Origin of the sequence: Streptomyces sp. YGL11-2, from assembly GCF_050054615.1 — a bacterium.
GTDB lineage: Bacteria > Actinomycetota > Actinomycetes > Streptomycetales > Streptomycetaceae > Streptomyces.
The window spans coordinates 28,806-84,098 of sequence record NZ_JBNHIN010000028.1 but is presented as its reverse complement, the minus strand read 5'-3'; the positions used below and the strand labels follow the sequence as shown (position 1 = coordinate 84,098).

Annotated in this window: 52 protein-coding genes and 1 pseudogene; 25 read left to right on the top strand and 28 right to left on the bottom strand. The window is 73.0% G+C overall.

Going from position 1 to position 55,293, the window contains the following annotated elements:
• Positions 1-77 precede the first annotated feature (77 nt).
• Positions 78-839, top strand: coding sequence for an SIR2 family NAD-dependent protein deacylase (locus ACO1BR_RS27865; protein ID WP_426797860.1), 762 nt, complete (start codon positions 78-80; stop codon positions 837-839).
• A gap of 78 nt (positions 840-917) precedes the next feature.
• On the opposite strand, the gene ACO1BR_RS27860 is transcribed toward ACO1BR_RS27865, so the two are convergent.
• Entirely contained in the window at positions 918-1,730 is an 813-nt protein-coding gene (locus ACO1BR_RS27860; protein ID WP_426797859.1) for a maleylpyruvate isomerase family mycothiol-dependent enzyme, read from the bottom strand.
• Between the two features lie 189 nt (positions 1,731-1,919).
• Here ACO1BR_RS27860 and ACO1BR_RS27855 point away from each other — a divergent pair, with 189 nt between their 5' ends.
• Together ACO1BR_RS27855 and ACO1BR_RS27850 are read left to right on the top strand one after the other, a co-directional pair.
• Positions 1,920-2,984 carry a lipoate--protein ligase family protein gene (locus ACO1BR_RS27855; protein WP_426797858.1) on the top strand — a complete coding sequence of 355 codons (1,065 nt, stop codon included), beginning with the start codon at positions 1,920-1,922 and terminating at the stop codon, positions 2,982-2,984.
• A 244-nt stretch (positions 2,985-3,228) separates the two neighbouring features.
• Positions 3,229-3,756 (top strand): hypothetical protein, encoded by a 528-nt coding sequence (locus ACO1BR_RS27850; RefSeq protein WP_426797857.1) that lies wholly within the window; start codon positions 3,229-3,231, stop codon positions 3,754-3,756.
• A gap of 172 nt (positions 3,757-3,928) precedes the next feature.
• Here the strand turns inward: ACO1BR_RS27850 and ACO1BR_RS27845 are convergent, their stop codons facing one another.
• Complete coding sequence (locus tag ACO1BR_RS27845; RefSeq protein ID WP_426797856.1) at positions 3,929-4,348, bottom strand: MarR family winged helix-turn-helix transcriptional regulator; 420 nt, start codon at positions 4,346-4,348, stop codon at positions 3,929-3,931.
• Positions 4,349-4,447: 99 nt separating this feature from the next.
• Between ACO1BR_RS27845 and ACO1BR_RS27840 the strand changes: the two genes are divergently transcribed.
• Together ACO1BR_RS27840 and ACO1BR_RS27835 are read left to right on the top strand one after the other, a co-directional pair.
• On the top strand, positions 4,448-5,269 hold the full coding sequence (locus ACO1BR_RS27840) for an SDR family oxidoreductase (RefSeq protein WP_426797855.1): 822 nt from the start codon (positions 4,448-4,450) through the stop codon (positions 5,267-5,269).
• A gap of 153 nt (positions 5,270-5,422) precedes the next feature.
• Positions 5,423-6,775: an NAD(P)/FAD-dependent oxidoreductase gene (locus tag ACO1BR_RS27835; protein WP_426797854.1), complete on the top strand. Its 1,353-nt coding sequence runs from the start codon at positions 5,423-5,425 to the stop codon at positions 6,773-6,775.
• Positions 6,776-6,829: 54 nt separating this feature from the next.
• Here ACO1BR_RS27835 and ACO1BR_RS27830 read toward each other — a convergent pair whose 3' ends face one another.
• Together ACO1BR_RS27830 and hydA are read right to left on the bottom strand one after the other, a co-directional pair.
• A complete protein-coding gene (locus tag ACO1BR_RS27830; protein WP_426797853.1) occupies positions 6,830-7,846 on the bottom strand; it encodes a TIGR03842 family LLM class F420-dependent oxidoreductase in 1,017 nt (338 codons plus the stop codon).
• A gap of 51 nt (positions 7,847-7,897) precedes the next feature.
• Positions 7,898-9,304, bottom strand: a complete 1,407-nt coding sequence (gene hydA / locus ACO1BR_RS27825) for a dihydropyrimidinase (RefSeq protein ID WP_426797852.1) — start codon at positions 9,302-9,304, stop codon at positions 7,898-7,900.
• A gap of 327 nt (positions 9,305-9,631) precedes the next feature.
• Between hydA and ACO1BR_RS27820 the strand changes: the two genes are divergently transcribed.
• Both ACO1BR_RS27820 and ACO1BR_RS27815 read left to right on the top strand, forming a co-directional pair.
• Positions 9,632-10,516, top strand: a complete 885-nt coding sequence (locus ACO1BR_RS27820; protein ID WP_426797851.1) for an ABC transporter substrate-binding protein — start codon at positions 9,632-9,634, stop codon at positions 10,514-10,516.
• A 164-nt stretch (positions 10,517-10,680) separates the two neighbouring features.
• Positions 10,681-11,517 carry a heparin lyase I family protein gene (locus tag ACO1BR_RS27815; RefSeq protein WP_426797850.1) on the top strand — a complete coding sequence of 279 codons (837 nt, stop codon included), beginning with the start codon at positions 10,681-10,683 and terminating at the stop codon, positions 11,515-11,517.
• A gap of 69 nt (positions 11,518-11,586) precedes the next feature.
• Here the strand turns inward: ACO1BR_RS27815 and ACO1BR_RS27810 are convergent, their stop codons facing one another.
• From ACO1BR_RS27810 to ACO1BR_RS27800, 3 genes are all read right to left on the bottom strand, one after another.
• Positions 11,587-12,909 carry an aspartate aminotransferase family protein gene (locus tag ACO1BR_RS27810; RefSeq protein WP_426797849.1) on the bottom strand — a complete coding sequence of 441 codons (1,323 nt, stop codon included), beginning with the start codon at positions 12,907-12,909 and terminating at the stop codon, positions 11,587-11,589.
• Positions 12,906-13,748 carry a nitrilase-related carbon-nitrogen hydrolase gene (locus ACO1BR_RS27805; RefSeq protein ID WP_426797848.1) on the bottom strand — a complete coding sequence of 281 codons (843 nt, stop codon included), beginning with the start codon at positions 13,746-13,748 and terminating at the stop codon, positions 12,906-12,908. Before ACO1BR_RS27805 ends, ACO1BR_RS27810 begins: the two co-directional genes overlap by 4 nt.
• A 123-nt stretch (positions 13,749-13,871) precedes the next feature.
• A complete protein-coding gene (locus ACO1BR_RS27800; protein ID WP_426797847.1) occupies positions 13,872-15,401 on the bottom strand; it encodes a hypothetical protein in 1,530 nt (509 codons plus the stop codon).
• A gap of 312 nt (positions 15,402-15,713) precedes the next feature.
• Here ACO1BR_RS27800 and ACO1BR_RS27795 point away from each other — a divergent pair, with 312 nt between their 5' ends.
• Genes ACO1BR_RS27795 through ACO1BR_RS27785 form a run of 3 tightly spaced genes read left to right on the top strand, consistent with a single transcriptional unit; the run spans position 15,714 to position 18,189 of the window.
• The gene (locus ACO1BR_RS27795) at positions 15,714-16,145 is read left to right on the top strand and encodes a MarR family winged helix-turn-helix transcriptional regulator (RefSeq protein ID WP_426797846.1); all 432 of its coding nucleotides are present in this window, start codon (positions 15,714-15,716) and stop codon (positions 16,143-16,145) included.
• Positions 16,142-17,602 carry an MFS transporter gene (locus tag ACO1BR_RS27790; protein ID WP_426797845.1) on the top strand — a complete coding sequence of 487 codons (1,461 nt, stop codon included), beginning with the start codon at positions 16,142-16,144 and terminating at the stop codon, positions 17,600-17,602. The genes ACO1BR_RS27795 and ACO1BR_RS27790 overlap by 4 nt, the downstream gene beginning before the upstream one ends.
• A gap of 35 nt (positions 17,603-17,637) precedes the next feature.
• A complete protein-coding gene (locus tag ACO1BR_RS27785) occupies positions 17,638-18,189 on the top strand; it encodes an isochorismatase family protein (protein WP_426797844.1) in 552 nt (183 codons plus the stop codon).
• Here ACO1BR_RS27785 and ACO1BR_RS27780 read toward each other — a convergent pair.
• Positions 18,173-19,654, bottom strand: coding sequence for an amidase (locus ACO1BR_RS27780; RefSeq protein ID WP_426797843.1), 1,482 nt, complete (start codon positions 19,652-19,654; stop codon positions 18,173-18,175). The two genes, ACO1BR_RS27785 and ACO1BR_RS27780, sit on opposite strands and share 17 nt — an antisense overlap.
• 402 nt (positions 19,655-20,056) lie before the next feature.
• Between ACO1BR_RS27780 and ACO1BR_RS27775 the strand changes: the two genes are divergently transcribed.
• Together ACO1BR_RS27775 and ACO1BR_RS27770 are read left to right on the top strand one after the other, a co-directional pair.
• Positions 20,057-20,797, top strand: a complete 741-nt coding sequence (locus ACO1BR_RS27775; RefSeq protein ID WP_426797842.1) for a hypothetical protein — start codon at positions 20,057-20,059, stop codon at positions 20,795-20,797.
• 51 nt (positions 20,798-20,848) lie between these two features.
• The gene (locus tag ACO1BR_RS27770) at positions 20,849-21,949 is read left to right on the top strand and encodes a calcium:proton antiporter (protein ID WP_426797841.1); all 1,101 of its coding nucleotides are present in this window, start codon (positions 20,849-20,851) and stop codon (positions 21,947-21,949) included.
• Here ACO1BR_RS27770 and ACO1BR_RS27765 read toward each other — a convergent pair.
• Positions 21,939-23,891 carry an APC family permease gene (locus ACO1BR_RS27765; protein WP_426797840.1) on the bottom strand — a complete coding sequence of 651 codons (1,953 nt, stop codon included), beginning with the start codon at positions 23,889-23,891 and terminating at the stop codon, positions 21,939-21,941. The two genes, ACO1BR_RS27770 and ACO1BR_RS27765, sit on opposite strands and share 11 nt — an antisense overlap.
• A gap of 177 nt (positions 23,892-24,068) precedes the next feature.
• Between ACO1BR_RS27765 and ACO1BR_RS27760 the strand changes: the two genes are divergently transcribed.
• The 5 genes and pseudogenes from ACO1BR_RS27760 to ACO1BR_RS27740 all read left to right on the top strand — a co-directional run.
• On the top strand, positions 24,069-24,884 hold the full coding sequence (locus tag ACO1BR_RS27760) for a polysaccharide deacetylase family protein (RefSeq protein WP_426797839.1): 816 nt from the start codon (positions 24,069-24,071) through the stop codon (positions 24,882-24,884).
• A 241-nt stretch (positions 24,885-25,125) separates the two neighbouring features.
• Positions 25,126-27,480, top strand: a complete 2,355-nt coding sequence (locus ACO1BR_RS27755; protein WP_426797838.1) for an MMPL family transporter — start codon at positions 25,126-25,128, stop codon at positions 27,478-27,480.
• On the top strand, positions 27,446-28,489 hold the full coding sequence (ligD, locus tag ACO1BR_RS27750; protein WP_426797837.1) for a non-homologous end-joining DNA ligase: 1,044 nt from the start codon (positions 27,446-27,448) through the stop codon (positions 28,487-28,489). The genes ACO1BR_RS27755 and ligD overlap by 35 nt, the downstream gene beginning before the upstream one ends.
• A 149-nt stretch (positions 28,490-28,638) precedes the next feature.
• Positions 28,639-29,664, top strand: a complete 1,026-nt coding sequence (locus tag ACO1BR_RS27745; protein WP_426797836.1) for a glutathione S-transferase family protein — start codon at positions 28,639-28,641, stop codon at positions 29,662-29,664.
• A gap of 137 nt (positions 29,665-29,801) precedes the next feature.
• A pseudogene (locus ACO1BR_RS27740) lies at positions 29,802-30,157 on the top strand (GyrI-like domain-containing protein); the annotation flags it as partial.
• 114 nt (positions 30,158-30,271) lie between these two features.
• Here ACO1BR_RS27740 and ACO1BR_RS27735 read toward each other — a convergent pair.
• Positions 30,272-31,606 (bottom strand): PLP-dependent aminotransferase family protein, encoded by a 1,335-nt coding sequence (locus tag ACO1BR_RS27735; RefSeq protein WP_426797835.1) that lies wholly within the window; start codon positions 31,604-31,606, stop codon positions 30,272-30,274.
• 111 nt (positions 31,607-31,717) lie between these two features.
• Between ACO1BR_RS27735 and ACO1BR_RS27730 the strand changes: the two genes are divergently transcribed.
• The 3 genes from ACO1BR_RS27730 (at position 31,718) to ACO1BR_RS27720 (ending at position 34,540) form a co-directional block, all read left to right on the top strand.
• Positions 31,718-32,527, top strand: coding sequence for an alpha/beta fold hydrolase (locus ACO1BR_RS27730; protein WP_426797834.1), 810 nt, complete (start codon positions 31,718-31,720; stop codon positions 32,525-32,527).
• Between the two features lie 216 nt (positions 32,528-32,743).
• Positions 32,744-33,190: an RrF2 family transcriptional regulator gene (locus ACO1BR_RS27725; protein ID WP_426797833.1), complete on the top strand. Its 447-nt coding sequence runs from the start codon at positions 32,744-32,746 to the stop codon at positions 33,188-33,190.
• Positions 33,191-33,322: 132 nt separating this feature from the next.
• Entirely contained in the window at positions 33,323-34,540 is a 1,218-nt protein-coding gene (locus ACO1BR_RS27720; RefSeq protein WP_426797832.1) for a globin domain-containing protein, read from the top strand.
• Between the two features lie 42 nt (positions 34,541-34,582).
• Here ACO1BR_RS27720 and ACO1BR_RS27715 read toward each other — a convergent pair whose 3' ends face one another.
• On the bottom strand, positions 34,583-35,416 hold the full coding sequence (locus tag ACO1BR_RS27715) for a class I SAM-dependent methyltransferase (protein ID WP_426797881.1): 834 nt from the start codon (positions 35,414-35,416) through the stop codon (positions 34,583-34,585).
• A gap of 297 nt (positions 35,417-35,713) precedes the next feature.
• On the opposite strand from ACO1BR_RS27715, the gene ACO1BR_RS27710 reads away from it, so the two are divergent.
• The 3 genes from ACO1BR_RS27710 (at position 35,714) to ACO1BR_RS27700 (ending at position 38,423) form a co-directional block, all read left to right on the top strand.
• Positions 35,714-37,333: a CocE/NonD family hydrolase gene (locus ACO1BR_RS27710; protein WP_426797831.1), complete on the top strand. Its 1,620-nt coding sequence runs from the start codon at positions 35,714-35,716 to the stop codon at positions 37,331-37,333.
• 93 nt (positions 37,334-37,426) lie between these two features.
• A complete protein-coding gene (locus ACO1BR_RS27705) occupies positions 37,427-37,882 on the top strand; it encodes a pyridoxamine 5'-phosphate oxidase family protein (RefSeq protein WP_426797830.1) in 456 nt (151 codons plus the stop codon).
• A 55-nt stretch (positions 37,883-37,937) separates the two neighbouring features.
• Positions 37,938-38,423: a hypothetical protein gene (locus ACO1BR_RS27700; RefSeq protein ID WP_426797829.1), complete on the top strand. Its 486-nt coding sequence runs from the start codon at positions 37,938-37,940 to the stop codon at positions 38,421-38,423.
• Between the two features lie 23 nt (positions 38,424-38,446).
• On the opposite strand, the gene ACO1BR_RS27695 is transcribed toward ACO1BR_RS27700, so the two are convergent.
• The 15 genes from ACO1BR_RS27695 to ACO1BR_RS27625 form a co-directional block, all read right to left on the bottom strand.
• Positions 38,447-39,310, bottom strand: a complete 864-nt coding sequence (locus ACO1BR_RS27695; RefSeq protein ID WP_426797828.1) for an amino acid ABC transporter permease — start codon at positions 39,308-39,310, stop codon at positions 38,447-38,449.
• Positions 39,307-39,951 carry an amino acid ABC transporter permease gene (locus ACO1BR_RS27690; protein ID WP_426797827.1) on the bottom strand — a complete coding sequence of 215 codons (645 nt, stop codon included), beginning with the start codon at positions 39,949-39,951 and terminating at the stop codon, positions 39,307-39,309. Before ACO1BR_RS27690 ends, ACO1BR_RS27695 begins: the two co-directional genes overlap by 4 nt.
• A gap of 34 nt (positions 39,952-39,985) precedes the next feature.
• On the bottom strand, positions 39,986-40,942 hold the full coding sequence (locus ACO1BR_RS27685; protein WP_426797826.1) for a glutamate ABC transporter substrate-binding protein: 957 nt from the start codon (positions 40,940-40,942) through the stop codon (positions 39,986-39,988).
• Positions 40,943-40,956: 14 nt separating this feature from the next.
• Positions 40,957-41,700 carry an amino acid ABC transporter ATP-binding protein gene (locus ACO1BR_RS27680; protein WP_159507370.1) on the bottom strand — a complete coding sequence of 248 codons (744 nt, stop codon included), beginning with the start codon at positions 41,698-41,700 and terminating at the stop codon, positions 40,957-40,959.
• A gap of 168 nt (positions 41,701-41,868) precedes the next feature.
• On the bottom strand, positions 41,869-42,309 hold the full coding sequence (locus ACO1BR_RS27675) for a DUF6278 family protein (RefSeq protein ID WP_426797825.1): 441 nt from the start codon (positions 42,307-42,309) through the stop codon (positions 41,869-41,871).
• Positions 42,310-42,430: 121 nt separating this feature from the next.
• Entirely contained in the window at positions 42,431-43,210 is a 780-nt protein-coding gene (locus tag ACO1BR_RS27670) for an exodeoxyribonuclease III (protein ID WP_426797824.1), read from the bottom strand.
• A gap of 30 nt (positions 43,211-43,240) precedes the next feature.
• A complete protein-coding gene (locus tag ACO1BR_RS27665) occupies positions 43,241-43,879 on the bottom strand; it encodes an MBL fold metallo-hydrolase (protein ID WP_426797823.1) in 639 nt (212 codons plus the stop codon).
• A 105-nt stretch (positions 43,880-43,984) separates the two neighbouring features.
• On the bottom strand, positions 43,985-45,265 hold the full coding sequence (gene pcaC / locus ACO1BR_RS27660) for a 4-carboxymuconolactone decarboxylase (RefSeq protein ID WP_426797822.1): 1,281 nt from the start codon (positions 45,263-45,265) through the stop codon (positions 43,985-43,987).
• A gap of 104 nt (positions 45,266-45,369) precedes the next feature.
• The gene (locus ACO1BR_RS27655) at positions 45,370-45,960 is read right to left on the bottom strand and encodes a hypothetical protein (RefSeq protein WP_426797821.1); all 591 of its coding nucleotides are present in this window, start codon (positions 45,958-45,960) and stop codon (positions 45,370-45,372) included.
• Positions 45,957-47,078: an ROK family glucokinase gene (locus ACO1BR_RS27650; RefSeq protein WP_159507376.1), complete on the bottom strand. Its 1,122-nt coding sequence runs from the start codon at positions 47,076-47,078 to the stop codon at positions 45,957-45,959. Before ACO1BR_RS27650 ends, ACO1BR_RS27655 begins: the two co-directional genes overlap by 4 nt.
• Before the next feature lie 213 nt (positions 47,079-47,291).
• The gene (locus ACO1BR_RS27645) at positions 47,292-48,101 is read right to left on the bottom strand and encodes an ATP-binding cassette domain-containing protein (RefSeq protein ID WP_426797820.1); all 810 of its coding nucleotides are present in this window, start codon (positions 48,099-48,101) and stop codon (positions 47,292-47,294) included.
• A complete protein-coding gene (locus ACO1BR_RS27640) occupies positions 48,098-49,168 on the bottom strand; it encodes an ABC transporter permease (RefSeq protein ID WP_426797819.1) in 1,071 nt (356 codons plus the stop codon). The genes ACO1BR_RS27645 and ACO1BR_RS27640 overlap by 4 nt, the downstream gene beginning before the upstream one ends.
• On the bottom strand, positions 49,165-50,139 hold the full coding sequence (locus ACO1BR_RS27635) for a sugar ABC transporter substrate-binding protein (RefSeq protein WP_426797880.1): 975 nt from the start codon (positions 50,137-50,139) through the stop codon (positions 49,165-49,167). Before ACO1BR_RS27635 ends, ACO1BR_RS27640 begins: the two co-directional genes overlap by 4 nt.
• Positions 50,140-50,375: 236 nt before the next feature.
• On the bottom strand, positions 50,376-51,395 hold the full coding sequence (locus ACO1BR_RS27630; protein WP_426797818.1) for a sugar ABC transporter substrate-binding protein: 1,020 nt from the start codon (positions 51,393-51,395) through the stop codon (positions 50,376-50,378).
• Between the two features lie 222 nt (positions 51,396-51,617).
• The gene (locus ACO1BR_RS27625; protein WP_426797817.1) at positions 51,618-52,391 is read right to left on the bottom strand and encodes a GntR family transcriptional regulator; all 774 of its coding nucleotides are present in this window, start codon (positions 52,389-52,391) and stop codon (positions 51,618-51,620) included.
• On the opposite strand from ACO1BR_RS27625, the gene ACO1BR_RS27620 reads away from it, so the two are divergent.
• Together ACO1BR_RS27620 and ACO1BR_RS27615 are read left to right on the top strand one after the other, a co-directional pair.
• Entirely contained in the window at positions 52,276-52,854 is a 579-nt protein-coding gene (locus ACO1BR_RS27620; protein ID WP_426797879.1) for a LysR substrate-binding domain-containing protein, read from the top strand. The genes ACO1BR_RS27625 and ACO1BR_RS27620 overlap by 116 nt on opposite strands.
• Before the next feature lie 51 nt (positions 52,855-52,905).
• Positions 52,906-53,307, top strand: coding sequence for a VOC family protein (locus tag ACO1BR_RS27615; RefSeq protein ID WP_426797816.1), 402 nt, complete (start codon positions 52,906-52,908; stop codon positions 53,305-53,307).
• 28 nt (positions 53,308-53,335) lie between these two features.
• On the opposite strand, the gene ACO1BR_RS27610 is transcribed toward ACO1BR_RS27615, so the two are convergent.
• Complete coding sequence (locus ACO1BR_RS27610) at positions 53,336-54,211, bottom strand: transporter substrate-binding domain-containing protein (protein ID WP_426797815.1); 876 nt, start codon at positions 54,209-54,211, stop codon at positions 53,336-53,338.
• Positions 54,212-54,345: 134 nt separating this feature from the next.
• Complete coding sequence (locus ACO1BR_RS27605) at positions 54,346-55,014, bottom strand: bifunctional 4-hydroxy-2-oxoglutarate aldolase/2-dehydro-3-deoxy-phosphogluconate aldolase (protein ID WP_426797814.1); 669 nt, start codon at positions 55,012-55,014, stop codon at positions 54,346-54,348.
• Positions 55,015-55,293 lie beyond the last annotated feature (279 nt).

Sequence of the window (55,293 nt, the reverse complement as noted above, 5' to 3'; positions counted from 1 at the left end):
GGCCGGCACCCCGATGTCACCCGCTGACGCCCCGAAACCCGGTCGCCGCGCCCCGCCTCCTTCCGTACGCTCGCGCCATGACCAGCACGGAGGAGCCGGCGGCGACCGGCCGGCCGCAGCACCGTCCGCTCGTCGCGATCCTGAGCGGCGCCGGGATCTCCACCGACTCCGGGATCCCCGACTACCGCGGCCCCAACGGGCTGTGGCGGCGCGACCCGGATGCCGAGAAGCTGGTCACCTACGACGTGTACATGGCCGATCCGGAGATCCGGCGGCGCTCGTGGCGGATGCGCCAGGAGAGCCAGGCTCTCGGGGCCCGGCCCAATGCCGCGCACGAGGCGGTGGCCGCGCTGGCCCGGTCCGGGACGCCGGTGCGGGTGATCACCCAGAACGTGGACGGGCTGCACCAGCTCGCCGGGCTGCCCGAGCGCAAGGTCCTGGAGCTGCACGGCACCGCACGCGCCGTCACCTGCACCCGCTGCCATGCCCGTTCGCCGATGGCGCAGGCCCTGGAGCGGGTGGCGGCGGGCGATCCGGATCCGGCGTGCCTGGTGTGCGGCGGGATCCTGAAGTCGGCGACGGTGATGTTCGGTGAGCGGCTGGATCCGCAGGTGCTCGGTACGGCGCTGGGCGTGGCGAAGGCGGCCGAGGTCTTCGTGGCGGTCGGTACGACGCTCCAGGTGCAGCCGGCCGCCTCGCTCGCCGGGGTGGCCGCGGAGCACGGCGCGCGGCTGATCATCGTCAATGCCGAGCCGACGCCGTACGACGCTCTGGCCGCCGAGGTGATCCGCGAGCCGATCGGGACCGCGCTGCCCCGTCTGCTGGGGCGGTTCGGCTGAGAGCGGGCGGCCGGGCCGGGTGGGCCGGGGATCGGCGCGGGCGGGTCCGCCGGCCCCCCGGCCCCGGCCCCCGGCGGCTCAGAAGGCCGTGTGCGCGAACCAGTGGTCGAGCACGGCCGGGTCGCCCGAGACCTCGAAGGCGGCCTCCTGGTAGGTCCGCCGCCCGTAAAGCAGCAGCAGGAGGTCCGCCGCCTGCCCCCGTACGACGGCGTCCGGCTCGGACGGCACGTGGTCGGCTGCGGCCAGCGGAAGCAGACGGAAGCCGTCCGGCTCCAGCCGCACCCGCCACTCCTCGCCGGTCCCGCCGTCCAGACCTGTACACCGGAAGGCGAGGATCTCGCCGGTGCCGTGCAGTTTCGCCACGCCGGGGGCGAAGAGTCCCGCGTAGGGCAGGTTGACGAGGAATTCGTCCACCCCGTCCGCCGCCAGCACGGCGTCGACGTCCGGCTCCCGGCCGACGGCGAGCTCCGCGTCCACCCGGTGCACCAGCGTTTCGTACAGCATCCGGCGGGCCCAGAACCGTGCGTGCCGGTCCTCGCCCCAGACCCACATCGCCGCCCCCGGATCCGTGTCGCGCAGCACGCCGGCCACGCCCGGGACGCCCGCGGCCACCCAGCCGGCATACTCCTCGGCGCGTTCCGGCAGCCCCAGCTCCACATCGCGGCTGCGCGGCGGCTCCTGCACCCGCTGGGTCAGCAGCGTGCTGAACCAGCGCTGGAGCGCTCCCACATGGCGGGCGAGTTCGGCCAGCGTCCAGTCCGGGCAAGAGGGCACGGCGGTCGCCGGGTCGGCGCCGCCGGCCACCTCGGCGAAGCGCAGGGTCTCCCGCTCGATCGCCTGCCGGTAGGTGCCGTACGGCAAGGGGTGCCCCGGCCGGCTCGTCGTCTCCATCAGCTGCCGCCTTTCCGTCCGCAGCGCGGATCGTCTCCCGGTCAGTGTGGCGGCTGGAGTCCACTCCAAGGCAAATCCGGCCGCCGCGGCCGTTACGGTGGTGACGCGGATCCGGATTTACCCGGATCCGGGCCGACAAGAATCCGGCACCGGTCCGGGTGACGGTGCCGACGAAGCGGAGAGTGCGCGGTGCACGGCGAGTACAAGGTCCCCGGCGGCAAGCTGGTGGTCGTCGATCTGGACGTCGAGGACGCGTCTGTGCGCAACGTCCGCGTCGCCGGGGACTTCTTCCTGGAGCCCGACGAGGCTCTCCTGCGGATCAACTCCGCGCTGGAGGGCGCCCCGGCCGACACCGACACCGCCGGGCTCACCGCCCGTATCGACGCCGCGCTCCCCGAGTCGGCGGTGCTGTTCGGCTTCACCAGTGAGAGCGTCGCCGTCGCGGTGCGCCGCGCCCTCGCCCGGGCCGCCGACTGGGGCGACTACGACTGGCAGCTCATCCACGCCGCTCCCCAGCCCCCGGCGCTGCACATGGCACTGGACGAGGTCATCACCGCGGAGGTGGCGGCCGGCCGCCGGCCGCCCACACTGCGCGTCTGGGAATGGGACTCGCCGGCCGTCATCATCGGCAGCTTCCAGTCGCTGCGCAACGAGGTCGACACCGCGGGCGCGGCCCGCCACGGCGTCACCGTGGTCCGCCGGATCTCCGGCGGCGGAGCGATGTTCGCGGAGCCGCCGAGCACCATCACCTACTCCCTGTCCGTCCCCGAGGCACTGGTCTCCGGACTCTCCTTCGCGGACTCCTACGCCTATCTCGACGACTGGGTCCTGGCCGCCCTCGGCGACCTGGGAATCAGGGCGTGGTACCAGCCGCTCAACGACATCGCCACCGAGCTGGGGAAGGTGGCCGGCGCCGCGCAGAAGCGGATGGTCGGACCGGAGGGCGGGCCCGGTGCGGTGCTGCACCACGTGACCATGTCCTACGACATCGACGCCGACAAGATGGTCGAGGTGCTGCGGATCGGCAGGGAGAAGCTCTCCGACAAGGGCACGAGGAGCGCGAAGAAGCGCGTCGACCCGCTGCGCCGTCAGACCGGACTCCCCCGCGAAGCGGTCATCGAGAAGATGATCGACTCCTTCCGGTCGCGCTACGGCCTCACCCGCGGGGCCGTCACCGCCCAGGAGATGGCCCGCGCCCAGGAGCTCGTACGCACCAAGTTCGCGAACGAGGAGTGGACCACGCGCATCCCGTGACCGGTACCGCGGTCCGTGCGGGCCGCGGTGCCGCGCGGAGCGGGACCGGACCGGCACCCGGCAGGGGCCTTGCGCACGGCGCGGGCCGCCGGCCGCCTCGGCGCGGCAACTCGCCCCGTACCGGCACCCGTTCAGTCGGCGAACGCGGGAAGTCCCTCCGCTCGCCGGATGTCGTTCACCCGATGGCCTGCCCGCCCCCGCGCGTGCGCGTGCGGGCCGGCGTGCCCCCGGCGATCCTGAGGACATGGCGGATGGCGGGAACACCGACGACCGGGCGGGCGATGAGGGTCGACAGCGGCCGGAGCAGCCGGGTGGCAATTACGCGGGTGCGATCTACGGCTCTCTGCTGGCCGCGTCCGTCGTGGCCGGGACCGCCACGTTCGGTCCGTTCCCCCGGCTCGGGCTCCTTCTGCTGCTGCTCATCACCGGCCTGGTGTTCTGGGCGGCGCACGTCTACGCCCTCCTCGTCGGCGACCTGCTGTCGTACCGGCACCTGACGTGGGCCACGATCCGGCGCGTGGCGGGGCATGAGTGGCCGATCGTCCAGGCGGCGGTGCTGCCGGCCGTCGCCGTGGCGGTAAGTCCGCTGCTGCGGTTGGGCCTTGAGGGCACCGCGTGGTTCGCGCTGTCCGTCGCCGTGGCCGAACAGATCGGCTGGGCGAGCACGGCCGCGGTCCGCGCCGGCGCCTCGCTGCGCGTGGTGGTGGTCTCCGGCGCCGTCAACCTGGTGCTCGGCCTGGTCATCGTGCTCGCCAAGGCGCAGTTGCACTGAGCCCGTCGGGCGAGGAGAGCCGGGTGAGCGGGATGCGCCGATCCTGGACGCAGTGGGCGGGTCGGCGCACTCCACACGGCCTCGCCCGCATCGCCGAGTGGCGCGTCAGGTCCGGCGTCCGGACCGACTGCGCGCCGGCCGTCGGGCGACGGGGACGCCGCGCCCGCCGCCGTCATGCCTCCAGCATCAGTTGCAGCAGCTCGCGCAGGGTCTCGCGCTGCCGCGCGGTGAGCGGGGCCAGGGGGTCGGCGGCGAAGGGCATGCGTGCGCGGAGATCGGCGGCGACGGTGCGGCCGGCGGCGGTGGCGGCGACCCGCTTGACGCGACGGTCGCCCGGGTCGGGGCTGCGCTCGACCAGGCCGCTGGACTCCAGCCGGTCGATGATCACGGTCACGTTGGACGGCTCCGCGTGCAGCCGGTCGGCGATGCGGCGCATCGGAACCGGGCCCTCGGCGGCGAGCAACGCCTTGGCCTGGAGCGGGGTCAGGTCGTGGGGCGTCGCGGCGGCCTCGGACTCCTGGCTGTAGCGACGGTTGATGGCCGCGAAGAGGCCGACGATCTCCCTGGTGAGCTCATCCGGTGGGTTGGACATGACGCCCAGCGTACCCATGTGCTTGACAGCCTCAAATATCCGTGCGCATAGTTATGAAACATATTAGTTATCTGCCATAAGTAAGTTGGGAGCACGAGGATGACCACCAAGACCGCCCTGATCACCGGCACCTCCTCCGGCATCGGCCTGGCCGCCGCCGTCGCCGCCGCACGAAGCGGATGGCACGTGATCGCCACCATGCGCGACACCACCAAGGCGGGCGCACTGCTGGCGGCGGCCGAGGAAGCCGGAGTCGCCTTCGACGTCCGGGCCCTGGACGTGACCGACCCGGCCTCGGTCGAGGCATGCCTGGCCGGCCTCGACCGGCTGGACGCGCTCGTCAACAACGCCGGCGCGGGCCACGTCGGCACCCTGGAACAGGAGAGCGTCGAGGACGTACGCGCCGTCATGGAGGTCAACTTCTTCGGCGTGCTGCACGTCACGAAGGCCGCCCTGCCCCTGCTGCGGGCGGCCAAGGGTCGCGTGCTGACCGTGACCAGCGTCGGCGGAGTGATCGGCCAGCCCTTCAACGAGGCATACTGCGCCGCCAAGTTCGCGGTCGAGGGCTTCATGGAATCCCTCGCTCCGGTCGCGGCCACGACCGGCGTGCACGTCAGTGTGGTCGAGCCGGGTGCGGTGGCCAGCGAGTTCGTCAGCAACGTGGGCCTCCCGGACAACGCACTGCAGCAGGCCGGACCGTACGCGCCGGCCCTGTCCGCCTACCTGGACCGCACCCGCGGCGCCTTCGCCCACGCGCAAACGCCGCAGGACGTGGCAACGCAGATCGTCGACCTGCTCACCGCCGAGCGGCCGGCCTTCCGGGTGCTCACCTCCGACACCGCGCGCGCCTTCGCCGCGACGAAGCTCCAGGACCTCGACGGCTCGGCCGTGCAGACGCTGACCAGCGGCTGGGTCGCCTAGGGCCTGCCTGATGTGTCAGGGCCGGGCGCCCCCACCCAAACCGGCTACAGAGCGTGCTCATTGGCTCACTCCTTTCCGCATACCTGCCGGCCGACCGGGGCAGGGAAGAGCCCGGGAGCAGCGGGGTTCGGCCCGCAGCAGGGAGGAAGCGGCATGCCTATGGGTACTGACGTCCGGCACGCGGTGGTGATCGGGGCAGGCATGGCGGGCCTCGCGGCCGCCCGAGTCCTGGCCGACGGCTTCGAGATCGTCACCGTCATCGAACGCGACACGCTTCCGAGCGCGTCCGCGCCCAGGGCGGGGGTGCCGCAGGGGCACCACGTCCATGGCCTTCTGGCCCTCGGTGCCGAGGTGTTCGAGGGGTACTTCCCCGGACTGCGGGCCGAGCTGGAACAGGCGGGCGCGCCGGTGTGGGACTGGGGCGAGGACCTGTGCGCGGTGCTGCCCAACGGCACCCCGCCGCCCACACCGATGGGCATGCCGATCCAGACCTTCTCCCGGCCTCTCCTGGAGCATGTTCTGCGCCGACGGGTCTCGGCGTTGGAGCCCGTCACCCTGCGGGACGGACTGACCGTCACCGGCCTGCGCACGACCGGTCCCGGCAGGGTCACCGGGGTGCGGGTCAAGAACGGCGACGGCGAGGACGAGATCGCCGCGGACCTCGTGGTGGACGCCTCGGGCCGCTCCTCCCACCTGCCGCAGTGGCTGGCCGCCCTCGGCCTGCCCAGCCCCCGCACGACGACCGTCGACGCACAGGTCGGTTACGCCTCACGCACCTACTCCTACCCGGAAGGACAGTCCCCGCCCTCGTGGAAGGGCGTGCTGGAACCCCTGCGGGCCCCCGACTTCCGCAAGGGCTCCTACGCGATCCAGATCGAGAACAACGCGCTCCACGTCACCCTGCACGGAGCCGGCGGAACCCAACTGCCGCGCGGCGACGACGACTTCCTCGCCTTCGCCAAAACCCTGCGCGGCCCCATCGCCGACACCATCGCCTCCCTCGCCCCCGTCTCCCCCGTGCGCCGGTACGCCCGTACGGTCAACCGCAAGACCGCCTACCACCGCCTGGCCCGTTGGCCCGACGGACTGATCGCCCTGGGGGACTCGGTCTGCACCTTCAATCCCGCCTACGGTCAGGGCATGACCGTCGCCGCCCTGGAGGCCCGCCTCCTGGAGCGGATGCTCCGCGGCCGGCGCACCGGCGCCCCCTTCGACGGGCAGGGTTTCCAGAAGCGGCTGGCCCGCGTCACAGCCTTCTCCTGGCTGATGGCAACCATCCCCGACCGCGCCTGGGAACGGTCGCGGCCCGCCCTGCCCGTCAAGGCCGGCAACTGGTTCATGAACCGGCTGATCGACACCGTCCCCCACGACCCGCGGGTCTACACGACCTTCTCCGGCCTCTTCCACATGCTCGCGGGACCCCTGACACTGGCCGACCCGCGCCTGTTGTCCCGCGTCCTGGTCGGCCCCCGCCCAGGCGGAAGCCCGCGCACGGCCACGCCCTGAACCGCGGCCGGCGGCGGACGCCCCCCCCCCCCGCCGCCGGCGGTCCCACCGGGCTCAGTGCCGCAGGGCGGGGATGACGCCCGCCCCGTACCCGTCGATGACCTTCTCCCGGGCGTCGTGCATGGCGTAGAGCGCGAACTGGTCGACGCCCAGCGCCTTCAACTCCCGCAGCTTGTCGATGTGTTGGGACTCGGTGCCGATGACGCAGAACCGGTCGACGATCTCGTCGGGGACGAAGGCGGTGTCGGGGTTGTCGGCACGGCCGTGATGGGCGTAGTCGTAGCCGTGGCGTTCCTTGATGTAGGCGGTGAGGGTCTCGGGTACGGCGCCGGAGTGCTCGCCGTACCTGGCGACGAGGTCCGCGACGTGGTTGCCGACCATGCCGCCGAACCAGCGGCACTGCTCGCGTGCGTGCGCGAGCGCGGCGGGCGAGGCGTCGTCGGTGAGGTAGGCGGGTGCGGCCACGCAGATCTTCACCGACGACGGGTCGCGGCCGGCGGCGGTCGCCGCCTCCCGTACCGCCTTCACCATCCACTGCGTCAGATACGGGTCGGCCAGCTGGAGGATGAAGCCGTCGGCCTGCCGACCGGTCAGGGCCAGCGCCTTCGGGCCGTATGCCGCCATCCATACGGGCAGGTGCCCGTTCCGCACCCAGGGGATCCGCAGCCTCCGGCCGTCCACCTCGGCCTCGCGGCCCTCCGCCAGGTCACGGATGACGTGGATCGCCTCGCCGAGCGTGGCCAGGGTGTTCGGCTTGCGGCCCGCGACCCGCATCGCCGAGTCGCCCCGGCCGATACCGCACACCGTGCGGTTACCGAACATATCGTTCAGCGTCGCGAAGGTCGACGCGGTCACCTCCCACGTGCGCGTACCGGGGTTCGTCACCATCGGCCCGACCGTCAACTCGGTCGTGTGCTCAAGGATTTGGCTGTAGATGACGAACGGCTCCTGCCAGAGCACCGCCGAGTCGAAGGTCCAGCCGTAGCGGAAGCCGTTGCGCTCGGCGCGACGCATCAGCTCGACGACGGCGGAGGCGGGCGGATCGGCCTGGAGGACGACTCCGAAGTCCACGGGTGCTCCTTACGCGGTGGGGTACGGGTGTGCCGGGTGCCGGCGGGCGGCTCAGAGCAGGTACTGGCAGGTGCCGCGCGGGATGTACTGTCCGTGCCCGGCGCGGCCGGTGAACTGCCGCCCGTCGATGACGAGTTCGCCGCGCGACAGGACCGTCTCGACGCGGCCGGTGAGCCGCCTGCCCTCGTAGGCGGAGTAGTCGACGTTCATGTGGTGGGTCTTCGCGGAGACGGTCTGCTCGGCGGTGGGGTCGTAGAGGACGAGGTCGGCGTCGGCGCCCGGGGCGATGGTGCCCTTCTTCGGGTAGAGGCCGAACATCCGGGCCGGTGCGGCGCAGGCGATCTCGATCCAGCGCCGGCGGCTGATGTGCCCGTCCACGACGGCCTGATGGAGCAGGTCCATGCGGTTCTCCACGCCGGGCATCCCGTTGGGGATCTTGGAGAAGTCGCCGCGGCCCAGCTCCTTCTGGCCGCGGAAGCAGAACGGGCAGTGGTCGGTGGAGACCACCTGGAGGTCGTTGGTGCGCAGTCCGCGCCAGAGCGCCGCCTGGTGCTCGCGGGGCCGCAGCGGGGTGGAGCAGACGTACTTGGCGCCCTCGAAGTCCGGCTCGGCGAGGTTGTCGGTGGACAGGAACAGATACTGCGGACAGGTCTCGCCGAAGACGTTGAGCCCCATCCGGCGCGCCCGGGCGATCTCGTCGACGGCCTGCTCGGCGGAGACGTGGACGACGTAGAGGGGTGCGCCGGCGACCCGGGCGAGCTGGATGGTGCGGTGGGTGGCCTCGGCTTCGAGGAGGACGTGGCGGACCTCGCCGTGGTAGCGCGGGTCGGTGTGGCCGGCGGCGAGCGCCTGCTCGACGAGGACGTCGATGGCGATGCCGTTCTCCGCGTGCATCATCACCAACCCGCCGTTGCCGGCGGCCCGTTGCATGGCGCGCAGGATCTGCCCGTCGTCGCTGTAGAAGACGCCGGGGTAGGCGGTGAACAGCTTGAAGGAGGTGACGCCCTCGGACACCAGGAGGTCCATCTCCTTGAGGGTGTGCTCGTTGACGTCGGAGAGGATCATGTGGAACGCGTAGTCGATGGCGCACTGGGCGTCGGACTTGGCGTGCCACTGGTCGAGGCCCGCGCGCAGGGAGTTGCCGCGGGACTGGACGGCGAAGTCGACGATGGTGGTGGTGCCGCCCCAGGCAGCGGCGCGGGTGCCGGTCTCGAAGGTGTCCGAGGCCGCGGTGCCGCCGAAGGGGAGTTCCATGTGGGTGTGCGCGTCGACGCCGCCCGGGATGACATATCTGCCGGTCGCGTCGAGGGTGCGGTCCGCCGATTCGGCCCAGCCGACGGCGGTCTGACTTCCGGATGCGGCGAGGGCGGCGATCCGGCCGTCCTCCACGAGGACGTCTGCGTGCATCTCGTCGGCGGCGGTGACGACCAGCCCGCCCTTGATGACCGTACGGCTCACCTATCCCATCTCCCTACCTGATGCCACGTCACAAGCTGGTCTACACCCGTAGATTCCGGTCGAGAAGGAGACACCGTAGAAGCATGTCACCCACCGTGGCAATACCGTGACGGTTAACGAGCCGGGACGACCGTGTTGCACCGACGATCAGCCGGGCGGTTCAACCCGGGGCCGGGGGTGGGCGGCGGCAGGGGTGCGGGCGCGGCCCGGTGGGCAGTAAAAAGACTCCGGACCCACAACTTCGAAAGTTATTACCGAATCACACCTTCACAATCAGCACCGAGGACGCCAGAAAGCGCACAAACGACGTCAGAAAGGCGATGTGCCATGGAGCAGAGCACACCGTGGGAGTTCTCCGACGACCGCGGGCGCCTGGTGGTGGCCGGAAACCGGCCGGACCGGATCGTTGCGTACATACAGGCGGGAGCGACGCTGTGGGATCACGGCATCCGCCCGGTGGGGATCTTCGGGTCCCAGCACGACGGGGCCGTGGCCGACCCGGCCAAGGGCGGTGAGCTGCCGCTCGTGGAGATCCCGTATCTGGGGTCGGGGGCCGCGCTGCACCCGGACACGCTCCTGGAGGCCCGGCCGGACCTCGTGGTGGCGGTGACCTACGACGGCGAGCAGGTCTACGGACTGGAGGGGAAGACCGCGCTGGAGCTGGAGACGCACGTCCCGGTGGCCACCGTCGCGGTGGGGCCCGGGCGCGGCCTCGCCGAGGTGCGGGAGCGCTTCGCGGCGCTCGCCGGGTCCCTGGGGCGCGGCGAACCACTCGCGATGGCACGGGAGTTGGACGCCGCCGAGGACGTGCTGCGGCAGGCGAGCGGCGGCCCGGTGCGACCGCGGGTGGTGGCGCTGTCGCCCGCCGGGCCGGAGCGGGTGCACCTGGCCCGGCCGGGTGCCTGGCCGGATCTTCGGGCGCTGGCCGAGCACGGGGTGGAGCTGCCGGAGCCGGCGGCCGGTTCCGGCGCGAACTGGTCGACGGTCGGCTGGGCGGAGGCCGCCGCACTGGCCCCGGACGTCGTCCTGATCGACGTACGGGTCAACGCCGCCCGCGTCGAGGCGCTGCGGAGCGACGAGCACTGGCGGGCGATCGAGGGCCGGGCCCGGCTGCTGCCGTGGAATCCGGAGGCCCCGGCGAGCCGCCGTGCGCACACCCGGTTCTTCACCGAAGTGGCCGAGGCGGTCCGCGGGGCCGCCGCCCGGAAGTAGGGCGGGACCTCCGCCGTGTTGCGGACGGTCCGTCAACTCGTGCCGGATGGTGGGGGTGTTGGCGGTGACCGGCGCCGTACCGCCGCTCGCGCTCCCCCTTGACGGCGACTGGAAACAAACCTAACTTTCACTCCCGTCCCACCCCCCTACCACGGGAGTCCGCCATGAAGCGACCGCCAACCCCCCGCATACGATGGGGAGTTGCCCTCGTCACCGGTGTCGCGCTGGCCGGCACCTGGACCGCCGCCGCCCAGGAGGCACCGTCCGGGACCGGACCGGCCGGCGCCCACCGGGCCACCGGGCACCGCGCGGCGCCGCTGTGGCGCGCCGACCCCGCCAAGGGCTCCGCCTCCTTCGAGGGCGTCGAGACCAAGCCGGGCTCGGTCACCGTCGTCGACGACCCGGCCGGGCAGCACGGCAGGTCCTTCGAGCTGCACACCTCGGGCGACAAGATCGACGGCCCCACCCGGGTACGGGTCGAGACCCGCGGGCACCGCACCGCCGGCGGACCGCTGCGCTTCTCCCAGGAGGGCGACGTCTTCTACATCGGCTGGCGCTCCCTGTGGGGGCCGCTGCCGACGAAGAAGGGCGACTGGGTGGTCCTGTGGCAGCTCAAGGACTACGGCTCGGGCGCCTCGACCCCGCCGCTGTCGCTGCGCGCCCGGGGTGACGGCACCGTCGACCTGGAGTACTGCGACCCCGGGTTGAAGACCACCCGGCTCTGGCACACCGGGCTGTCCCTGAAGACCTGGCACGACTTCGTCGTCGGGATCAGGATCTCCAAGAACCCCGCCGACGGCTGGGTCAGGCTCTGGCACGACGGCACCGCCCAGAAGCTGGCCGGCGGCACCGAGCAGTACCGGGCGGCGACCCTGCGCGCCGACTGGGTGACCGACAAGTGGGGCGTCTACCGCTCCGACGGAGTCCGGGGCCAGGCCACCGCCTGGCTCAACAGCCCGGCGGTGGGCCGCAGTTACCAGGACGTCGCACCCGGCCGCTGACCGGCCGCCGACGGACCGTGGGGCCGCCCCGGTCGCGTAACGGGACGGCCCCGCCGGGAGGACACCGGACTACCCGTCCCGCAGCCGCTCCTGGGCCCACCGCAGCGCGTCCGCGAGCAGCTCGGCGCCTTCCTCGGCCTCGGCGACGGTCAGCGACATCGGCGGCGCGATGCGCAGCACCGCGCCGCCCTGCCCGCCCTTGCCGACCAGGAGGCCGCGCTCCCGGGCCGCCTCCAGGACCAGCGTCGCCGCCTCGGGCGAGGGCTCGTCGGTCCCGGGGCGGACCAGCTCGACCCCGATCATCAGGCCCCGCCCCCGCACCTCGCGGACCACGTCGAGCCCGGCGGCCACCGCCCGCAGCCGCTCGATGAGCAGCCCGCCGACCCGCCGGGCGTTGCCCTGGAGGTCGTGTTCCAGGAGGTAGCCGAGGTTGGCCAGCCCCGCCGCCATGGTGACCGGGCTGCCGCCGAACGTCGAAATGGAGTTGGCGGACAGGGAGTTCATCACCTCGGCGCGGCCCACCACTCCGCCGATGGACATCCCGTTGCCGATGCCCTTGGCGAACGTGAGCAGGTCGGGCGAGCCGTTCTCGCCGTGCGCCTGCCAGCCCCAGAAGTGGTCGCCGGTGCGGCCCCAGCCGGTCTGCACCTCGTCGCTGATCCACAGGATCCCCTCGCGCGCCAGCACCTCGCGGAACGCCGCGTAGAGCCCGTCCGGCGGTGCGGTGAACCCGCCGACGCCCTGGACCGGTTCGGCGATCAGCGCGGCCACCCCGCCCGCGGTCTGCTGGAGCAGGTCCGTGAGGTCGGCGACGCAGGCCGCGATGTAGTCGGCGTCGCTCAGCTCGGCGAACGGGCCGCGGGAGCGCACGCCGCCGTGCACGTAGAGCGTCTGGAGCGGGGAGAGGCTGGTCGGCGACCAGCTCTGGTTGCCGGTGATGCCGACGGCGGAGAACGACCGGCCGTGGTAGCTGTTGCGCATCGCCAGGATCTGGTTGGAGCGGCGGTACGAGGTCGCCAGCAGCAGCGCGGTGTCGGTGGCCTCCGTACCGGAGGTGGTGAAGAAGACCCGCGCGTCGGGGATGCCGGAGAGCGCGGCGATCCGCTCCGCCAACTCGACCATGGGCCGGGAGAGATAGAGGGTCGAGGTGTGCAGGATCCGGCCGGCCTGCTCGCCGACCGCCTTGGTCACCTCGGGCAGCGCGTGCGCCGTCATGGTGGTGAGGATGCCGCCGAAGAAGTCGAGGTAGCGGTTGCCCTCGGCGTCCCAGACGTGCCGGCCCTCCCCGTGGGTGAGTTCGAGGGGCCGCTCGTAGTAGAGGGCGAGCCACTCGGGCAGGACGGCACGGTGGCGGGCGCGCAGCCCGGCGGGGTCGTGGGAGTGCTGGTTCACGGCTTCACCAGCCCGTCGTAGGCGTCGGGGCGGCGGTCGCGGTAGAACGCCCACTGCTGGCGCACCTCGTCGATCATCCCGAAGTCCAGGTCGCGGACGACCAGTTCCTCCTTGGTGTCGCTGGCGACGTTGCCGACGAACCGGCCGCGGGGGTCGACGAAGTAGCTGGTGCCGTAGAAGTCGTTGTCGCCGTACTCCTCGACGCCGACCCGGTTGATCGCCGCGATGAAGTACTCGTTGGCGACCGCGGCGGCCGGCTGCTCCAGCTTCCACAGGTACGCGGACAGGCCACGGGAGGTGGCCGACGGGTTGTAGACCAGCTGGGCGCCGTTGAGCCCCAACTGCCGCCAGCCCTCCGGGAAGTGGCGGTCGTAGCAGATGTAGACGCCTACCTTGCCGACGGCGGTGTCGAAGACCGGCCAGCCGGCGTTCCCCGGCTTGAAGTAGTACTTCTCCCAGAAGCCCTTCACCTGCGGGATGTGGTGCTTGCGGTAGCTGCCGAGCACCGTGCCGTCGGCGTCGATGACGGCCGCGGTGTTGTAGTAGAAACCGGACTGCTCGACCTCGAAGACCGGCACCACGATCACCATGCCGGTCTCGCGGGCCAGCTGCTGCATCCGGCGGACGGTCGGGCCGTCGGGCACCGGCTCGGCCCAGCGGTAGTGCTCCGGCTCCTGGACCTGGCAGAAGTACGGGGCGTTGAAGACCTCCTGGAAACCGATCACCTTCGCGCCCTGCGCAGCCGCCGCTCTGGCGTACTCCTCATGCTTCGCGATCATCGATTCGGTGTCGCCGGTCCAGGTCGCCTGGACCAGTGCGGCACGCACAACATCGGCCATGAGCTGCTCCTTTGTCGGTGCGTCAGCCTGCGGGCACGCGGATCTACGCGTGTGGAGGCGACCGTAAGCCCCGTCACGCACCGTGGCAAGACCATCTCTCAGCGCGGCGCGTCCGCCGGGCGGTCAGCGCGGCGCCGGGTGGCCGGCGGCGCGCAGGGCGTGCGCGACATCGCGGCTCCGGGAGGGGGAGACGGCCCGCGCGACTTCCAGGAGGAGCGGCCCGAGGGTGGCGGGGTCGGCGGCGGCCAGCGCCGCCGCGTCCTCGGGCGTACGGGCCCGGACCAGCGCGGCCAGCAGTGCGCCGGCCTGCTCCGGACGCCTCCGGTCGAGCAGCGCCAGCGCGGTCCGGGCCACCTCGGCGACGGGGCGGGCCACGCTCTGCCGGAGCAGCGCGGCGGCGTCGGCGGTGCGGCCCGCGGCGACCAGCGCGGCGGTCGCCGCGGCCAGCCCGTCGGGCGGCAGGCAGGCCACTTCCCAGAGCAGGGTGGGGATGTCACAGGCCAGCCCGGCGCTCTCCAACTCACCCAGGAGAAAAGGGAGTTCGACTGCGGGACGGGCCGCAGCGGCACAGATCTCGACGTACGCGGGGCCGTCCTCGCCGGGCGGCCGGTGGCGGGCCAGGCGGTACGCGGTACGGGCGGCGTGGCGGCGCACCTCGGGATCGGCCGCACCGCCCGCCGCGGCGTCCCCGGGTCCGTCGTCCGGCCCGTCACCCGACCCGCCTTCCGGCCCGCCGTCCGGGGCGGCGTACGCCCCGGCGAAGCGGGCGCCGCGCGGGGCCGGGCCGGCTGCGGCGGGCACCGCCGCCGGCACCTGCGGCGGCGTCCGGTCACCGGCGGGCGCGGCCTCGTCCACCACCTCCAGCCCGGCGAAACGCGCTCCCCGCGGGCGGCCGGCGGCCTTGGCCTTACGGGCTGAGAGTTTGGGCTTACGGGCGGGGGGCTCGGCCCTACGGGCGGGGGGCTCGGCCCTACGGGCGGGGGGCTCGGCCCTACGGGCGGCTGCGTCGCCGCCGGGGGCCGGGGGCGCAACCTCCCCGGCGCGGGTTTCGCCGTCCCGGCCCGGGTCGCCGCCACCACGTGCCGGGGCGTCGTCCGCGGCGGCGGGCGCGTCGCCCTCGGGGGCCGCGGCGCCCGCGCCCTGCCCCGCTTCCTCCAGCGCCGCCAGTCGCGCCCGCAGTTCGCGCACCCGGGCGCCCGCCCGGAGGTGGTCGTCCTGGGCCCAGGCCAATTCACGGGAGAGCCGCTCGCCCTCCGCGGGGTCCTGGGCGAACCGTGCGGCGGTGCGGAGTTCGCGGGCGCGCGCCGCCGCCTGCCGCTGCTCGTGGACCATCACCTCCAGCCGGTCGCGGAGCGCGGGCCGGCCGCCCGGCTGGGCGTCGTGGCCGGCGACCGCGCGGGCGTACAGCCGCCGGGCGCGCGGGCCCATGGTGCGCACCGCCGCGTCCCCGTGCTGCGTGGCCAGGTCGTGCAGCAGGGACTCCACCACGTCCCAGTGCGGCACCTCCCGCCCCTCCAGACAGGCCCGCAGGCCCTCCGGATCGCGTTGCCCGAAGACCCCGTACCAGCCGGCGGCCGGATCGAGAAGCCGCCCGAGATCGGTCAGGAATCGGGCGAACTCCTCCGTGGGGTTTCGGAGTTGAGTAACCGTCATGGCGTGCCTCTCCCCCTGCGGACCGGACTACTCCGGCCTGCCCGCATTCGACACCCGGCATGTTTCCGGAACGATGACGAGCGTGCTACGGGAGCTTTTCGGAATCCGCACAGGGCGGGGAACGGGCGGAACGCGGGGTGGTACGGCGGGGCCACGCGGGTATCGCGCGGCGGCGCAAGGCGACCGCGCACAGCGGCGTAGGGCGTCCGCACACGACCGCGTACGACCGCGTACGACCGCGTACGGAAAAGTACCGGCAAAACTCGACAGGGAAACTTGCAAGTTTCCCTGTCGAGATTCTAGGGTCGCGGTATGCCGAACAAGGACCAGGAACGCCTGGCGACCGACCTCGGCGCAACGGTGTCGCTGCTGATGCGTCAGCTGCGCGCCGCGTCGCCGCAGGGCGCCCTCACGCCCACCCAGCGCGCGGTCATCGCCCTCATCGACTCCGAGGGGCCCTCCACGATCGCCGCGCTGGCCCGCGCCGAGCTGGTGCGCCCGCAGTCGATGCGGTTGACCGTCGGCACGCTGGAGGACAGCGGGATCCTCGCCCGCAGCCCGCATCCCACGGACGGGCGCCAGGTCGTCTTCTCCCTCACCGACCACGGCCACCGGGTTCTCGCCGAGGTACGGCAGGCCAAGAACAACTGGCTGGCCGTGGCCATCGCCGACCGGCTGAGCGCCGACGAACAGCAGACCCTGGAGGCGGCGACCGCACTCATACGGCGGCTGATCCGGCAGTGAGCGCCCCCGAAGCCCCCAGAGCCCCCGGCCGGAACGGCCGGGCCGTTGCCGGCCGGGCCGCCGGCCCCTCCCCCGACCCGGGCTTCGGTGCCCGGCTGATGACCCCGCTGCTGCTGGGGTCCCTCCTCAACCCCATCAACTCGACGATGATCGCCACCGCACTGGTGGCCATCGGCCAGGACTTCCGCATCGGGGCCGCCGACACCGCCTGGCTGATCTCCGCGATGTACCTCGCCAGCGCGGTCGGCCAGCCGTCGCTGGGGCGGCTGGCCGACCGCGCCGGACCGCGCCGGGTGTTCGCCGCCGGCGCGGTGGCGGTGGTCGCCGCCGGCCTCATCGGGGCGCTGGCGCCCACCTTCACACTGCTGATCGTCTCCCGCGTCGTCCTCGGCATCGGCACCGCCGCCGCCTATCCGGCCGCGATGGCGATGCTGCGCGCCGAGTCGCGCCGGGTGGGGCGGCCCGCGCCCCGGTCCGTCTTCGGCCGGATCTCGCTCGCGGCGCTGGCCACCCCCGCCGTCGGCCCCACCCTGGGCGGGCTGCTGGCCGCGACCTGGGGCTGGCGGGCGGTCTTCGCCGTCAACGTCCCGCTGGCGCTGCTGGCACTGGCCGGTGCGCTCGCCTGGCTGCCGCCCGACCGGGAGACCCGGCGCACGGCCCGCGCCGCGGACGGCACGGGGTCGGACGGGGGCTCCCTCGACCCGCTCGGTATCGCGCTCTTCGCCGGTTCCCTGACCTGCGCGATGTTCTTCCTGCTTCGGCTGGACGCACCGCGCTGGCCGCTGCTCGCGCCGACCGCCGCCCTCGCCGCCGTCCTGGTGTGGTGGGAGCTGCGCCACCCGGAGCCGTTCCTCGACCTGCGGATGCTGGCCCGCAATCGCGCGCTGGTGCTCACCTACCTCCGGCACGGGCTGGCGTATCTCGTCATCTACTGCGTGCTCTACGGCTACAGCCAGTGGCTGGAGCAGGCGCACGGCTTCACCTCGTTCCACGCCGGGCTGATCATGCTGCCGATGTCCGGCGCCGCCGCGGTCTGCTCGCTCGCCGGCGCCCGCACGAAGGGCATCCGCGCCCCGCTGACCGTCGCCGCGGCCTTCCTCGCCCTCGGCAGCGCGGTCCTCCTGGTGCTGGACGGCGGCAGCCCGGTGGCCGTACTGCTCGTCGCCGGGGCGCTCTTCGGCATCCCGCAGGGCCTGACCTCCACCGGCAATCAGGCCGCCGTCTACGCCCAGGCCCCGGCCGACGGCGTGGGCGCCGCCGCCGGACTCCAGCGCACCGCCCAGTACCTCGGGGCGATCTCCTCCTCCAGCCTCATCGGGCTGCTGTACGGGCAGCGCGCCACGGACTCCGGGCTGCACGGCATCGCGCTGGCCGGTGTGGTCCTCGCCGTGCTGCTGCTGGCCCTCACCCTGGCCGACCGCTCGCTGCGCGCCGGCCCGACCCGGGCCACCACCTGACCAATCGTCAACTCACCACCTCCACAGGAGTGTCCATGCCCGTCACCACGCTCGACCCGCGGACCGCACTGGTCCTGATCGACCTTCAGAAGGGCATCGTCGCGCTGCCCACCGTCCACCCCGCCGCCGAGATCGTCGCGCGCGGCGCCCGGCTGGCCGCGGCGTTCCGCGAGCGCGGGCTGCCGGTGGTGCTGGTGAACGTCACCGGCGGCGCGCCGGGCCGTACGGAGTCCGCGGCCCGCGGCCACACACCGCCCGCCGACTGGGCCGAACTGGTCGAGGAGATCGACCGGCAGCCCGGCGACGTCACCGTCACCAAGCAGCAGTGGGGCGCCTTCCACGGCACCGCCCTGGACCTGGAGCTGCGCCGCCGCGGGGTGACCCAGATCGTGTTCGCCGGGATCGCCACCAGCATCGGCGTGGAGTCCAGCGCCCGTGCCGCGCACGAGCACGGCTACCACGTCACCGTCCCCACCGACGCGGTGACCGACCTGGACGAGGCGGCGCACCGCAACAGCCTGGAGAAGATCTTCCCGCGGCTGGGCGAGACCGGCACCACGGACGCGATCCTCACGCTCCTGGGCTGAGCCCGTCGCCGGGCCGCCGGTCCTGCCACCGGAGCGCGTCCTGGAGTTGGGCGGCCAGCGAGATCAGCCGCGGCTCGGTATGGGCCGGGCCGAGGAGTTGGCCGCCCAGCGGCAGCCCGTCCGCGCTGAAGCCGGCCGGGACGCTGACGCCCGGCCAGCCGAGGACGTTCCACGGCCAGGCGTACGGGCAGGCCGCGATCATCGCCCGGTCGGTGCGCCAGCCGCTGAGCCGGGCGAGGGTGCCGACGCGCGGCGGCGGGGTGGCGGTGGTCGGCGTCAGCAGCACGTCGTAGGGGCCGAACAGGGCGCCGATGCGCTGCTGTTGGCGGCTCTCGGCGGCGCGCGCCCGGCGCAGTACGGGCCCGCCGAGCAGCCGGCCCAGCCGCGCCGCCGCCCGGGTGCGGCGGTCCAGCAGCCGGGGGTCGGGGACCCGGGCCGCCCACTCGCCGACGCCGGCCGTGGCGCGCGGCACGAAGGCGAGGCCGACGAGCCCGTAGTCCGGTTCGGCCTCCTCGACGCAGTGGCCAAGCCCGGCCAGCGTGTGGGCCAGCGAGGTCACCGCCGCCCGGACGTCGGCGTGCAGCGGTTTGCGGGTGAAGGTGGCGGCGGCCTTCCAGGAGAGCGCGATGCGCAGCCGCCCGGGGGCGCGGCCGGCCGCCTCGCGGGCCGCGATGGCCGGCGGCCGGTGCAGGTCGCCGGCGTGGTTGCCGCTGGCCACGTCCAACAGCAGCGCCGCGTCCTCGACCGTACGGGCCAGCGGTCCGATGCCGGTGATGCCCTGGAACGCCTCGGCCTCCGGCCAGGTCGAGATCCGGCCGCGCTGGGGCTTGATGCCGACGAGGTGGGACCAGGCGGCGGGGATGCGCACGGAGCCGGCGCCGTCGGTGCCGAGGGCGGCCGGCACCAGCCCGGCGGCGACCGCGGCGGCCGAGCCGCCGGAGGAACCGCCGGGGGTGTGCGCGAGGTTCCAGGGGTTGCGGGTGTCGCCGAAGGCCGGGCCCTCGGTGAACGGCCACTGGCCCAGCTCGCAGGCGTTGGTCTTGCCGACGATGACCGCGCCGGCCGCGCGCAGCCGCCGGACGACCTCGGAGTCGCGCGCCTTGGGCGGGAACAGCCCGGCGCAGCCGAACGCGGTCGGCTCGCCCGCCACGTCCGTGTCGTCCTTGACCGCGACCGGCACCCCGAGCAGCGGCAGCCGCTCCCCGGCGGCCAGTCTGCGGTCGGCCGCCGCGGCCTCGTCGAGCGCCGCCTCGGCCCGGACCCGCCGGAAGGCGTTGACGGTGTCCTGGGTGGCCGTGATCCGCTCCAGGCAGCGCTGTACGAGTGCGGTGGCGGCGACCTGGCCGTCAGCCAGCGCCTGCGCCTGTTCGGCGAGCCCTTCCCACTGCCCGTCCAGTTCCCCGGCCGTCCGGCGGATACGGCGTTCTGCGTGTTCCGGGCGATCCTGGCTCTCGTCAACGCTCACGCTGCGCGCCCTCCCTGGGACCGCTCACTCGAACGTAAGGTCCCAGGAGGCTAATCGGCGCCGCAGAGGCCGGCAACGACACGCGCGGCGCGGCACGTCGACGACACACGGACGGCACACACGGGCCCGTCGCGTGTCGCGGGCGTTACGGGATTCCGGCCCGGTGTCGCGCACGGTCGCACGGCGCGGGGTGCCCGGCCAACTCCCGGCACATACGGGGCGGATAGGGCTTCTTCTGGTGCGAAGCGGGCGGCTGGCGGCCTGCCGCGGGGTGGCGGCACCGGCCGGGGCCGGAGTCCACTCGCGGCAACCCCGGGCGGACATCGGGCATTTCAGGCAATGAGTGCCATCCCGGCCGCCCGCCTCGAACGCACACCCGGTCAGCCGCTACGCTCGCCCGCCATGGACGACACCCTGCTGCTTACGGCGACCGTGGCCCTCCTCGTGGGGCTCGGCGCCGGCTGGGCCGTGCAATCGGCGCTGACCCGCCGGAAGCTGGTCCGCGAACAGAGCTTCTTCGGGCTGCCGGAGGGGTCGGAATGCGTCCTGGTCACGCACCGGGACAGTTCCTCGGCCCAATGGAGCATCCCGCGGCACGACGCGCTGGCGCTGCTCGGCCTGGCCTCGGTGGTGGAGATGTGCGGTGCGCACCCCGAGGTGGCCCCGCACGACACCGGTCTCCAGGGCTTCGGCGCGCGCACCGAGTTCTGCGTCGGCGACCCGACCGCGCACCGCCGCCTCGCCGCCCACATGTCCAATCTGCTGCCCGGAGTCACGGTGCACCCGGGCGACGGGTCCGGCGCCGGCCGCGGCACGTTCACCATCGGCGGTACGGCGTACCGGATGGAGCCGGGGGCGGTGGAGTACGTCCTGCTGGCCCGGCTCACGGCCGGGGAGGGCGACCGCCCGGTGTTCCTGGCGGCCGGGCAGCGCCCGGTCACCCACCGGGCCGCGGTCCGCCACCTGGTCCGCAACCGGGCCCGGCTGGCCCGCAAGCACGGCGCCGGCGGCCAGTTCTGCCTGCTGCTGAAGGTGGTCAACTCACAGGCGTACGGGCCCGATGTCGTCGAGCTGGTAGCCGATGTCACCAAGGCCGCGATCGCCCCGGCGGAGCTGAAGGGGCAGCACCGGGCGGCGGCCTGAGCCCGGTGCACCGACGGGCGGCCGCCGGGCTTCTCTGCGAAGCTCGGAGGCATGATCGCCCGTCTCCGTTCGGCCGTCCCGCACTGGGCCGGTGTGCTGCCGGTCGCGGCGGTGGTGCTGCTGGCGCTGATCTGGGGGCGGTCGCTTTCGGTCACGCTGGTGGTGCTGGTGTCGCCGTTCCTGGCCGGGGCGGTGCTGGCCGCGGTGCACCACGCGGAGGTGATCGCGCACCGGGTGGGCGAACCGTTCGGGTCGCTGGTGCTGGCGGTGGCGGTGACCGTCATCGAGGTGGCGCTGATCGTCACGTTGATGGTGGACGGCGGCGACAAGAGCGCCGCGCTGGCCCGCGACACGGTCTTCGCGGCCGTGATGATCACCTGCAACGGCATCGTGGGGCTGTCGCTGCTCGTCGGCTCGCTCCGGCGCAAGGTGGCGGTATTCAACTCCGAGGGCACCGGCGCCGCACTGGCCACGGTCGCGACGGTGGCCGGCCTCAGCCTGGTCCTGCCGACCTTCACCACCACGGCGCCGGGCCCGCGGTTCTCCCCTCCGCAGCTGGTCTTCGCGGCGCTCGCCGCGCTGGCGCTGTACGGCCTGTTCGTAGCCACCCAGACGGTCCGGCACCGGGACTACTTCCTGCCGGTGACCACCGCCGGCGAGGTGATCGACACCGAGGACCACGCCGAGCCGCCCACCGCCCGCGGCGCACTGCTCAGCCTGGGGCTGCTGGCGCTGGCGCTGATCGCCGTGGTGGGGCTGGCCAAGGCAGAGTCCCCGGCCATCGAGTCGGCGGTGATCGCGGCGGGGCTGCCGTCCTCCGTCGTCGGCATCGTGATCGCGCTGCTGGTGCTGCTCCCGGAGACCATCGCGGCGGTCCGCGCGGCCCGCCGCGACCGGGTGCAGACCAGCCTCAACCTCGGCCTCGGCTCGGCGATGGCGAGCATCGGCCTGACCATCCCCGTGGTGGCGCTGGCCAGCGTCTGGCTGCCCGGACCGCTGGTGCTGGGCCTGGGCGCCAGCCATATGGTGCTGCTCGCGCTCACGGTGGTCGTCGGCACCCTGACCGTGGTCCCCGGGCGGGCCACGCCGCTGCAGGCCGGTGTCCACCTGGCGCTGCTGGCCGCGTACATCGTGCTGGCGGTCAGCCCGTGACCCGCCCGTCCCGGCGCGATCGCGGGGCCCGGCTCGACGACAGCCGGTAGGGGACGTTGACCACCGTCACCCCGGGCGTGAACAGCAGCCGGGCCTTGAGCCGCAGTGCGCTCTGGTTGTGCAGCAGGTGCTCCCACCAGTGGCCCACGATGTACTCCGGGATCACGACGGTGAGCGCGCCGCCGGGATTGCGTGCGCCGACGTCCGTGACGTAGTCGATCACCGGGCGGGTGAAGTCGCGGTAGGGCGAGCTGAGGACCTGGAGCGCGACGTCGATGTCATGGGCGTCCCACTGCTCGCGCAGCCCCTGCACGTCCCGGGGGTCGACCGCGACGGTCAGCGCGTACAGCGAGGTGGGCCGCAGCGCGCGGGCGTAGCCGAGGGCCTTGAGCGTCGGGCCGTGCAGGGCGGACACCAGCACCACCACGTGGTTCCCGGCCGGCTCCCAGGGGCGTGCGTCCGGCGCGACCGCAAGTTCCCCGGCGACCCGCCGGTAGTGCTCGTGCACCCCGCGCATCGCCAGGAACAGCAGCGGCATGGCGATCGCGACGATCCAGGCGCCGTGGGTGAACTTGGTGATCAGGACGATGACCAGCACCACCCCGGTCAGCAGCGCGCCGACCGCGTTGATCGCCTGCGACCGCCGGTAGCGCAGCCGTACCGGCCGCCGCAGTCCGGGCCCGGCGAGCAGACCGCGCCAGTGCCGGACCATCCCGGTCTGGGACAGCGTGAACGAGACGAAGACGCCGATGATGTAGAGCTGGATCAGACGGGTCAACTCCGCCCGGAACAGGACGATCAGCCCGATGGCGGCCAGCGCCAGCAGGATCACGCCGTTGGAGAAGACCAGCCGGTCCCCGCGGTTGTGCAGTTGGCGCGGCAGATAGCTGTCCGCGGCGAGGATCGACGCCAGCATCGGAAATCCGTTGAAGGCGGTGTTCGCGGCCAGGATCAGCACCCCGGCGGTGAACGCCTGGAGCAGGTAGAAGAGGCTGTGCGCACCGCCGAAGCTGGCTCGTCCGATCTGGGCGAGGGCGGTGGCGGTCGGCGTGTGCGGCGGCAGCCCCAACACGGTGGGATCCGCCGCCACATGGACCTGGTACACCATCGCGAGAAAGGTGATGCCGGCGAACATGGTGATGGAGAAGATGCCCATAACGAGCAGCGTGGTGGCGGCGTTCCGGCTCTTCGGCCGGCGGAACGCGGGCACCCCGTTGCTGATCGCCTCGACCCCGGTCAGCGCCGTGCACCCGGACGCGAACGCCCGCATCCCGAGCAGCACCAGCGCCGCCCCGGAGTAGACGGACGCGTTGTGCAGCGGCAGATCCGCCGACTCCGCACGCGGGGTGGCGCCGGTGGCCATCCTTGCCGCGGCGAACGCGAACATCAGGTACACCGAGCAGACGAACCCGTACGTCGGGACCGCGAAGATCCGCCCGGACTCGCGGACCCCGCGCAGGTTCATCAGCGCCAGCAGGCTCACGAAACCCACCGACAGCGCCACATCGTGCCCGCCCAGTTCCGGAATCGCCGACGTGATCGCGGCGACCCCGGACACCACCGAGACGGCCACCGTCAGCACGTAGTCGACCAGCAGCGCACTGGCCGCGGTGAGCGCCGCGTTCCGCCCCAGGTTCCGCGCGCTGACGACGTAGGCACCGCCGCCACCCGGATACGCGTAGCAGGTCTGCCGGTACGACGCGACCACCACCGCGAGGACGACGACGATGGCCGCCGCCGCGTACCAGGCAAGGTGCAGCAGCGCGACCCCGCCGAGGCCCACGACCAGCAGCAGCTCCTCGGTGGCGTACGCGACCGAGGACAGCGGGTCGCTGCAGAAGACCGGCAGCGCCAGCCGCTTGGGCAGCAGGGTCTCGCCGAGCCGCGCGCTGTCCAGCGGACGGCCCACCATGATCCGCTTCGGCCTGATCAGGTGCCTCATAGCCGGACAAACTAAGGTCCGGCGGAGCGGCCACTCCCCTCCCACTCCGACGCGGTACGCCAAACCCCCCGGCCCTGCGAGCCGAACGGGTACGGAAGCGGCGCCGCACGGTGTCGCTCCGCCCGCCGGCCGCGGGCCCGTGAGAGCCCATGGGGGGTGACGTCCGATCACCCCGCCATGACGCGGCGCCTGCTCCTGCGCACCGCCGTCGTGATCGGCACCCTCGCCACCGCCCGCGTACTGCTTTCCCCGGACGACGACGCTCCGCCCGCCGGCCCCGGCCCGCAGACCCGCGGCCGGCCGCCGGCCGCCGCGCCGGGCTCCGCCCCGCCGGACACGTCCCGGCTGCGCCCGCTGGCCGGCGAGACCTCCCGCTCCGGGCCCGGCGCCTCGCCGCCGCACGCCGATGTCGCCCGCACCGTCCCGGCCCGCGCCGGACAGATCGCGCTGACCTTCGACGACGGCCCCGACCCCCGCTACACCCCGGAGATCCTGGAGGCGCTGCGCCGCCACGGAGCCCGGGCCACCTTCTTCGTCGTCGGCGAACACGCCGTGGAATTCCCCGATCTGCTGCACTTCATCGCCGACGAGGGCCATGCCATCGGCAACCACACCTGGACCCACCCGCAGCTGACCGACCTCCCGCCCGGCCGCGTCCGGGCCGAGCTGGGCCGCACCAGCGCCCTGATCGAGGAGGTCGTCGGCACCGCCCCGCGGCTCGCCCGCGCCCCGTACGGCGACTGGGACCGGACATCGCTCGACATCTGCAACGACCTGGACATGTCCCCCGTCGGCTGGTCGGTCGACTCCCGGGACTGGACCCGCCCGGGGCCCGAGAGCATCGCCGACACGGTCGTGGACGAGCTGCGGCCCGGCGCGATCGTGCTGTCCCACGACGGCGGCGGCGACCGCATCGAGACCGTCCAGGCCCTGGACTGGTATCTGCCGCAGCTGCTGGACGGGGGCTTCCGGCCGGTACGGATCTCGCCCTGACGACCGCCGCCCGGCCGCCCGGCCGGGCGGAGGTGAGAGCCGTCACCCCGCGCACCGGACGCCGGATCAATGGTTTATCGTTCAATCGGCAGCGCGCCCCTCGGGTGGCAGCGCGCCCCCACGATCGCCCCGGCCGGGTTCCCCCGTCCGGCCGGGGCTTCCCCCTCCCGCCGCGCCGGCGGAACCACCCGTCTCGCTCCCTCCGCATGCCGCCTTGGCGAAACCTGCCTTGAATGCAGGCATGTCGTTGCCGAACTCACCGAGCGGGCCGGGCAGCCGGCGGCCCGAGGGAGCACTGCGGCGCATCGGGGAGTGGTGCGCCCGGCATGCCGTCGTGGTCCTGGTGCTGTGGCTGGTGGCGCTGGCCGGGGTGCAGGTGCTCCAGCGGACGTTCGGCGGGGAGTACTCCGACGACTTCTCCCTGCCCGGTGTGCAGTCGAGCCAAGGGCGGGACGTCCTGGCCCGGCACGATCCGAAGGCCGGCGGCTACACCGGCCAGGTGGTGCTGCACGACCGCACGCAGCCGCTGACCGCGGTCGGCGGGCAGATCGCCGACGCGGTCACCGACCTGGGGCGACTGCCGGACGTCCTGGCGGCACAGAGCCCGCTGCCGCCGCCCGGCTCCCGGCCGAAGCCGGCGGCGCCGGGGACGCCGAACACCGGGCCGCTGTCCGCCGACGGCCGGACCGGCTACCTCGCGGTGCGGTTCCGGGTCCCGCCGGTCACCCTCGGGCCGGAGTACCTCGCCGGCGTGGACCGGGCCGTGGCGCCGCTGCGCGCCGCCGGAGTGCAGGTGGAGTACGGCGGGTCGCTGGGCGAGCTGGCCCGGCCGCGGGCCGACGACCGGCTCAGCGAGGCGATCGGGTTCGCGGTGGCGATCCTGGTGCTGCTCGCCGGGTTCGGGAGCGTGCTGGCCGCCGGGCTGCCGCTGCTGACCGCGCTGATCGGCGTGGTCTGCGGGCTGGGCTGCCTGGGGCTGCTGGCCGCCGCGTTCACCTTCGCCACCGTCTCCCCCACCCTGGCCACGATGATCGGCCTCGGCGTCGGGATCGACTACGCCCTCTTTCTGATCACCCGTCACCGGCAGCACCTCATGGACGGCGCCGCCCCGGAGGTCGCCGCGGGCCGGGCGGTGGCCAGCAGCGGCCGGGCGGTCCTGGTGTCCGGCGTCACCGTCGTCATCGCGCTGACCGGCCTGTCCGTCTCGGGCGTCGGCTTCATCGGGAAGCTGGGCACGGCCGCGGCGATCACCGTGGTCACCGCGGTCCTCGGCGCGCTCACCCTCGTCCCCGCGCTGCTCGGACTGCTCGGCCGCGGGATCGACCGGTTCCCCGTCCACCGGCCCGTCGCGGAGGCGCACCCCGCGCCGGACGGCGCGGCACCGGGCGGGCGGCGCCGGTACGCGCAGCGGGTGGCCCGCCGGCCGTGGCGGTACCTGGTGGGCGGCGTGGTCGTCGCCGCGGTGCTGGCCGTACCGCTCTTCTCGATGCGGCTGGGGCACATCGGCGACGGCGCCGACCCGGAGTCCTTCACCGACCGGCGGGCCTTCGATCTGATGTCGTCGGCGTTCGGGCCCGGCTCGACGGGGCCGCTGACGCTGGTCATCGACCGGAGCAAGGTGCCGCAGGCGGACCGCCCGGCGCTGGCGGAGCAGGCCCAGCAGGTCCTCGCCGGGGTCCCGGGCGCCGCCGCGGTCAGCCCCCTGCGGCCCACCCCGGACGGCGCGGTGCTGACCGCGACCACGTATTCCGCCCGGTCCCCGCAGCAGCCCGGCACCGCCGCGCTGGTCCACCGCCTGGTGCACACCGTCCTCCCGGAGGCGGTGCGCGGCTACGACGCACACGGCTATGTCACCGGCACGACGGCGGGCCAGGTGGACTTCCTGGACAGCGTCGCCGGCCGGCTCCCGCTGATCATCGCCGTGGTCGTCGCCCTCGCCTTCCTGATCATCCTGATCGTCTTCCGCGGCGTGCTGGTCGCGGTGAAGGCCGCGGTGCTCAACATCCTGTCGATCGCCGCCTCGTACGGGGTGGTGGTGGCCGTCTTCCAGTGGGGCTGGGGCGGTCCGGCGCTGGGCGTCTCGGGCACCGTGCCGATCGAGGGCTACGTGCCGATGATGATGTTCGCGATCGTCTTCGGGCTGAGCATGGACTACGAGATCTTCCTGCTGTCCCGGGTCCATGAGAACTGGCTGCGGACGGCGGATTCCCGGGCGAGCGTCACGCACGCCCTGGAGACCACCGCCCGGGTGATCACCTGCGCCGCACTGATCATGGTGAGCGTCTTCGCCGCGTTCCTCCTCAGCGACAACATCGTGGTGAAGATGCTCGGCCTGGGCCTGGCGGTGAGCGTGCTGATCGACGCGACGGTGGTGCGGCTGCTGCTGGTGCCCGCGGTGCTGGCGCTGCTGGGGCCGCGGGCCTGGTGGACGCCCTGGTGGCTGGACCGGGTGCTGCCGTACGTGGACGCCGAGGGGCAGGCGCCGCGCGCCCCGCGCCCGGGCCGCCGGGCCGCGGCGGCTCCGCCCTGCGCGGACCGCCCCAGCCCCCGATCATCGAACTATGGCCCCGACCGCCGGACGCGGCTCCGCCGATGAGCCCGACCACCCGCACGACCTAGAGAGCGCGGCCGCGTCCCCGTATCCCGTCCACCCCACGTATCCCGGATACCCCGTGATCCAGCCGATGCTGGCCTCCCTCGGGCCGCTGCCCGCCGAGCACGAGCAGCCGGAGTGGGCGTTCGAGGCGAAGTGGGACGGGGCGCGGTGCGTCGTGAACACCCCGGGCGACGGGACGGTCCGGCTGGTCACCCGGGCCGGCCACGACACGACCCTGACGTACCCGGAGCTGGGCCCGCTCGGCGAGCAGCTGCGCGGGCGGCCCGCGGTGCTCGACGGCGAGGTGGTGGTGCTCGACGCCGACGGCCGGCCCGACTTCGGGCTGCTGCAACGCCGGATGGGCGTGGTGAACCCGCGCCGCACGGCCCGACTGGCGATGGAACTCCCCGTTCAGCTCGTCCTCTTCGACCTGATGTATCTGGGCGGCTGGCTGGTGGACTTCCCGTACCACGAGCGGCGGGCGGTGCTGTCCGGCCTCCGGCTCGGCGGGCCCAACTGGTCGGTGCCGGCCTACGTGGAGGGCCGCGGCCAGCAGGCGTGGGAGGCGGCGCTGCGCGGCGGCCACGAGGGCGTCATGGCGAAGCGGCTGACGTCCCGCTACGTCCCCGGGGTGCGGTCCCCCGACTGGCGCAAGACCAAGCACCTGGAGACGCTGGACATCGTCATCGGCGGCTGGACGGAGGGCCACGGAGTGCTCACCGGCCTTCCCGGGTCGGTGGTGGCGGGCCTGCCGGAGCCGGCGGGGCTGCGGTACGTCGGCTCCGTGGGGTCGGGCCTGTCCGACCGGGAGCGGCGGGAACTCGCGCGGTACCTGGGGGTGATTCCGCTCGACCACTCGCCGTTCCGCAACCCGGTCGACCTGCCGGGCGTCCACTGGGTGGAGCCCCGGCTGGTGGCCGAGGTCAGCATCACCGGCTGGACCTCGGCGGGCCGGGTCCGGCATCCGATCTGGCACCGTCTGCGGCCCGATCTGACGCGCCTGGGCTGAGCGGCGGCGAAGGGCGGCCGGGGAGTCCGGAGTCCGCCGGGCGGCTGATGCGGCGGGATGCCCGCGGCGGCCCGGGAAGGATCTCCGGGACGCTGCCCCGCGCCGCCCCGACCCTGCCCCGACGCCGCCCGCGGACGAAGGAAGCCACCATGCCCGACCCCGGTCCCGCCGCCGGCAACTCCGCCCCGGGCGCCCGGCCCTTCCAGCGCTCCCGGAGCCACTTCGCCGACCGCATCACGGCCGACGGCCGCGACGGCTGGCCCGTGGCGGCCGGCCGCTACCGCCTCGTGGTCAGCCGCGCCTGCCCCTGGGCCGGCCGGGCGGTGATCTCCCGGCGGCTGCTCGGCCTGGAGGACGCACTGTCGCTCGCCGTCGCCGACCCCCTACAGGACGACCGCAGTTGGCGCTTCACCCTGGACCCGGACGGCCGGGACCCGGTGCTCGGCATCCGCTTCCTCGGTGAGGCGTACGACGCCCGCGAGACCGGCTACCCGGGCGGCGTCAGCGTCCCCGGCGTCGTCGACATCCCCAGCGGGAAGCTGGTCACCAACGACTACCGGCAGATCACACTGGACTTCGCGACCGAGTGGCGGGCGCTGCACCGGCCCGGCGCGCCCGACCTCTACCCGGAGGCGCTGCGCGCGGAGATCGACGAGGTGATGGAGGAGGTCTACCGGGACCTCAACAACGGGGTGTACCGGGCCGGTTTCGCCACCGGGCAGACCGACTACGACGAAGCCTGCGGCGATGTCTTCCGGCGGCTGGGCCTCCTCTCCGCGCGGCTGGCCGACCGGCGCTACCTGGTCGGCGACACCCTCACCGAGGCCGATATCCGCCTGTTCACCACCCTGGTGCGGTTCGACGCCGTCTACCACGGCCACTTCAAGTGCAACCGCTTCAAACTGGCCGAGGACCCGGTCCTGTGGGCGTACGCCCGGGACCTCTTCCAGACGCCCGGCTTCGGCGACACGGTCGACTTCCACCACATCAAGCCGCACTACTACCGGGTGCACACCGGCATCAACCCGAGCGGCATCGTCCCCCTCGGCCCCGACCTGGCGGGCTGGCTGACCCCGCACCACCGCGAGGAGCTGGGCGGCCGGCCGTTCGGCGACGGCACCCCGCCCGGACCGGTCCCGCAGGCCGAGGCGGTGCCTCCTGCCGGGCGCCCCTGACCGGCTCTTTCCGGGGCCGGGGCACCCGACCGGGGCGGGCACGGAATGTCGGGTCCGGCCGGGCGGGCCTTCCTTGGCGTGAGGGGCACAAGGGAAGGAGACCGAGGTGCTGGAGCGGCTGAACCAGGCCATGGAGCGAGGCGCTGTCGGACCAGCAGCCGGAGGGGTTCCTCTCGGTCTGCGACGACCTCGACCCGAGCCGCGCGGAGGGTACCGAACTCGACTACTACCACGCGGTGGTGACGAGTACTCAGGTGCCGGAACGACCTGGACTCCCTGACCGTCCCGGGGGGGCACCTGGGCCGTCTTCGAGAACACCGGACCGTACCCGGAGGCCCTCCAGGAGCTGTGGCGGGACGTGTTCACCCAGTGGTTCCCGTCGAACCCGTACCGCAGCCGGCCGGGCCCGGAGATCCTGCGGACCCGTACGGCACCGGACGGGTCGGCGGCGACCGCCGAGCTGTGGATACCGGTGGAGCGCACCGCGGCGTGAGCCGGCGGCCGGGTGACCGGCGAGGAAGGAGGGGTGTGCGGCGGCCTTCGGGCCTCCGCACACCCCACAACTCAACTGCTCACAAAGAACATTGATGTCTATTCAGGGATTCAGCTACTCGGCGCCGCCGGCCTCCGCCGTGCCGCGGCCCAGTTCCGCCAGGACGTCCAGCGCCTCGGCCAGTACGTCGAGGGGCGGGGAGGCCAGCGCCAGCCGTACCGCGTTGGGTGCGTGCCCGGTGCCGACGGTGAAGGCGCCCGACGGGGTGACCGCGATGCCGCGGCGGGCCGCGGCGGCGACGAAGGTGTCCGCGCGCCAGGGGTCCGGGAGTTCCCACCAGCAGTGGTAGGCATGCGGGTCGGCGCGCAGCCGGAAGCCCGCGAGGCGCTCGGCGGCGAGGTGCTGGCGGGCCGCGGCGTCGGCGCGTTTCGCCTGTTCGACGGCGGCGGCGGTGCCGTCGCCCAGCCAGCGGGTGGCGGCGTCCAGCGCGAAGCCGGTGGCCGTCCAGGCGCCGGAGCGGAGGGCCCCGGCGAAGTCGGGCGGGGCGGCGCCCGACGGCGGCACCAGGAATCCGAGCGTGAGTCCGGGGGCAAGGCGCTTGGAGAGACTGTCGAGGAGGACGGTGCGTTCCGGCGCCAGGGCGGCGAGCGGTGGCAGGTCGGCACGGAGGAATCCGTAGATGGCGTCCTCGATGGCCTGAAGGTCCAGCTCCTTCAGCAGCGCGGCGAGTTCCTCCCTCCGGTGGGCGGGCATGGTGATGCCGAGGGGGTTGTGCAGCGCGGGCTGGAGGTAGACGGCGCGCAGCGGCGCGGCGGCGCGCAGCGCGTCGGGGGTCACGCCGTGCTCGTCCATCGCCAGCGGGACGAGGGTGACGCCGAGGCGGGCCGCGATGCCCTTGACGACGGGGAAGGTGAGCGGTTCGACGCCTAGACGGCCGCCGGGCGGCACCAGCGCGGCGACGGCGGCGGCGATGGCCTGCCGGCCGTTGCCCGCGAAGAGCAGCCGCCGCGGGTCGGGCGCCCAGTCGCCGCGGGCGAGATGCCCGGCGGCGGCCTGCCGCGCGGCAGCCGTACCGGCCGCGCCGACCGGCCGCAGCGCCTCGGCCAGGGCGTCGCTCCGGTGCACCAGATGCGCCAGGCTCTTCGCGAACAGCGCGGACTGGTCGGGCAGCAGCGGGAAGTTCAGCTCCAGGTCGACCCGGTGGCCGCCCGGCTCGGCCAGTGCGGGCTCGGCCGGCGGCACGGCGGTACGCACGAAGGTACCGCGCCCGACCTCGCCCACGGTCAGCCCGCGCCGCCCCAACTCCCGGTAGACCCGCGCGGCGGTCGACGGGGCGATCCGCCGGTCGCGGGCGAACCGCCGCAGCGGCGGCAGCCGTTCCCCTGGGCTGAGACGGCCGGCGGCGATGTCCGCCGCCAGGCCGTCGGCGATCGCGCGAAAGTCCTCCACCGGCACGCTTCCTCCCCTATTGCACCGAGCACATTGTGAACATTGTGCCGAGACATTGCCCCCTATAGCATCGATCCGTCAACTCCAGTGCAGCGCACGAAGGGAGATCCCATGGGATCGGTCCACTCCGGAGAGATAGCGGTCGCCTACGAGGACGAGGGCAGCGGCGATCCGCTGGTGCTCATCCACGGGCACCCCTTCAACCGCTCGATGTGGCGGCCCCAGATCGACCGCTTCAGCCGCGCCGGATGGCGGGTGATCGCCCCCGACCTCCGCGGCTACGGCGACAGCACCGTCGTCCCGGGAAGGACCCCGCTGGAGACCCACGTCCGCGATATCGCCGCCCTCCTGGACCACTTGGGGATCGAGCGGTGCGTCCTCGGCGGGCTGTCCATGGGAGGGCAGATCGTCATGGAGTTCTGCCGGCTGCTCCCGGACCGGATCCGGGCGGTGGTGTTCGCCGACACCTTCGCCCTCGCCGACACGGACGAGGGCAGGGCGGTGCGCCACCGGACCGCCGCCCGCCTCCTCCAGGACGGCATGGACGACTACGCGCGGGAGGTACTGCCGAAGATGATCTCCCCGCGCACCATCGCGCGGCAGCCCGCGGTCGCCGAGCACGTCCTGGGCATGATGCGCACCACCTCCCCCGACGGCGCCGCCGCCGCGCTGTACGGCCGCGCCGAGCGCCCGGACTACACCGGCCTGCTGCCGCGGATCGCCGTACCGGCATGGGTCGTTGTCGGTGCGGAGGACGCGTTCACCCCAGTCGCGGATGCGCGGCTCATCCACGAATCGGTGCCGGGGGCGAGCCTGACCGTCATTCAGGACGCGGGCCACATGCCGAACCTGGAGTGCCCGGACGCCTTCAACGCCGGTCTCGCCCGGTTCCTGGAATCCCTCCGCGAGACGGCTTCCTGACGGTAGGTCAGGCGCATTCCCGGCCGGGGGTTCACCCCCGGCCCCGCCCCCCGCGCATCTCAGTGCGCGTCGCGCATCCCCCGCAGTTGCCGGCGCCGACTCCCGCACTTGCCGCCGACCGACAGGGACGGCGACTCGGGCGGGGCACCTCCCCGCAGACCGCCCCACCGGCACCCCAAATTGGCATCTCACATGCCACTTCTCTATAGTCCAGGTGTGCGACTGACCAAGAGCACCGACATCGCGCTGCGGATCGCCATGCGCCTGGCCGTGCTGGACGACACCGAGGACGCCCCGACCACCCGCGCGGTGGCGAGCGCCATCCAGGTGCCGTACACCCACGCCGCCAAGGTGGTCAGCAGACTCCAGCACCTCGGCGCCGTCGAGGCCCGCCGCGGCCGGGGCGGCGGACTGACACTGACCGCCGCGGGGCGCACCGGCTCGCTCGGCCGCCTGGTGCGCACACTGGAGGGGACCGACGACGTCGTCGGCTGCGAGGACGACCCGCCCTGCCCGCTGCGCGGCGGGTGCCGCCTGCGGGGCGCCCTGCGCACGGCCCAGGAGGCGTTCTTCGCCGCGCTCGACCCGCTCTCCATCGAGGACCTGATCGGCACCCCCACGGGGCCGCTCCTGCTGAGCCTGTCACCCCGCCCCACGGACTGATCCGGGCCCCGCCCACACCAGCGCCCGACTCCCTCGCACCCGACCACGCCACGCCCAAAAATACGCATCCCACATACCACTTTTCCGCCCGGCGCTCGCCCCGCACCGAAGAAGAACTGGAGTGACCCGCCCATGCTCTCCCCGAAGTCCGCCGCCACCGTCAGCGCCACCCTCCCCGCCGTCGGGGCGGCCATCGGCGAGATCACCCCGCTCTTCTACGAGAAGCTGTTCGCGGCCCGGCCCGAGCTGCTCCGCGACCTCTTCAACCGCGGCAACCAGGCGGTCGGCAGCCAGCAGCAGGCGCTCGCGGGAGCCATCGCCGCCTTCGCCGGCCATCTGCTCGCGCACCCGGACACCCGGCCGGACCTCCTGCTGACCCGGATCGCGCACAAGCACGCCTCGCTCGGGGTGCGCGAGGACCAGTATCCGATCGTGCACGAGCACCTCTTCGCGGCCCTCGCCGAGGTGCTCGGCGACGTGGCGACCGACGAGGTCGTGGCGGCCTGGGACGAGGTGTACTGGCTGATGGCGCACGCCCTGATCGCCATCGAGAGACGGCTGTGCGCGGCGGCGGGCGCGGCCGACGGCACGGTGTGGCGGACGTACCGGGTGGCCGGCCGGGTCCAGGAGACCGCGGACGTCGCGACGTTCTTCCTCCGCCCGGTCGACGGTGCGCCCGTACCGCCGCACCGGCCCGGCCAGTACGTCTCCGTACAGGTGCAACTCCCGGACGGGGCCCGGCAGATACGGCAGTACAGCCTGTCGGGGCAGGCGGACGGCGGATTGCGGATCTCCGTCAAGCGGGTCGCCGCCGGCCCGGACGGCACACCGGCCGGCGCGGTCTCCGGCCATCTGCACGACCGTGTCCACGGCGGCGAGACGCTGCGGGTGAGCGCGCCGTTCGGCGACGTGGTGCTGGACGACGGCCCCGGCCCGGTCCTGCTGGCCTCCGCGGGCATCGGCTGTACGCCGATGATCGGCATGCTCGCCCACCTGGCCGCCGACGCCTCCCCGCGCCGCGTCATCGCGGCACACGCGGACCGCTCCCCCGACAGCCACGCCTTGCGCACCGAACTCGTCCAGCTCACCGGCAAGCTGACCGGCGCGACGGCGGAACTCTGGTACGAGGAGGGGGCCGCGCCCGACGCGGCGGCACCCGGCCCGGCCCCTGCGGTGACCGTGCACGGCGGCCGGATGGATCTGACGCGGCTGGACATCCCGGCCGGCACCACCGCCCACCTCTGCGGCCCGGTCTCCTTCATGAAGGCCGTCCGCGCCCAGTTGCTGGCGTCCGGCGTGCGGCCCGCGGACATCCACCACGAGGTCTTCGGACCCGACCTGGGCCTGTGAGCGGCACCGTGCCGGGTGGGCGCCGCGGGCCGCGCCCGGGCGTCACGACCACCCCGGCCCGGCCACCCGCCCGGACGCCAGCAGTGCCGTGTGCGGCAGGAACAGTTCACCGTCCGGCCCGGTGAACTCCCGTGCCAGAACGGTGAACTGACGTCTGATCCGCTCGGCGACATCCGCGCCCCGGCTGATCACGACCTGGCCGATGGTCGCCACTCCGGCCGCCGGGCCGCGCCACCACTCCTCCGGCGTCGTACGGTGCTCCCAGGACAGCGCGGCGCAGCGCACCTCCACCAGCCGCCCCGCCGTACGCAGCAGCCCGGCCAGCCCCTCCTCCGTGCGCGGGAAGTCCTCTTCGGGCGCGAGGGCCGGCAGTTCGGCCGGGCGGCTCACCCCGGCGGCCTGTACGGCGCGGCCTAGCAGCGCCTGGCCCGGTGCGGCGGGGGCGGCCCAGATCGTCAGCGCGACGCGTCCGCCGGGCCGGGTCACCCGCCGCAGTTCCGCGAGGGCGGCCCGGGGCCGGCCGACGTGGTTGAGGACGAAGTTGCCGACGACGGCGTCGAACTCGCCGTCCAGGAAGGGGAGTCGAGGTAGTGCGGCGACCCGGACGTCCGCCTCGGGAACGGCGTGTGCGGCACACCGCACCATGTCCGGTTCGGCGTCCACGGCACTCACCCGCGCGCCGCGCGCGGCGGCCGCCGCGGCGACCGCCCCCGTGCCCGTGCCGACGTCCAGCACCCGTGCGCCCGCACCCACCCCCGCGGCGTCCAGCAGCCGCGGAACCGTATACGCGCACAATCTGCCGAAGCCGTCCGCATACGCCGCGGCCCGTCCCGCCCACGCCCGCCGCTCACTCGCGTCGAACGGCGTCTGCGCCATGGCTCCTTCTCGTACGTCGGACTCCTCGCGCCCACCGGTCGCCCCGTCCACCCGGCTCCCGTCCGCCACCTCGCACCCCTCCTCGACCGGCCCTCCCCGCAACGCAACACCCTCCACACCGACCCCCGCCGCCCCGCGAACACCCCTTCCCCACCCGGACGTTACCCACCCGTAACCTACCGACGGGTTACCCAAGGTAAGCAACGGACCTTACCCTCCAGTCACATCGAGCCGCCGGATGCCCCTCCTGTCCTCGGACAGCGTCCGCGCGGCTCGCATCGAGATCTGGAGCAGAAGATGACGCCCTCCCGCACGACGCTGCGCGCCGCGATCGGCACCGTCTCCGCCGCGGTCCTCACCGCCACCGTTCTCACCGGCGCCCCGGCGCAGGCCGCCGGAGCCGCGGCATCCCACCGCGCCGCCGCGCCCACCGCACCGGCGCGTTCGGCCGCCGCCTTCCCGTCCCTGAAGTTCGTCGACATCAAGGGCGAGGGCGGGATCACGCTCAAGGCGAACGTCTTCACACCGGCCGGTGCCGACGGCACCCGGCGCTACCCGCTCATCGTGCTTCCCACCAGCTGGGCCATGCCGCAGATCGAGTACCTGGCGCAGGCAAAGAAGCTGGCCGACGCGGGATATGTCGTCGTCGGCTACAACGCGCGCGGATTCTGGCAGTCGGGCGGGAAGATCGAGACGGCCGGACCACAGGACATCGCCGACGCCTCCAAGGTGATCGACTGGGCACTGGCGCACACCCCGGCCGATCCGCGGAAGGTCGGCATGGGCGGGGTGTCGTACGGCGCCGGAATCAGCCTGCTCACCTCCGCGTTCGACAAGCGGGTCAAGGCGGTCGCGGCGCTCAGCGGCTGGGGCGACCTCATCGACTCGATCTACAGCGGGCGCACCCCGCACCTCCAGGCGGCGGAGGTGCTGGGCGGCCTGGGCGAACTGACCGGCCGGCCCAGCCCCGAACTCCAGCAGGTCCTCAAGGAGTTCCTGAGCGCCGACATGTCCAAGGAGAAGGACATGATCGCGTGGGGGAAGAAGCGTTCGCCGGCCACCTATGTCGACAAGATCAACGCCAACGGCGCGGCGATCATGCTCGGAAACGCCTGGGGCGACTCGCTCTTCCCACCCAACCAGTACGCCGCGTTCTACGAGAAGCTGAAGGGCCCCAAGCGGCTGGAGTTCCGCCCCGGTGACCATGCGACGGCCGAGGGGCTCGGCCTCTTCGGGCTGCCCAACGACACCTGGACCGACACCGAGCGGTGGTTCGACCACTACCTCAAGGGCGCGGACAACGGCATCGACCGCGAGTCGCCGGTGCTCCTCAAGTCCCGCTCCACCGGCGCCTACGAGGGCTACAAGAGCTGGCAGGACGTACCGTCCGCGCACCGCAGGATCCCGCTCGACGGCAGTCAGCGGATCCGCACCAACCTGGACTCCGGGGCCGACGGCGGGGTGATCTTCCTCTCCAGCATGATGGATCAGTTCCTCAAGCTGCCGCCGATGGCGTCGATCCCGCTGCTGCCGCGCTCGCTGGCCGCCGTGTGGCAGTCCGCGCCGTACGAGACCGGGCAGCGGGTCCGCGGCACCACCCGTCTGCACACCACCGTGACCAGCACCGCCGAGAGCGGCACCGCCATCGCCTACCTCTACGACGTGGGTCCGCTCGGCCTGGGCAAGCTGGTCACGCACGGCCCGTTCACCTTCCACGGCAAGACGCCGGGCCGGCCGTTCGGCGTGGACCTGGACCTCTTCTCCACGGCGTACGACGTACCGGCCGGGCACCGGCTGGCGGTGGTCGTGGACACCGTCGACCCGCTCTACATAGCCCAGAACCCGGCCGGCTCCCGGCTGACGTTCTCCTCCCCGGCGAACGACCCGTCCTATGTGTCGGTGCCGGTGCGCGACTGACCCGTCGCGCCCCGCCCGCACCCGGGCCTACGACCACCGTCCTACGGCCCGCGCCCGAAGCGGCGGGCGGGCACCCGTCGTTACGCTCCGGCCATGAGGACTCTCCCCCCGGCGCGCGACGCCGGGCAACGCAAGCGGGACGCGCTCCGGCGGCTGGAGTCGGACGAGGACGCCTGGGTCTCGTCCGCCTCCGCCGACGGGGCGCCCACCCTGGTGCCGCTCTCGTTCGTCTGGCACCGCGAGCGCCTGGTGATGGCGACCAAGGGGCGGAACCCCACGCCCCGCAACCTCGCTGCCAGCGGGGAGAGTTGGGTGGCGCTGGGGACCACCCGCGACGTGGTGCTCGCCCACTGCACGGCGGAGGTCCTGGCGAGCGACGCGCTGCCGCGGGATGCCGCGGACGCGCTCGGGGCGAAGCTCGGCTGGAACCCGTGGGGCCGCGAGCGGTGGGTCTTCCTGCGGTTCACCCCGCGGCGGCTGCTGGTCTGGCGCGAGGAGAACGAACTGGCCGACCGGGAGCTGATGCGGGACGGCGTCTGGCAGGTCTGACGCCGCCGGCGCCCCGGTCGCCGCCCGGAACCTCCGCATACGGCATGATCACGGCATGGGACACCGCGACACACCGCCGCCCGGCCGGCGCCGGCACCCGCACCTGCCGACGACCGAGGCCGCGGTCACCGCGATCCGGGACGTCGCCGGCGAGTACGGCCTGGAGCTCACCGTCACCGACGACATCGGCGCGGACCGGACCTCACGGCGCACCGCCGCCGGGGCGTTCACCGTCCTCGACCCGGACGGCTCGCTCCCGCACGAGGCGTTCGTGGAGCTGGGCGGCACCCCCGCCGTCACCGTCCTGCTCTACCCGGAGGACGACGCGAGGATCACCGTGGACGCGGTGGACTTCGCCGATGTGCCCCGGGACGCGGTACCGGCGTTCCTGCGCGCGGTCTACGGCGACCTGGCGTATGTCAGGAGCCGCTTCTTCCCGCCGGGGCAGTGGCTGATCGTGCCGCTCCCCGGCGACGAGACCTACAAGGAGCTGATCGGGCACGCCGCGCTCAGCCCGTGGATGGCCCGCCGGTTCCGCTGAACACGCCGCCGGGCAGGGCCCGTTCAGCCCCGCGCCCGGTGGTCCCCCGGCAGCAGCGTGCCCGGCTGGGGCGCGGCCACCTCGTCCGCCGCCGCCTTGGGACTGCGCCGCTGCCGCCCGGCAACCCAGTGGGCGAGCCAGGACAGCAGCATGCACATCCCGATGTAGACCGGCGAGATGACCAGCACGACCGGGATGAACGGCAGGTCGTAGTCGAGGTTGGACGCGATGAGCTTGCCGGCGTGCAGGAACTCCTCGTAGGTGATGAGGAAGCCGAGCGAGGTGTCCTTCAGGGCGACCACCAGCTGGGAGATGATCGCCGGCAGCATCGCCCGGACCGCCTGCGGCACCAGGACGTACGTCATGACCTGGGTCTTGCGCAGGCCCAGGGCGTAGGCGGCCTCGCCCTGGCCGCGTTCGACGGAGTTGACGCCGGTGCGGAAGACCTCCGCGAGCACCGAGCCGTTGTACAGGGTCAGCCCGCTGACCAGCGCCGTCAGCGGGGCCATCTGCAGCGCCACATAGACGAAGAAGATCATCACGAGCACGGGCATGGCGCGGAAGAACTCCACCAGCAGCGTGCACACCCGGCGCAGCGGCCGGTGCACGGACAGCCGGCCCGCCGCGAGCACGGCGCCCAGCGCCAGCGACAGCACCGCCGCGAGCCCGAAGGCGCGCAACGTGTTGCCGAGGCCGGTCAGGAGCAGGTCCTGGATGCCGCGGTAGAGGAAGGGGGTCCACTTCGCCGCGGTGAACTGGTGCGTGCGCCACAGCAGCGAGACGATCCAGACGAGCAGGGCGAGCAGTACGGCCGTCGAGCCGAGCCCGTAACACCGGTGCCGCCGGCGGGCCCTGGGGCCCGGCAGGTCGTAGAGGGCGGTGGTCATCGGGCGACTCCGTAGTGCTTCTCCAGCGCGTTGAAGAGCGCGCCGATGGTCAGGGTCACGAGCAGGTAGCCGACGGCGATCCAGACGAAGGACCAGACGATGCCGTACCCCATCTCGTTGAGCGGCTTGTAGACGCCGAGGAGTTCGACGACGCTGAACGAGCCGGCGATCGCGGAGTTCTTGGCGAGCGCGATCAGGGTCGAGCCGATGGGCGGGATGACCGACCGGAACGCCTGCGGGAGGACCACCAGGCCGAGCGTCTGCACGAAGGTCATGCCCAAGCTGCGGGCGGCCTCGCCCTGCCCGGCCGGCACGGTGTTGATGCCGGAGCGCACCGCCTCGCAGATGAACGCGGAGGTGTAGCAGCCCAGCGCGAGGACGGCGAAGAGCTGGAAGGGCAGCACCAGCCCGAAGCGCGGCAGGCCCAGCAGCACGGCGAAGAACAGCAGGGTCAGCGGGGTGTTGCGCAGCACCGTCACCCAGACCGTGCCGAAGATCCGCAGCGAGCCGACCGGCGCGACGCGGAACGCCGCCATGACGAAGCCGAGGACCAGGGCGAGCAGCGAGGCGAAGACGGTGAGTTCGACGGTGCCCAGCAGGCCCTGCCCGTAGAGGGAGAGGTTGTCGAGAAGAACGTTCATCGGTCGGTCCTGGTTCCTCGTGGGGCCGGTGTCCTCAGCCCGCCGGGTAGCGGTCGATCGGGGGCGGCTGCGGCGCGGGCACACCGGACACGCCCAGCGTGGCGTCGTAGGCGGCCCGCCAGCTGCCGTTCTTCTCGGCGGCGGCGAGCGCGTCGTCCAGCGCGAACCGCAGCGCCGCGTCGCCGCGCGGTACGCCGATGCCGTACGGCTCCCGGGAGAACGGCCGGCCGGCCACCTTCAGCTCGTCGGGCACCTTGGCGGCATAGCCCAGCAGGATCGCGTCGTCGGTGGTGACCGCGTCGACCTGGTAGGTGAGCAGGTTGTCCACGCAGACCGAGTAGGTGTCGTAGGCGACCAGGACGGCCTGGGGGTAGTCGGCCCGGATGCGCTGGTAGGCGGTCGAGCCGGCCGCCGAGCAGACGCGTTTGCCGGCCAGGTCCTGCGGGCCGTGGATGTCGTGCTCGTCGCTGCGGACCAGGAGCGACTGGCCCGCCATGTAGTACGGGCCGGCGAAGCCCACCTGCCGCCTGCGCTTGGCGTTGATGGTGTACGTACCGACGTAGAGGTCGATCTGGCCGTTCTGGAGGGCCGTTTCGCGGTTGGCGGAGGCGATGGTGCGGAACACCACGGACCGCTCGGGGAAGCCGAGCGCGGCGGCCGTCATCCTGGCGATCTCGATGTCGAAGCCGCTGTAGGTGCCGGTGGCGGGGTCCCGTTCGCCGAGGTAGGGCTGGTCCTCCTTGACGCCGACGACGAGCCGGCCGCGGCGCGCGGCGGCCCTCCAGGTCGGGGAGGCGGGCAGCGAGAAGTTCCGGGCGACGGGGTACGTCGGCAGGTCACTGCCCCTGGGGCCCTTGACGGGCGGGCTGCCGGGCCGGCCGCAGCCCGTAGCGGCGAGTACGAGGACCACCAGGCCCAGGAGGCAGGCGACGGCGGCGCGGCGGGCACGGGCGGTACGGCGGTGCGCGGGCGAGGTGGGCGGATGCGGCATCGCGGGCGCCCCGTTCAGTGCTTGAGGATCTTGGAGAGGAAGTCCCTGGCGCGTTCGCTGCGGGGCGCGGTGAAGAACTCCTCGGGGGTGCGGTCCTCGATGATCCGGCCGTCGGCCATGAACACCACGCGGTTGGCGGCGGAGCGGGCGAAGCCCATCTCATGGGTGACCACGACCATCGTCATCCCGTCCCGGGCGAGCTGCCGCATGACCTCCAGCACCTCGTTGATCATCTCCGGGTCGAGGGCCGAGGTCGGCTCGTCGAAGAGCAGCGCCTTGGGTTCCATGGCGAGTGCGCGGGCGATGGCGACCCGCTGCTGCTGGCCGCCGGAGAGCTGCGCCGGATACTTGTCCGCGTGGGCCGCGAGCCCGACCCGGTCCAGGAGTTCGCGGGCCCGCCGCGCCGCCTCGTCCTTCTTCTGCCGGCGCACCTTGACCGGCGCCAGCATCACGTTGGCCAGCACGGTCTTGTGCGCGAAGAGGTTGAACGACTGGAAGACCATGCCGACTTCGGCCCGCAGCGCGGCCAGCGCCCGCCCCTCTTCGGGCAGCGGTACGCCGTCCAGCTCGATGCTGCCCGACTCGATGGTCTCCAGCCGGTTGATGGCCCGGCACAGGGTCGACTTCCCGGACCCGGAGGGCCCGATGATCACCACCACCTCCCCGCGGCCGACGGTGAGATCGATGTCCTGGAGGACGTGCAGTGCGCCGTAGTGCTTGTTGACCCCGCGCAGTTCGATCAGCGCCTCAGCGGCCATATGGAGACCTGCCCCCTGTCGTCCGTGCAGCACAGGGCCCGCAACTTACCCGTACACATGGGGCGATAAGCCGCTGACACGCATGGAGGGGACCTATTGCGGCATCGGGCGCCGGGGCAGGACCGCGCCGCCGCCCTGCCGGGCACCCGCGGGGACCGCGCCGGCGGATCAGCCCTCGGCCACCTCGGCGTACACCTGGGACAGTTCGGGCGCGCCGTCGTCGGCCCACTCATGGCCGGCCGCCACCACGTCGATCTCCCGGCCGGACTCCAGCCGCACCACCGGCTGTCCGTCCGGCCACACGTGCCAGACGGCGCCGCGCACCGTGCGGACCACGACCGTACCGAGATAGAGCCCCGCGTCGTTGCCGAGCCAGGGCAGCACCTCCGGGTCGTCCCGCCACACCGGCTGCAACTGGTCGAGCGCCTCCAACGAGCCCACGGAGTCGTCCAGTTCGACCCCCGCGGCGGCCGCCTGGTCACGGAGCAGCTCGCACTCGGACAGCAGCTGGACAACGCTCTCGGGGTCCGCGCGCACCGACTCCGCCAGCGGCACCGAGCCGGCCCGCTGCGCGCGCCCGCGCCACCTGTCCAGGAAAGACATGTTCATGGTGCGAGGGTCCCACCCGCCCACGCGCCAGGGCCACAGGCGCGCGGCGCGGCGCGCACGCCACCTCACCACCTCCGCACGCCTCCCCGGCGGGCGGTGGGCAGCGAGCGGCGGGCTTCGCCTAGACGTCCAGGTCCACCACGACCGGGGCGTGATCCGAGGCGCCCTTGCCCTTCCGCTCCTCGCGGTCGACATAGGCGTCCGAGACGGCCTTGGCGAACGGCGCGTTGCCGTAGACCAGGTCGATGCGCATGCCCTTGTTCTTGGGGAAGGCGAGCTGGCGGTAGTCCCAGTAGGTGTAGGGCCGGTCGTACTTCAGGGGGCGGGGCACCACATCCGTCAGGCCGGCCTCCCGCAGGGAGGCCAGGGCGGCGCGCTCGGCCGGCGTGACATGGGTCTGGCCGACGAAGACGGCGGGGTCCCAGACGTCGTCGTCCGTCGGCGCGACGTTGTAGTCGCCGAGGACCGCGAACGGCCGGGCGCCGGCCGCGTCCTCGGCGACGGCCGTCCTCAGCGCCTCGAACCAGCCGAGCTTGTAGACGTAGTGCGCATGGTCGACCTCGCGCCCGTTGGGGACGTAGACCGACCAGACGCGGGCCGGGCCGCAGGTCGCCGAGACGGCGCGCGGCTCCTGCACGCCCTCGTAGTCCGGGCCGCCGGGCAGCCCCTGGAGCACGTCCTCCAGGCCCACCCTGGACAGCAGCGCCACGCCGTTCCACCGGCCGCTGGCGTTGACCGCGGCCTCGTACCCCAGCTCGCGCAGCTCGTCGTAGGGGAACTGCTCGGCGGAGCACTTGGTCTCCTGGATGCACAGCACGTCCGTGCCGGTGCTCTCCAGCCAGGCCAGCAGCCTCGGCAGGCGGGCGGTGATCGAGTTGACGTTCCAGGTCGCGATGCGCATGTCTGCCAACCTACAACCCGGCACCGACAGCTACCCCACCTCGGTGCCGGTGCCCGGGGCGAGCCGGCCGTGGTCGGTTCCGCCCAGCTTGTCGATCAGGGAGTCGTAGATCGGCCGGGCGTGGTCCTGGAGCAGGCTGTCGTGGATGTCGACGGCCCTGCGCGGCGCCACCTCGCGGACGTAGTCGATGATCTCGGCGACCTTGTTCCAGGGGGCGTGGACGGGCAGCAGCAGGGTGTCGACGGTGCGGCCCTCGGGGACGGTGAGCGCGTCGCCGGGGTGGAACACCGAACCGTCCAGCAGGAAGCCGACGTTCGTGATGCGCGGGATGTCCGGGTGGATCACGGCGTGCAGCTGGCCGTGCACCTCCACCTCGAAGCCGGCGGCGGTGAACGTGTCGCCCTCCCCCACGGTGTGCACCCGCCCGGGGAACGCCGCGGAGATCTGCTCGGCGACGCTCGCCAGGGTCCAGATCTCGGCTCCCGGGTTGGCCTCCATACCCGCCCGGAGCCGGGCCTGGTCGAAGTGGTCCATGTGCTCGTGGGTGACCAGGATCGCGTCCGCCCCGACGGCCGCGTCCGTCTCGCTGAAGCCACCGGGATCGATGACCAGCGTCCGCCCGTCCTTGGTGATTTGGACACAGGCGTGGGTCTTCTTGGTGAGTTCCATGGGGCCATCCTGCCGCCCGGCGGCCGCGGGCGGGCGGCCATCGACCGGCCCCGGCCGATCACGGCCGACCACGGCAGTCCCGCCCTCACCCGCCACAGGCGCCCCTCACGCCTCCGGTGTCGTCTCCTCCCGTATGACCCGCTGGGCCACCGCGAAGGCGGAGTTGGCGGCGGGGACGCCGCAGTAGACCGCGGTGTGGAGGAGGACCTCCTTGATCTCGGTGGGGGTGAGGCCGTTGCGGAGGGCGGCGCGGGTGTGCAGCGCGAGCTCCTCGTAGTGGCCGCGGGCGACCAGCGCGGTGAGGGTGATGATGCTGCGGGTGCGGCGGTCGAGGCCGGGGCGGGTCCACGTCTCGCCCCAGGCGTAGCGGGTGATGAAGTCGTGGAAGTCGGCGTTGAAGTCGTCGGTGGCGGCCTCGACGCGGTCCACGTGGGCGTTGCCGAGGACCTCGCGGCGGATCTTGATGCCCTGCTCGTACGTACCGCCGCGGACCTGGGCGGGCTGGCTGAGGCCGGACTCGATGGCGGCCGGGGCCGTCGTCGGCATCGGGGGCGCGATCTGGGCCTTGGGGGCGGCGGCGCCGATGGCGGCCGGGCCGGCGGGGCCGGGCTTGTCGTGCCAGGCGGTGCTGAAGTGGCGGATGAGGAGTTCGGTGACCGCCGCGGGCTGCTCGACGGGGGCCAGGTGCGAGGTGCCGGGGACCAGCGCCAGACCGGCGTCCGGTATGCCGGCGACCAGGGCGCGGGCGTCGGTGGTCGGGGTGACCTGGTCCTCGGAGCCGACGACGACGAGGGTGGGCACGCCGACCCGGCCCAGGGAGGACCGCACGTCGTAGGCGGCCAGCGCCTCGCAGGCGGCGATGTAGCAGCCGGGGTCGGTGGTCCGCACCATCTGGACGGCCCATTCGACGATGGCGGGCTGGGCGCCGGCGAAGCCCGGGGTGAACCAGTGCTCGGGCGCGGTGCGGGCGATCGGGTCGAGTCCGTTGGTCCGGATCACCACGCCGCGCTGGCGCCAGGCGTCGGCGGTTCCGTAGCGCGGCGACGAGGACACCAGCGCCAGGGAGGTGACGCGGTGCGGGCGGGTGAGGGCCAGCTGCGTGCCGATGGCGCCGCCGATGTTGCAGCCGGCGTAGCCGAAGCGCTCGACGCCCAGGAGGTCGAGGGTGGCGATCAGCCGGTCAGCTACTTCCGCGATGGACGTCGCCGCGTGGGCGGGCGATCCGCCGTGACCGGGCAGGTCGAAACGGATGACCCGCCACTGGCGGGTCAGCTCGGGGATCTGCCGGTCCCACATGTGCCATGTGGTACCGAGCGAGGCGCCCAGTACGAGTACGGGGGCGTCGTCGGGACCGTCGATCCGGTGCTGCAGGGTCTTCTCGCTCACCCGACCACGCTACCGACTCCGTGACGCGGTCCTGACACCCGGGTCAGGACCGCCCCGGTGACCGGGCGGAACGCCGTGGGCCGCCGGGCGGCGGAGCGCGGCCCTCAGAACGTCACGGTGGAGACGACGTAGACGACGGGGTGGCCCGGTTCGTCGTTGCTGACCATGATCTGCTGGGTGGGCAGCGGCGCCTTCCTGGCGACCGTGGTGCCCTGCCAGGGCCAGTCGGCGTCGAAGTCCCAGCCCACCTTGGCCGCCTGTGCGGGCGGGATGGTGATCGCGTCCTTCTTGAGGGCCGCGGTGCTGGAGCCGACGGCCGCGAGATAGTGCGCGAGGCCCCACTCGTCGGTCCGGAACTGCACGAACAGCGAACTGGTCTGCCAGGAGTTGGTCTCGTAGTAGTAGACCGGCGTGGAGCCGATCGGTACCGGGACGTTGTAGACCCGCTGCTGGAGCTTGGAGGGGAAGGCGTTGGTCAGGCCGGTGGCGGCGGCCTCCGCCTCCTTGTCCTCGCCGCTGTCGCGGCTCTGCTCGGCGGAGATCACGAGGTAGCCCGCCGGCATCGTGACCAGCAGGAAGATGATCAGCGCCTTGAGGAACGGCCGGCGGCGCTTGGGGCGGGGCGGCAGCGCGGTGTGGTCGTCCCGTACGGACGGCAGGTCGTCGTGCATGGGGGGCAGGTCCGGTTCCGTCATCGGCGGCCGGACCGTTCGTAGCGCTCGTAGCGCTCCACTCGGCGGCGGTTGGCGCGCCGGAAGCGGCGGGCCACCAGGCGGGCCAGGTCGGCGGCGCCCACCATGCCGGCCTCGGGGCCCAACTGGGCCTTGGCGATGGTGGCTTCGGGGCGGTAGCCGCGGCCGGTCAGATGGCGCCGGAAGGCGTCCCTGGCCGGGCCGATCAGCAGGTCGTCGGCGGCGCTGACGCCACCGCCGATGACGAAGCAGGAGGGGTCGAGGGCGGCGGCGAGGTTGGCGATGCCGACGCCGAGCCACTGCCCGATGTCCTGGAGGAGTTCGACGCACATGGCGTCGCCCTCGCGGGCCAGCTCGGTGATCAGCGGTCCGGTGATGTCCTGGACGCGCCCGCCGACCCGCTCGATGATGTTGTACGCGACCGGGGAGTCGGCGGCGGCCAGCTCGCGGGCCTCCCGCACCAGGGCGTTGCCGGAGCTGTACTGCTCCCAGCAGCCGCGGTTGCCGCAGGGGCAGCGGTGGCCGCCGGGCACGACCTGCATATGGCCGAACTCGCCGGCGACACCGTACTTGCCGCGCTTGACGGCACCGTCCTCCAGGATCGCGCCGCCGATGCCCGTGCCGAGCGTGATCATGACGAGGTGGTCCTGGCCGCGGCCGGCGCCGAACCGCCATTCCGCCCAGGCCGCGGTGTTGGCGTCGTTGTCGACCATGACCGGGACCGCCAGCCGGCCCGCGAGGCGGTCGCGGAGCGGTTCGTTGCGCCAGTTCAGATGCGGGGCGAAGAGCACCCGGGAGCGGTCGGCGTCGACCCAGCCGGCGGCGCCGATGCCCACGGCGTGCACGTCGTGCCGGTCGGAGAGGTCGAGCACCAGCTCGGTGATGGTGTCCTCGACGACCTTGGGGCTCTTGGACTTGTCCGGCGTCTCGGTGCGGACCTTCTCCAGGATGGTGCCGTCGGCGTCGACCACGCCGGCCATGACCTTGGTGCCGCCGATGTCGATGCCGACGGTGGGCACGCGCGGGGCGGTCAGGTGGGAGCGGCGCTCCCGGGTGCCGACCGTGCGCAGCACGGTGGCTCTGGCGGATCCTCGGTGCACCCGGTCCCGGTACATGCTCATGGGCCCACCTCTTCGCCGTTACGGCTGCCGTTACGGTCGCGGCGGCTGAGTGCTCGCAAGAGTCGTCTCGTCCCTGCGGGGTCTCGGGGAGGCCGGGGGCCTCGGCGCGGATGGTCCGCTGCGATTGTGCATCAACCGCGCCGTCCGGCGCACCGCGACGTGGGGCGAGGGGCCCCGCGGCGGCCGGAGGGCCGACGCGGGGCGCCGCCGTGATCACTCGGGGCGGTGGCCTCCCGGGAATTCCGGGGTCTCCGTACGGGCGAGCTCGTGGCTGAGCTGTTCCAGCTCGCTGCCGCCCGCCATCTGGCGGGTGAGCTCGTCCAGCGCGATCTCCGACTTGAGGTGGCTGCCGGCCATGGTGCCGCGCTTGAGGAGGACGAAGCGGTCGCCGACGAGGTAGGCGTGGTGCGGGTTGTGGGTGATCAACACCACGCCGAGCCCGGCGTCGCGGGCGGCGGCGACGTACTTGAGGACCACGCCGGACTGCTTGACGCCGAGCGCCGCCGTCGGCTCGTCCAGGACGAGGACCTTGGCGCCGAAGTAGACGGCGCGGGCGATGGCGACGCATTGACGTTCGCCGCCCGACAGGGTGCCGATGGGCTGGTCGACGTCGCGTAGGTCGATGCCCATCCGCAGCAGCTCGCTGCGGGTGGTCTCGCGCATGGTGCGGACGTCGAGCCGTTTGAACGGGCCGAAGCCGGTGGTCGGCTCGGAGCCGAGGAAGAAGTTCCGCCACACCGGCATGAGGGGGACGACGGCCAGGTCCTGGTAGACGGTGGCGATGCCGCGGTCCAGGGCCTCGCGCGGGGAGCCGAGCCGGGTCTCCTCGCCCTCGATGGCGAAGGTGCCGGCGTCGTGCTGGTGCAGCCCCGCGATGATCTTGATGAGGGTGGACTTGCCGGCGCCGTTGTCGCCGAGGACACAGGAGATCTCGCCCGCGTGCACCTCCAGCGACACGCCTTCCAGCGCCTTGATGTTGCCGTAGAGCTTGCTGACGTCCCGGAGTTCGACCAGCGCGGTCATGATGTGGCCTCCGCCCGCTTGCGGACCCAGGCGTTCAGCAGCGTGGCGAGCAGCAGCATCGCGCCGAGGAAGAACTTGTACCAGTCCGGGTTCCACTGTGCGTAGACGATGCCCTTGCTGGTCATGCCGAAGATGAACGCGCCGACGGCGGCACCGATCGCCGAGCCGAAGCCGCCGGTCATCAGGCAGCCGCCGACGGCCGCCGCGATGATGTAGAGGAACTCGTTGCCGACGCCGTCGCCGGACTGGATCGCGTCGTACGAGAACAGCAGGTGCTGTCCGGAGATCCAGGCGGCGAGGGCGACGCCCATGTAGAGGCCGATCTTGGTCTTGGTGACCGGGACGCCGACCGCCCGCGCGGCGTCCGCGTTGCCGCCCACCGCGAAGATCCAGTTGCCGACCCTGGTCCGCAGCAGGATCCAGGTGGCGACCGCGACCAGCACGATCCACCACACGATGGTGATCTGGATGTCGACGTTCCCGATGGTCAGATGCGAGGCGAAGAGCGCCCGCGCCGAGTCGAAGCCCTCCATGTCGGCGATGGACTTCGTCGAGACGGTGCCGCTGATCAGCTTGGTGAAGCCGAGGTTGAGGCCGGTCAGCATGAAGAAGGTGCCGAGTGTGATGACGAAGCTGGGCAGCTTCGTACGGGTCAGCAGGAGGCCGTTGAGGACGCCGAAGGCGAGGGTGACCACGAGCGAGACCCCGACGCCGACCCAGGTGTTGGCGGTCATCTGGTAGCTGAACATCGACGAGATCAGCGCCGAGCTGACGACCATGACACCGGCCGACAGGTCGAACTCGCCGCCGATCATCAGCAGCGCGACCGGGACGGCCATGATGCCGATCGTCGAGGACGCGTAGAGGACCGTGGAGAGGCTGGAGGCCCGCAGGAACGGTTCGGCGGCGATCGAGAAGAAGAGGAAGACCGCGACGGCGCCGACCACCGAGCCCAGTTCGGGCCGGCCCATCAGCCGTCGCGCCAGCGAGCGGTGCAGCAGCCGTTCGTCGCCCGCGCTCTTCGACGGCCGGGCGGGCTGCCGGGGAGGTGCGTCGGTGTGGCTCATCGGGTCCCCCGCTTCGTGTAGTCCAGGAGCGCGTCGGCGTCCTTCTTGGTGATCACCTGGGGTCCGGTGAGCACCGGCTTGCCGCCGCCGAGGACGTCGGAGTTGTACTTGTACAGCCACAGCAGGTCGACCGCCTCGTATCCCTGGAGGTAGGGCTGCTGGTCGACCGCGAAGCCCAGCGAACCGTCCTTGAGACCGGTCGCGACCTGCGCGTTCAGATCGAAGGTGTCCACCTCGGCCTTACTGCCGGCCTGCTCCCTGGCCTTGACGGCGGTGGGGGCGAAGGGCGCGCCGAGGGTGACCACCGCGTCGATGGACGGGTCGGCCTGGAGCTTGGACTCGATGGACGCCTGGACGTCGGGCATGTTGGTGCCGTCCACGTACAGCTTCTGCAGATCGCCCTTGAACGTCTGCTTGGCACCGTCGCAGCGCTGCTCGTGGCCGACGTTGCCCTGCTCGTGCAGGACGCACAGCGCCTTCTTCTTGCCGCGCTTGTTCAGCTCCTCGCCGACCGCCTCGCCGGCCACCGTCTCGTCCTGCCCGATGTGGCTGAGCGCGCCGAACGCCTTGGACTCGTCGGCGCCGGAATTGACCGTGATCACCGGGATGCCGGCCTTCTCGGCCTTGAGGACGACGTCCTTCATGGCGTCCGGCTTGGCGAGCGAGACGATCAGCCCGTCGACCTTCTGGTCGATGTAGGACTGGACGAGCTGGCTCTGCCGCTGGGCCTCCTTGTCGTGTGCGTAGACGAACTTGATGTTGTCCTTGACGGCGGCCTGCTGGGCGCCGTTCTGCACGATGTCCCAGAAGGTGTCGCCGTCCCCGGAGTGGGTGACCATCGCGAAGGTCCACCGGGGGGTGTTGACCGCGGCCTTGCCGCCGGCGGCCTGGGCGGCGCGCGCGTCCTCGGCGCGCTTGCCTCCGGTGCTGCTGCATCCCGCCAGGGAGGCGCCGAGCACCGCTGCCAGCACGGCGCACACGACGCGTCCTCTTCTTCCTGCCTTTGCCACGAGGACTTGCCCTTCCCGCTGTTGTCGCTGTGCCGGCCGCGTGCGCCGGCCCGTCCGTGCCGGCGGTGCGTGCCGTTCCTGCCGTTCCTGCTCTGTCCGCTGTCGCCCCGGCTCCGGCCGGCCGGGCCGGGCAACCTTCCAAGTATCCGTTACCGGCGATCTGTACCGGTTCATGGGGTCCCGCCTTCCCTTCTCCGTCACCGGGTGCCACGCCCTGTGTACTGCTCCAGCTCCGGTACGTCCTTGCCGGTGACGATGGCCGGCCCGGTGAGCACCGGCTTGCCGCCGCCGAGGACGTCGGCGTTGTCCCGGTGGAGCCGGAGCAGGTCCACCGCCTCGTACCCCTGGAGGTACGGCTGCTGGTCCACCGCGAACTCCACGTCCTTGGCCTTGAGGAGCTTGACCACCTCGGCGTTGAGGTCGAACGTCGCGATCCGCGCCGAGCTGCCGGCCTCCTGCTTCGCCTTGACGGAGAGGGACGCGATGGGCGCACCCAGTGTCACGACGGTGTCGAGGGAGGGGTCGGCCTGGAGTTCGGCCTGGATGGAGGACTGGGAGGCGGGCGCGTTGGTCCCGTCGACGTCGAGGGTGTCGACCTTGCCGTGGAACGCCGCGCGGACACCGGCGCAGCGGTCCTCCAGCGACACGTTGCCCTGCTCGTGGATGACGCAGAGGACGTGCCGGGCGTGCCGGTTGTTCAGCTCGTCGCCGACCGCGCGGCCGGCCACCGACTCGTCCTGCCCGATGTGCGCGAGCGCCCCGTATGCCGCGGAGAACTCGCCGCCGGAGTTGACCGTGACGACGGGTATGCCCTGTGCCACCGCCTTCTGGACGGCGGCCTTGACGGCCTCCGGTTTGGCGAGCGTGACGATCAGCCCGTCGACCTTCTGGTCGATGTAGGACTGGATCAGCTCGGCCTGCCGCGAGCCCTCTTTGTCATGGGCGTAGAGGAACCTGACGCCGTCCTTGGCGGCGGCCCGCCGGGCACCGTTCTGCACGATGTCCCAGAAGGTGTCGCCGTCCCCGGAGTGGCTGACCATCCCGATGGTCATGTGTGCCGCGCCCGCACGCCCGCCGCTGCCGCCGGGCGTGCTCCCGGCCTTCCCGCCGGAGGTGCCGCATCCGGCGAGCAGGGCACCGGCGGCCAGTAAGGCGACGACGGTACGGAGGGTCGCGTGCCGAGCAGATACGGGTCGAGCCTTGCGCGCGCAGATCATCGTGGACCGCCTTCGCTCCCCGGCCGCCGGATTGCGGCTGGAGGAGTTCTAACGGCGCGCGTCCCGCCACGTCAATAGTTTGTCCGAACATTCTGACGCGAGCGGGGTGGCGGGACGGGGAGCGGGTCGGGCGGCGGCCGGCCCGGCGCCCCGCGCACGCGGGCAGCCGGAAGCACCGCTCACCGGCGGACGAAACCGCTGGTCAGCGCGGATGGGACCGTCTCAGGGCCGGACCAGCAGCTGGAACTCGAAGGCGTAGCGGGACGCGCGGTAGACGTGCGAGCCGAACTCGACCGGGCGGCCGGTGTCGTCGAAGGTGGTGCGCTGCATCGTCAGCAGCGGCGCGCCCTCGGGCTCGTCGAGCCGCGCGGCCTCCTCGGCGGTCGCCGCGCGGGCGCCCACCGCCTGGCGGGCGCTGTGCAGGGTGATCCCGGCCGACCGCATCAGCCGGTACAGGCCGGTCTCCTCCAGGGCGGCCGTCTCCAGCTTGAGCAGCCCGACGGGGAAGTGGTTGCGCAGGTGCGCGACCGGCTCGCCGTGGGTCAGCCGCAGCCGCTCCACCAGCGCCACCTCGGCGCCCTCGGCGATGCCCAGCGCGGCGGCGACCTCGGCGTCCGCCTCGGTGGTGGTGTTGAGCAGCACCCGGGTGGCCGGCTTCTGCCCGGCCGCCTCCAGGTCGTCGTAGAGGCTGCTCAGCTCCAGCGGGCGCTTGACCTGGCTGTGGACGACCTGGGTGCCGATGCCGCGGCGGCGGACCAGCAGCCCCTTGTCCACCAGCGACTGGATCGCCTGGCGCACCGTGGGCCGGGACAGGCCCAGCCGGCCGGCCAGGTCGATCTCGTTGCCGAGCAGGCTGCCGGGCGCCAGCCTGCCGTTCTCGATCGCGGCCTCCAGCTGCTGCGACAGCTGGAAATACAACGGCACCGGGCTGTTCCGGTCCACGCTGAACTGGACGGGGCCCTCGGCTCCCACGGCTTGTGCATCGCGTTTCCCCACGCCGGCGAGCGTATCCGCCCGCGCAGATGACGGGAAGTCCGTAGGTCACATTGTCCGGACAAGGTGGGTCGGAACCATTCGGGCGGACCCGGCCGGGCACCGGCTCGCGGACACCGCCGCGATCCCGTTCACCGCACTGCTCGACGAGCCGTTCCTGGCGCTCCCGGAGAGCGCGGGCGCGCTGCGCGACTCCTGGCCGGCGGTGTCCGAACGCGGCGGCCGGCCGGTGCGGACCGGTGCGGTGGTGGCCGGTGCGGGCGAGACGTTCGAGGCGGTGGAGGCCGGGCTGGGCGTGGTCCTGCCGGCCGCCGGGAACGCCGCGCTCTACCGGCGCCCCCGCGTGGTCGCCCGCCCCGTCGGCGGCCTCTCCCCCAGCCGGCTCGCGCTGGCCCGGCGCCCGGACGACCACCGGACGGTGCTCCGCGACGTCATTGAGGCGGTACGGCAGCTCCCGGTCCCGTAGCCTCCGTCACATCCGGCCCACCGCCCGGCGCCCCGCCTTCGAGGAGCCCCCGTGTCCGTACGCCGTGTCGTCCCCGATATCCACCTCGCCCCCGGCGGCGCGCCGGACGCGCTGGCCGAGAACCGCGCCTTCTACGGCCTGCTGGGCTTCGAGGAGGTGATGAACCACGGCTGGGTGATGACCCTCGCCTCGCCCTCCCACCCCACCGCGCAACTCACCTTCATGACCCGCGACGAGACCGCGCCGGTCGCCCCCGACCTGAGCATCGAGGTCGAGGACGTGGACGCGGTGTACGCCGCGGTGCTCGCCTCCGGCGCGCGGATCGTGCACCCGCTCCAGGACGAGGAGTGGGGTGTCCGCCGCTTCTTCGCGGTGGACCCGAACGGCCAGGTGATCAACGTCCTGGGGCACCGGCCCCCCGACTCCACCGCCCCGTCCGACCCCGACAACTGACGCCTGACCAGCCATCACTGACTGCTCGTCACTTCCCCATCCACGCACCCTCGTACTTCCGGTACGTGCCGTCGTGCGTGGCCAGGTGGACCCACTGGTTCACATACGCCAGGAACGCGTCGTCGCCGCGGGGCAGCGCGTACGCCTTCTCGGAGAAGGTGAACGGCCGGTCCGGGTGCACGGCGCACAGCTCGGGGTGGACCCTGGCCTGGTAGCGGGTCTCGCTGGCGTCGGTCATCATCACGTCCGCCCGGCCGGCGACGATCTCGTCGAAGATCGTGGTGTTGTCCGGGTGGACCGTGATGGTGGCCTTCTTGAGGTGCGCGCGGGCGAACTGCTCGTTGGTGCCGCCGGGGTTGACGACGACCCGTGTCCCGGGCCGGTCGATCTGCTCCAGGGTCCGGTACCGGTCCTGGTCCGCGCAGCGCACGATGGGCGTCTTGCCGTCGGTGCGGGTCGGTTCGCTGAAGTACACCGCGCGGGCCCGGGCGAGGGTGACGGAGACTCCGCCCATGCCGATGTCGCAGCGGCCGGCCGCGAGGTCGCCGACGAGCTTCGCCCACGTGGTGGGGACGTAACGGGGCGTGGCGTCCAGGCTCTTGGCGAGGTCCCGGGCCATGGAGATGTCCACACCGCTGTAGGCGCCGGTCCTGGGGTCGCGGTAGCTGAAGGGGCGGTAGTCGCCGGTGGTGCACACACGCAGCACCCCGCGGCGCGGGACGGCGTCCAGCAGGCTGCCCGGCCGCCGGTCGGGCTGGTCTGCTGCCGACGCCCCCGCCGCCGTCACCCCGGCGGTCGGGGCGGCCCCCGGGCTCGGGGCGGGGGTGGCGTACGAGGCCGCCGGGGCGGCGGTGGCGAGGGCGAGCAGGCAGGCGAGGGCGGGGAGCAGGACGGCGCGCTTCATGGTGGGCTGACTCCTGATCAGGTGAGCGGAGCGCTCAGGGTGGCAGAGCCGCTGCGCCAGGTGAACCCCCCGCCCCTTCAGTAGGACGGCACCGGCCCACAACTCCCCGTCCCGCTCCCCCGGTTCGGCCCCGGTCAGTCCCCGTAGAGGTCCATCGTCCTCTCGCCGCCCGGCTGTTCCGGCACCGCGTCGGCGAGCCGTACGAGGAGGTCCGCGGCGCGCTTGGCGACGGTCTCGCGGTCCCCCTCCGACAGGGCCGAGCCCATCCCCACCGCGACGGCGCCCGCGGCGATCCACTCCGGCGCGGCCTCCACCGTCACCCCGCCGGTCGGCAGCAACGGCGCCTGCGGCAGGGCGGCGCGGACGTCGCTGATCCAGGACGGGTGGCGTCCGGTGGCCGGGAAGAGCTTGAGCGCGTCCGCGCCCAGCTCCAGGCCCCGCACGATCTCGTTCGGCGTCGAGACCCCGGCGAAGACCGGGACGCCGTAGCGGTGGGCGGTGCGGATGACCTCGGCGTCCAGGCTCGGCGAGACCAGGAAGCGGGCGCCCGCGTCCACCGCCATCCGGGCCGACACCGCGTCAAGGACCGTACCGGCGCCGATGACGGCGTCGTCGCCCAGCTCGCGGGTGAGGGTGGTCACCGCCTCCAGGGCGAACGGGGTGGTGAGGGATATCTCCAGGCTCGTGATGCCGGCCGACAGCAGGGTGTCGGCGGTGGCACTCGCCTCGTCGTACGTGGCGCTGCGGACGATGGCGAAAACGCGCTGCGCCAGTGCGGCCCGGGTGATCTCCCAGCGATACACGGCAGTTCGCCGCCCTTCCTTCTTCTCCGACGCTCGCTGCCGCTGCGACACGGCTCGCGACAGACCCAGCACTTCCCGGGGCGCGCCGCGCCGGCTGACCGCTACTGGCCCGTATGCCGCCGATGCCCGCCCACTCCTCGTATCCACCGAAACGCTACCGGCAACCACTGACAATCCTCCCTCGGGGTGCGCCCCTGTGCGCCCCTTCTGCCGAGAATGGGCGAAGGAGAGGGAGAAGTGGCAGGTGAGGCCCGTAAGTCCGGGGGAGCACAACGGCGG

What these genes read in the sequence shown, in the direction of transcription:
- ACO1BR_RS27865 (WP_426797860.1), top strand. Translation starts at nt 78, where the DNA reads ATGACCAGCACGGAGGAGCCGGCGGCGACCGGCCGGCCGCAGCACCGT.
- ACO1BR_RS27860 (WP_426797859.1), bottom strand. Translation starts at nt 1,730, where the DNA reads ATGGAGACGACGAGCCGGCCGGGGCACCCCTTGCCGTACGGCACCTAC.
- ACO1BR_RS27850 (WP_426797857.1), top strand. Translation starts at nt 3,229, where the DNA reads ATGGCGGATGGCGGGAACACCGACGACCGGGCGGGCGATGAGGGTCGA.
- ACO1BR_RS27845 (WP_426797856.1), bottom strand. Translation starts at nt 4,348, where the DNA reads ATGTCCAACCCACCGGATGAGCTCACCAGGGAGATCGTCGGCCTCTTC.
- ACO1BR_RS27840 (WP_426797855.1), top strand. Translation starts at nt 4,448, where the DNA reads ATGACCACCAAGACCGCCCTGATCACCGGCACCTCCTCCGGCATCGGC.
- ACO1BR_RS27835 (WP_426797854.1), top strand. Translation starts at nt 5,423, where the DNA reads ATGCCTATGGGTACTGACGTCCGGCACGCGGTGGTGATCGGGGCAGGC.
- ACO1BR_RS27820 (WP_426797851.1), top strand. Translation starts at nt 9,632, where the DNA reads ATGGAGCAGAGCACACCGTGGGAGTTCTCCGACGACCGCGGGCGCCTG.
- ACO1BR_RS27815 (WP_426797850.1), top strand. Translation starts at nt 10,681, where the DNA reads ATGAAGCGACCGCCAACCCCCCGCATACGATGGGGAGTTGCCCTCGTC.
- ACO1BR_RS27805 (WP_426797848.1), bottom strand. Translation starts at nt 13,748, where the DNA reads ATGGCCGATGTTGTGCGTGCCGCACTGGTCCAGGCGACCTGGACCGGC.
- ACO1BR_RS27800 (WP_426797847.1), bottom strand. Translation starts at nt 15,401, where the DNA reads ATGACGGTTACTCAACTCCGAAACCCCACGGAGGAGTTCGCCCGATTC.
- ACO1BR_RS27795 (WP_426797846.1), top strand. Translation starts at nt 15,714, where the DNA reads ATGCCGAACAAGGACCAGGAACGCCTGGCGACCGACCTCGGCGCAACG.
- ACO1BR_RS27785 (WP_426797844.1), top strand. Translation starts at nt 17,638, where the DNA reads ATGCCCGTCACCACGCTCGACCCGCGGACCGCACTGGTCCTGATCGAC.
- ACO1BR_RS27775 (WP_426797842.1), top strand. Translation starts at nt 20,057, where the DNA reads ATGGACGACACCCTGCTGCTTACGGCGACCGTGGCCCTCCTCGTGGGG.
- ACO1BR_RS27770 (WP_426797841.1), top strand. Translation starts at nt 20,849, where the DNA reads ATGATCGCCCGTCTCCGTTCGGCCGTCCCGCACTGGGCCGGTGTGCTG.
- ACO1BR_RS27765 (WP_426797840.1), bottom strand. Translation starts at nt 23,891, where the DNA reads ATGAGGCACCTGATCAGGCCGAAGCGGATCATGGTGGGCCGTCCGCTG.
- ACO1BR_RS27760 (WP_426797839.1), top strand. Translation starts at nt 24,069, where the DNA reads ATGACGCGGCGCCTGCTCCTGCGCACCGCCGTCGTGATCGGCACCCTC.
- ACO1BR_RS27755 (WP_426797838.1), top strand. Translation starts at nt 25,126, where the DNA reads ATGTCGTTGCCGAACTCACCGAGCGGGCCGGGCAGCCGGCGGCCCGAG.
- ligD (WP_426797837.1), top strand. Translation starts at nt 27,446, where the DNA reads ATGGCCCCGACCGCCGGACGCGGCTCCGCCGATGAGCCCGACCACCCG.
- ACO1BR_RS27745 (WP_426797836.1), top strand. Translation starts at nt 28,639, where the DNA reads ATGCCCGACCCCGGTCCCGCCGCCGGCAACTCCGCCCCGGGCGCCCGG.
- ACO1BR_RS27730 (WP_426797834.1), top strand. Translation starts at nt 31,718, where the DNA reads ATGGGATCGGTCCACTCCGGAGAGATAGCGGTCGCCTACGAGGACGAG.
- ACO1BR_RS27720 (WP_426797832.1), top strand. Translation starts at nt 33,323, where the DNA reads ATGCTCTCCCCGAAGTCCGCCGCCACCGTCAGCGCCACCCTCCCCGCC.
- ACO1BR_RS27715 (WP_426797881.1), bottom strand. Translation starts at nt 35,416, where the DNA reads ATGGCGCAGACGCCGTTCGACGCGAGTGAGCGGCGGGCGTGGGCGGGA.
- ACO1BR_RS27710 (WP_426797831.1), top strand. Translation starts at nt 35,714, where the DNA reads ATGACGCCCTCCCGCACGACGCTGCGCGCCGCGATCGGCACCGTCTCC.
- ACO1BR_RS27705 (WP_426797830.1), top strand. Translation starts at nt 37,427, where the DNA reads ATGAGGACTCTCCCCCCGGCGCGCGACGCCGGGCAACGCAAGCGGGAC.
- ACO1BR_RS27700 (WP_426797829.1), top strand. Translation starts at nt 37,938, where the DNA reads ATGGGACACCGCGACACACCGCCGCCCGGCCGGCGCCGGCACCCGCAC.
- ACO1BR_RS27695 (WP_426797828.1), bottom strand. Translation starts at nt 39,310, where the DNA reads ATGACCACCGCCCTCTACGACCTGCCGGGCCCCAGGGCCCGCCGGCGG.
- ACO1BR_RS27690 (WP_426797827.1), bottom strand. Translation starts at nt 39,951, where the DNA reads ATGAACGTTCTTCTCGACAACCTCTCCCTCTACGGGCAGGGCCTGCTG.
- ACO1BR_RS27685 (WP_426797826.1), bottom strand. Translation starts at nt 40,942, where the DNA reads ATGCCGCATCCGCCCACCTCGCCCGCGCACCGCCGTACCGCCCGTGCC.
- ACO1BR_RS27680 (WP_159507370.1), bottom strand. Translation starts at nt 41,700, where the DNA reads ATGGCCGCTGAGGCGCTGATCGAACTGCGCGGGGTCAACAAGCACTAC.
- ACO1BR_RS27675 (WP_426797825.1), bottom strand. Translation starts at nt 42,309, where the DNA reads ATGAACATGTCTTTCCTGGACAGGTGGCGCGGGCGCGCGCAGCGGGCC.
- ACO1BR_RS27670 (WP_426797824.1), bottom strand. Translation starts at nt 43,210, where the DNA reads ATGCGCATCGCGACCTGGAACGTCAACTCGATCACCGCCCGCCTGCCG.
- ACO1BR_RS27665 (WP_426797823.1), bottom strand. Translation starts at nt 43,879, where the DNA reads ATGGAACTCACCAAGAAGACCCACGCCTGTGTCCAAATCACCAAGGAC.
- ACO1BR_RS27655 (WP_426797821.1), bottom strand. Translation starts at nt 45,960, where the DNA reads ATGACGGAACCGGACCTGCCCCCCATGCACGACGACCTGCCGTCCGTA.
- ACO1BR_RS27650 (WP_159507376.1), bottom strand. Translation starts at nt 47,078, where the DNA reads ATGAGCATGTACCGGGACCGGGTGCACCGAGGATCCGCCAGAGCCACC.
- ACO1BR_RS27645 (WP_426797820.1), bottom strand. Translation starts at nt 48,101, where the DNA reads ATGACCGCGCTGGTCGAACTCCGGGACGTCAGCAAGCTCTACGGCAAC.
- ACO1BR_RS27640 (WP_426797819.1), bottom strand. Translation starts at nt 49,168, where the DNA reads ATGAGCCACACCGACGCACCTCCCCGGCAGCCCGCCCGGCCGTCGAAG.
- ACO1BR_RS27630 (WP_426797818.1), bottom strand. Translation starts at nt 51,395, where the DNA reads ATGATCTGCGCGCGCAAGGCTCGACCCGTATCTGCTCGGCACGCGACC.
- ACO1BR_RS27610 (WP_426797815.1), bottom strand. Translation starts at nt 54,211, where the DNA reads ATGAAGCGCGCCGTCCTGCTCCCCGCCCTCGCCTGCCTGCTCGCCCTC.